A 56,975-nucleotide genomic window follows, 5' to 3' on the forward strand; every position below is an offset into this window, starting at 1 on the left:
TTAAATAGGTCAACTATTCGCACAAATCCAGTGAAAAAGCTGACTCGTTCTACTGAATTTTATGCTCGGACGCTATTCTCGGTCAGCCTCCTAGAGATTCCTCTAGATCAAAACCTGTGAATCAACGGTTTTCTGAGTGAGTAAGTCGGTTGCTTTATGTTATTCTGGCCGCTCGCCCACGTTGGCGCAGCAAACTCTAATAATAAAAAAGTGCGATTGTTGCTTGAGCATCTTTTAAAGCAGCAAATCAAAAGGTGATTCCTATGATTCGAGACGCGGTACATCTAGGTCAAGACGATCTCCCCTTTGTTGATATTGGTGATGGCAGTCTGCTCAAAGTATTACAGGTGAAAGCCGGAGAGGGCTTGTGGATTGTTGAGAATATCTTCAAGGCTGGATATGAACTGGACAAGCATCGCCATACTGGTCCTGTCTACGGCTATACCACCTCAGGTGCCTGGAAATACAAAGAATATGACTACGTGAATCGTGCAGGATCTTTTCTCTATGAGCCTGCAGGTTCTGAACACACCTTGCAATGCATTGAAGATAATACCCGGGTCTGGTTCCAAATGTATGGTTCCAATATCAACTTGGATGCAGAGGGTAATATCACTTCGGTGATGGATGGTCAGATAACTTTGGATTTCTATCTCGCAATGTGTGAAGAGCAGGGTTTACCCCGCCCCAACGTGCTGGTGGAGTGATATGGATATTGACGTATATTCCCCTGATAATTACCTTGCAGGTATCCCTCACGAACAGTTTTCCTGGTTGAGACAAAATGCTCCGGTATATTGGCATGATCATCCCGATGGCTCTGGCTACTGGGTGCTGACTAAACATGCTGATGTGATAAAAGTGTCGCGAGATTTTAAAACCTATTCAGCTCAGGAAGGTTTTGTTCTTGTTGATGACCTTCCTCCCGATCTGTTGGGAATGGCTCAAAACCAACTGTTAGGCATGGACCCTCCAAACCATGGACCTCTTCGCCGTTCTGTGATCGCCCGTGTTACTTCAAAACGGTTAATGGCTTTGGAGCCTATGATCCGGAGTGTTGCCCAGGAAGTTATGCTCAAAGCGAGTCGTGGCGGTGAAATGAATTTTGTGGAAGATCTGGCAGGAGATCTTCCAACAGCGGTTATCGGTTTGCTGCTGGATATTCCTCGAGAAATGTGGCCGCAGATTCGTAAGTGGTCCGACCTGCAAACCTCAGGTACTGATCCTGATCTTGGGGGTACTCCTGAAGAAATCGCTCAGGCTTCGGTGGAAATGGGTACCTATGGTTTCCAGTTGGCCAGTGAACGTCGTGGTCAGGGCGGGGATGATTTGATTTCCCTGTTGATCAATCAGGAGGTTGAGGGACGGCTCATTTCAGAGATGGAATTTGCTTCGCTATTTGTACAGATTACCGTTGCGGGGAATGAGACAACCCGTGGCTTGATTAGCTCAGGTATGTATGAACTGATCAAGCGTCCTGAATCTTACAGACATTTGGAAGCCAACCCTGATCAACTGCCTTTAGCCATTGAAGAAATGCTGCGTTGGACCTGCCCACTTCATTATTTTCGACGTACCGCTCTGTGCGACACAGAAATTGGCGGCCAGAAAATCAAGAAGGGCGATAAGGTGGTCATGATGTACAGTTCGGCCAATTTTGATGAGGACGTTTTTGATGATCCTATGACTTTTGATATCAGTCGTGATCCTAATCCTCATACTGCTTTTGGGCATGGCATACATCTTTGCCTGGGCGCTAATCTGGCAAGGATGGAGACTCGGATATTTTTTGAAGAGTTTTTCAAAACCTTTTCTGATATCGAGATGGCGGGAGAGCCCGCTTATATCCGTTCCAATAATATTCATGGGTTTAAACAGATGCCTGTCTGTGTTCATCCAAGAAAAAAATAATTATTGATCGTGGTGAAAAGAAAAAGCCAGCTTATAAAATCAATATAAGCCGGCTTTTTTGGTTTTTTTAAATGTTTAGGATTTGTCTTGAAATAACTTCCCGATTAAAACATGAACTCCGTTCACCCTGAGCCTGTCGAAGGGTGGTGGCTCTGGGCTTCGACAGGCTCAGCCCGAACGGGGGGGTGGTCAAAAAGGAAGTTATTTACGGACTATTCCTTAGTGTGACAAAGCTTCAAGCATGCAGTGCAGGAAGCGTGTTGCTTCACCGCCCGTGACTACTCGATGATCGAAGGTCAATGAGATAGGAAGAATACGATGATTCTCAATCTGACCGTTTTCGTTCACCACTCGGGTTCTTAATCGACCCACTCCAATGATACAGACCATTGGAGGCACTACGATCGGGGTAGCAAACTGACCTGCAAAGACACCAAAGTTGCTGAGTGTAATGGTTCCACCCTGCATTTCTGACTGAGGGAGGCTGCGCTCCTTAACCGCTTTTCGAAAATAATTGATGCTGTCTCTCAAAGAGTCAGCGTCACGCTTTTCGGCATCTTTGATGACGGGAACAAAAAGTCCGTCATCACTGTCAACAGCCAGGCCAAGGTTAACAGAAGTAAAGACTTCACGGCTCATCACTGTTTCATCAAACCAGGCATTGAGAGCGGGCTCTTCCTTGCAGGCAATCGTAATGGCCTGAATCAGTCGGACAGTAATGTCTGTTCCTTTTGGCCAGTGCTCAATATCCACATCATCAAACAGAGTGACAGGTACCACTTCTGCATGGGATTGAGCCATGGTGCGAGCCATGTGTTTTCTGACCCCTTTTAAAGGCTCAGGATTTTCCAGTGGATAACTGTGTCGAATGGAATCTCTGCCAACCCCTTTCGGATCGATGGATACACCGAGCTTGGCAGCCAGGTCGCTGATATTACCTCTGGCAGCAGCAGCGGGTGCTTTACCAGAATCGGGTGGAGTCCCGATAAAAAAATCATCGTCAGAGCTGTCGTCATGAGTGGCCGTTGCCAGCTGTCCCACTACCGTGCCGGCATCTTCCTGATCACAGACAAACTCCAGAAGAGGAGCTCCGGTCATAATGGTGTCGCCAGACTGGCCATACAGTTTTGCCACAACACCGGTTGCCGGTGAAGGCACATCGACAATGGCTTTAGCGGTTTCGACAGAGACTATGATTTGATCTTCCGTGACGGAGTCGCCTTCCTGGATATGCCATTTAACAATGTCGGCTTCCGGAATGCCTTCACCCAAGTCGGGCAGGTTGAAAAATTTCATGTTGTTGTCCATCTATTGAGCAGCCCTGCTGCTGAAATCAGTGATACGCCAGTGTTTTCAGGGATGCCTTGATTATGTCGTCAGGCTGGGGAAGATAATGATCTTCCATCCGGTAGTAAGGCATGGTGGTGTCGTAACCGGTCACCCGCTCAATGGGCGCTTTCAAATCCATGAGTGCTTCGCATGCAATTTCGGCGGCAATTTCTGCACCTACGCCAAAGCTCCGGCAGGCTTCATGAATGATCACGCAGCGGCCCGTTTTTCGAACTGAGGTCAGAATGGTTTCCATATCAAGCGGTTTGATCGTAGCGACATCGATGACTTCAACTGAAACACCGTATTGTTCCAGTGTTTTAGAAGCCTGAAGGGTTTCACTGACCGAAGCTCCCCAGCTGATCAGCGTGAGGTCATTGCCTTCTTTGAGGGTAAAACACTTGTCCAACGGTAACAGAGCCGTGTTTTCTGATACTTCCTGCTTTACCGCACGATAGATGCGTTTGGGTTCCAGAAACAGAACCGGGTCAGGCTCATTGATGGCAGAGCGGAGCAGTCCGTAAGCTCTGACAGGAGATGAGGGTATGACGACTCTAAGCCCTGGAATATGGGCAAACAGTGCTTCTGTACTTTCAGAATGATGCTCGGGAGCATGAATGCCACCACCGAAAGGCGCTCTGACAACCATCGGGCTGGTGAGGCGCCCCCGGGTTCGATTCCGCATTCTGGCGGCATGACAAATCAGCTGTTCCATGGCTGGGAAGATGAATCCCATGAATTGAATCTCGGCAACAGGCTTAAGGCCTTGGGCTGCCATGCCTACACTAATTCCTGCGATCAGGGTTTCTGCCAGTGGAGTGTCCATGACTCTTTTCAGGCCATACTTATCTCTCAGGCCTTGAGTTGCCCGAAAGACGCCACCATTAACTCCAATGTCTTCACCCAGAAGTACCACGTCAGGGTCTTTTTTCATGGCATGGTCTAAGGCCAGGTTGATGGCCTCAACCATGGTGATTTTCTTCGTCGTGTTATCCACAGCCGGTCGGACCAGATTTTCAGAGACTGAACTGTTCATCAGTGCATTCCTCCATCGACTTTAGCCATGGCTTGTTGCTTTTGCTTCTCCAGTTGGGCGGGCATGTTGGCGTAGTGGTAATCAAAGAGATCGCTGATAGGGGGAAGGGGTGTTTCCAGATAGGTTTTGACTTCTTTCTCAACCAGAGTGGCAGCTTCCTGTTTGAGCTGTTGCTCTTTTTGCTCATTCCACAGACCACGATGATAGAGAAAGTTTCTAAGTCGTTTTATCGGTTCTTTGTTCCAGGCATCCTGCAGCTCTTCACTGCTACGGTAGCGGCTGGCGTCATCGGCAGTAGTGTGATCACTCAAGCGGTAACTGATGGCTTCAATCACCGTAGCACCTTTGCCACTCCGGGCGCGTTTGATGGCTTCACTAACGACTTCATGCAGTGCGACCACATCATTGCCATCTACTTGTACGGAAGGCAAGCCGGCTGAAATACCTTTTTGAGCTAAAGTGGGGGCTCCCGACTGAATCTTGCGTGGAACGGAAATAGCCCACTGATTGTTATTGATAATAAATACCAGAGGGAGTTGCCAGGTACCGGCAAGGTTCAGGGCTTCTGTAAAGTCCCCTTTGGAAGTGGCGCCATCGCCAAGAGAGACCACCGCAACCTGGGGTTCGTGTCGGATTTTTATCGCTGTTGCCACCCCCGCAGCATGGCCTGCCTGAGTGGCAATAGGTACACAGTTGGGGAAGTCATGGCCCCAGGCTGGACTGGAACTGCCGCGTTCATCTCCACCCCAGTAAAGCATGACATCGGACAGTGGAACCCCTCGCAACATTAAGCCAGGAAGGTCACGGTAGTAAGGAATCAGCACATCTTTTTTCTCCATCAGAGAACAGGAAACAGTGCTGATAGCTTCCTGTCCGAGACAGGAAGGATACGTGCCCATCTGACCAGTTCTTTGCAAGGCAATGGCCTTGGCATCTCCCGCTCTGGCTATAACCATGGTGCGGTAATAGTGAATCAGGGTGTCCTTATCTTCAGTCCACTCAGGCAGTCTCTGAAGAACTTCTCCTTCCTCATCAAGGTATTGATAGAAGGGAATCTGACAGGAATCTTTAGCTTTCATCAGGTGCGCTCCTGCATTTTTTACCATGGGGTTCTGATCACCGGGGTGACAAAAACTTGCATGCCCATAGTTGTAATTGGGATTAGCTGTAAACAGTCAGTCAGGCGCTCAGCTGTCCGGATTGTTCTCCATACAGCAGAACTTCTGCCATATGATCGGCAATCAGGCTGCTTGGAGCCTGATGTTGCTGCTCATGGCGATACACCTGCAGCAAAGTATCTTCTATGGCATTGATACGATGATTCATTTCGTTTTGTGATTTTCCTTGATATGTCATCGCAACGAAGATTAGCCCACCTGCGTTAATCAGGTAGTCCGGCGCATAGAGAATGTTCCTGTTAAACATTAACTGGCCACACTCGGGGGTCAGTAGCTGATTGTTTGCAGAACCTGCCACAGCGGCGCATTGCAGCTGGTTGATGGTATCTTCACTTAGAATTCCTCCTAGGCCGCAAGGACAGAAAATATCGCAAGGGACTGAATAGATTTCTTCCGCGCTGACGGCTTTCGCCCCAAATTCCTGAACGCAATGCTGAACTTTTTGTTCATCAATATCGGTAACAATCAGTTTGGCGCCGTCCTGATGCAGTAACTGGCACAGGGCAAAACCCACGTTACCCAGTCCCTGAACCGCTATCGTCATACCTTTCAGTGAGAGACCCAATTCCCGATGCGTTTTTAGCGTGGCCTGAATGCCTTTGTAAACTCCAAGAGCTGTTGAGGGAGCAGGATTGCCGCTCGAAGAGGTGCAGGAAACGTGTTGAGTTTGAGTAGCGATGGTATCCATATCAGAAACTCTTGAACCGCTGTCCATTGCTGTAATGTAGCGGCCTCCCAGTTCGTCTATGAATTGGCCAAAAGCCTTGAACAACTTTTCTCGATCATAGGAGCCTTCTGGCTCCATGATGACTGATTTACCTCCACCCAGATCCAGACCGGCAAGAGCAGCTTTATAGCTCATACCCTGGGCAAGACGGACAGCATCAGTGACCGCATCTTCAGTTGATGTGTAGGGGATAATTCGACATCCGCCGAGGGCTGGCCCTCTTCGGGTGTTATGAATGGCAACGATTGCTTTGAGGCCTGAGGCTTCATCGTATTTCAGATGAATGTCATTGAGCCGGGCCTCTGTTATCTGTCTGAACATAACGGGATCCCTCCGCATGTATCAGAGCTGATAAGGCTCTGTTTTAATTATTGTTTTTATTATAGTTGCTCAGGGTCAGGGTTATGGCCCTTTGCAGCGATGATAGAAGCTTTTAGCCCCTCCAGCGATTACAAAACATCGGCAGGTGTATTGTCAACTGAAGGATTGTAAAGCAGAGAATCTCTCCAGGCATTGATGAGGGCTTGTGGAGAAAAAATCGTTTTTTGAGAAACACTTCTCACTGAAAGCGAAGCAGTAATAAAGAATTATGGTTGGGGATTTTTGTCATCGCGACGAAAAGCCGGTATCTTGGAAATTGGCTCTATGAAACAGAGGACGTGTCATGACGGATACTGTACTTGAGAAGCGGCGCTATCCACGCAAGGTTTTGGCTGAGCCCGCCCAGGTTATGGACAATGACAGTGGCCAGTTACTGGGGGTGCTGGAAGACGTCTCCAGGGGGGGATTCAGCATTCTTGCTGACCAGTCGATCAGGCTGGAAGATGTCAGAAATATAACCATGGTACTGCCCGGTCTAAACGACACGGCTCACCATGTAACGCTTGTGGCCAAATGCGTATGGTGCCAGTCTGGCAATAAACAGGGCGATCATTCCAGGGACTTTGCCGCAGGATTCCAGCTTCATGATATTGAAGAGCAGGATGCTGTCGCCCTGAATTATTTCATCAGGGATTACTGAGTCAATCAGGAATAGGGAGATTCAGTGTTTCTTTCAGTTCTTCCATGACAATGTAGCTTTTGGATTCCCTGACACCGGGAAGCTTCAGCAGTATGTCGCCCAGCAGTTCCCTGTAAGAGGCCATTTCTGAAATACGGGCTTTGATCAGATAATCAAAGTTACCGGAAACCAGATGACATTCCAGTACGTTAGGCAGGGATACAACCGCTTTTCGAAACTCGTCAAAAATGTCTGCAGACTTGGTGTATAGACTGATTTCGACATAGATCAGCAAACCAGCTTGAAGAAACTGGGGATTTAATCGGGCACAATAGCCCTGAATAATACCTTCCCGCTCTAGACGCTTGACCCTTTCCATGCAGGGTGTGGTGCTCAGACCCACCCGATCCGCCAGATCCACATAGGAAATACGACCATTTTCCTGGAGTGTGCGAAGAATGTTGCGATCAATCCTGTCCAGTTGCCGGACGACTTCTTTTCGACTTCTCATTTCAGCAATCGTCTGATTCAGGTAGTCAGGAGTCTGATGTGTAAAAGTAACCTGGCCTGTTGCTCAAGAAGAACGTTCATCTTTTGCAATGATTTGGATTAAACAGATTAACTGTTTGTACAAACTCAGTGAAAAAATATCTCGTCCCACACAACTTGATGCTCAAGCGTTACTCTCGATCAGTCTCCCAGGGAATCTAACCTGGGTATTTCATGATTACTTAACCGGAATATTCCATGAAGACACATTCAAGCATCCTTCAGGCTGTCTCAAGTTAAGAGTTCTGAGGCTTTACCGCGAAAATTATTTCATCCTTACAGGAAAGGAAATAATTTTCTTAGCTCATGGCTGTTTATTGCCATGAAAAACCGTTTTCTTCATTGACTCTCATCGTTATAGATGAAGAAGAATGTTTTTCATCTTCTTTTGGGCATGGTGGAAACTATCGGAATATTCCCGAGTGTAAATTTACACAGCGGTGCCCATTCAGCCGTGGCTGGTGGCCGTCAAAACAGAGCCTCAGTCACGGGCTCAGAAGAGTATGGCACGCGCAGAAAATATACAAGGGCTGAATCGGTTGTGCAATGTAAAGGAATGGATAGATGCTCCGGTTCCCAAGGCTTTCTGGGCAATCGGACAACTTTTTAAGATGAACTCAGGCAGTCTCTTTATGTTTAACTTGTTGAGTATATGAGACAGGAACCCGGTTCAGGTTGCAGAGCAGTTGATAAGGGATTGTGCCTGCATGCCTTGCAATCTCAGTAACAGGCAGATCTTTACCCCAAAGCAAAGCAGGGTCTCCTACGTTGACTCCTTCAACCTCTGACAGATCAATCGTCAGCATATCCATTGATACACGGCCTATCAGGGGTACTGACTGACCATTGACGACAACAGGTGTGCCATTAGGAGCCAGAGGGTAGCCATCAGCGTAACCTATGGCGATTACACCTAAGCGAGTCGTCTTTTGTGTCACCGCGGTGCCAGCATAACCTACGGGACTGCCAGCAGGTATTTCCTTGATACTGATGATGGCTGATTGGAGTTCCATCACAGGTTTGAGTGTTGACTCGATCTCATGGGAGCGATCAAAAGGAGACGCACCGTACAGCATCAGTCCGGGTCTGCTCCAGTCGGCTCTGGCGCTGGCACAATGAATCAGACCAGCAGAGTTCGCAATGCTTCTTTCACCGGGCAGGCCCAGAGTGTGTCTTTCAAAGGTTTCAAGTTGCTGAAGAGTGTAGCCATTGTCGGGTTCGTCGGCGCAGGCCAGATGAGTCATCAGCAGGATCTCATTAATCCAGGGCAGTTGCTCCAGTCTTATCCAGGCATCACGATACTGATCGGGAAGAATTCCCACCCTGTGCATACCAGAATCCATTTTCAGCCAGACTCGTACCGGTTTATCCAGAGGTGTTTGTTCAAGTATTCTTATCTGTTCTGGATTATGTACGACAATATCAAGGTTTTCTGAGGCGATCTCGGTCAGCTCGGATGGATCAAAGAAGCCTTCCAGGATCAGCATTCGGTTTCTGATACCAGCGGCTCTCAGCTCAAGCGCTTCCTCAATGCAGGCAACTGCAAAACCGTCAGCTTCATCCGACAGAGACTGAGCACAGCTAATGGCACCATGACCATAGGCATCGGCTTTCACAACGGCCAAAGCGTTGCCTTCACCTGCCAGTGATTTTGCCAGTCGATAGTTATGCTTGAGAGCGTCAAGATGAATGACGGCTCTGGCCGGACGACTCATAGCTGTCGTGTTTCCCCCGAGTCAAATCAAACAGCGATGAGTGCAAAGTGCAGCTCATGCTGAAGTCTGAAAATGGCAACAAAATCTAAACACGCTGCATTTTCATAATTATCTGAATGCTATCAGCTAATAAGTTATTGCTCTTTAAGTGTTTTTATTAATTCTATTAGCGACTAGATAATACCCTGTATAGCTATATCTCCCTACACTTTGTTTCTTAATGTTCTAAACGAATGCCCCTCATGTGTATCTAAACTGTTTCTCCAGCATGAACCGCCATAAGCGAAGAGAACTATTTTTCGTCACCCCGAAAAATGACTACTCGACGTAGCAAAATACTTCCACGGCAAGGTGAGGTTGTATGATTTTTGTTGAAGGACTGGAGCATCCCGAATCAGTTATGAGATTAAGCGACGGTGGTTGGCTTATTTCGGAGGTAGGTCAAGAATCCGGTCGTCTGATCCGGGTTTCTGCTTCAGGAAAAGAGCGTTCTGTTTTTGCGCAGATAGGCAGACCTAATGGTATTTTGCAGGATCCCCGCGATGGTTGTATCTGGGTTGCAGAAACCCTTGAACCATCACTGGTTAGAATCAGGCCGGATGGCTCAGTAGCTGAAACTATTTCAGGAAACAGTGAGTGTCCGTTTCTCTGGCCCAACGATATGGCTCTGGGGCCTGATGGCGCTATTTATCTAACGGACTCAGGTATCAGAGTATCGGATTTGATCACAAAAGATGGGCCTGATCCTGAAATCTGGGAAGGGCAAATGAAGGGAAAGCTGTTTCGAATTGATCCTGTCAGTAAACGTGTTGATTGTCTCGATCAGGGGTTTTATTTTGCCAATGGGATTGCTTTTGCTCCTGATGGAAAACTTTATATCAGTGAGTCAGTAACAGGCCATATTTATCGCTATGAGTTCACGGACAGGCTGGTGGTCTCAAGCCGGGAGCTGTTTGTATCTGTCACCGACACCTCGGGTCCATGTCGCGTTGTAGGACCGGATGGAATAACGTTTGATACGAAAGGAAATCTGTACGTGGCCATGTTTGGTCAGGGGCATGTGGCCACGGTTTATCCCAACGGGGAAATTCATCGAACAATTGTCACCAGAGGCTCATGTCCTACAGATGTCGTGTTTGGTGGAGATGGCAGTAAAAGGCTTTATATTGCTGAATATCAGCGAGGCAGGGTTGAAATAGCAGAAGTTCAGGGTGATGGTTTTACTGGATATGATCATTAATTTCCGCCAGAATTTTCTCTGAAGACTGATAGTTGAGGGCCAGCGGAATAGCTTGATCATCTTTCAACAAGACCAGTGAAGGAAAACCTCTGGCTGGTAGTTGTTGGTAGATCTGGATGTGTTCCATGAGGTGAGTGTTGATCAAGCTGGATTGTAGATGTTCTCTGAATTTCGGAATATTTAGGCCCAACGCTTCGGCAAAACGAACCAGAACCTCTTCATCAGAAGGGTTTTGGGCGTTCAGATAATAGCCTTCCTGAATCGCAAGAATCATAGCTTCTTCGGCACCCTGCTCGGCAGCAGCCAGAACCGCCCGGCAAGCAGGGTAAGTGGACCTTCGGGGTTCACACTCTTCCCAGAAGTCAAAATTGAATGGGGTGCCTAACTGCTGATGAATAGTCTGCCAGGTGGAACGGATCATCTGTCTGAGTTCATCAGGCATGGGTTCATTACTGTCGGGTGCCAATCCACCCAGAATATTGGTATAGCTGATCCCTTCTGGCAATGAGGTTTTAACCTTTTCCCAGGTGGGCTTGAACCCCCAGCACCAACTGCACATGGGGTCGTGTAAATAGATCAGTCTGGCATTCATATTGAGGCTCTGTGAAGTGATATTATTTTTCAATTTTGGTTATTTTCGAGCCTTCAAGGGTCAGGTTATACATCAGCCCTTTGTTATCGCTGATAAAACCAATGATGGGGGCTTTGGCGGTTTTAGTATCAATGGCTTCTCCGGCACCAAATTCTGCAATTGCGATACTGCCATCGACCCCGGCTTCCCAACCTTCACTGTTCACGAAGTCGTTTAATGCTTGTTGAGTCATGAACATAACGACCTGAGATCGAACCTGTGCACCCAACTGGAAGCCGATAGACGCTGAAATGATGTTGTAATAGCTCTGTATCTTACCTCCCTGTAAAAGTGCACCTTCACCGTATTCTCCACCAATCACCAGGCCTCCTTTCAGGACCTTGGGAAAGACCAGTATCCCCCTCGCTTTTCTACCCAGTGATTGTGCTGCACTGCTTTTTGAATACAAGTTCTTCAGTGCTTCATGGACCGTGGCATTGAGCTCAGTGCTGGAAGCGGCATGAGCAGAAAAAGAGAAAAAGAGAATAAACGCCGTTACGAGGAGATGTCTGAGAGGTACCATCATGAAGCCATTCCAGAAATTATTATGAGTCAAAGGGCGCGATCTGGCAGTAACAGAGCCAGCTTAATTGTCCGGGCAGATATTACCAGATAAAGCGTTTGAAGGACGTATTGGAGGCAGTATTATTGAGAAGTGTGTCAGGTCGCGGGCAAGGTAAAACGGGAGTACAACACTCTGATGCAGAGTCCCCCCCGAAAGCGTCAAAACTTAGAAGTCGTATTTCATTCTCAGATAATAGTTCTGGGCTTTGTAGTCAGACTTCTGGTTGAGTTCATAGCCCACTACGAAACTCATGTTATCGTCACGGCGGTAGGTCAGGTTGGCAGAAACCTGAAAGCTGTTCTTAACTGCGTCAGCACCCTTGGTGGTAAAATCGGTTCCACCCAGTACATAGCGAGTGGTGGTTTCTATTTCATCACCCTTGAAGTCATGCCAGGCCATCAGTCTCAGAGAAGGTTCGATTTCACCTTTTTTGAGGCTGAATTCCTGACTCAGCTCAACGCCAGCACCTAGCTCAACCTTCTGATACTTCTGGCTGTCCACTTCTAAAGCAAAACCGGTTGAATATTTATCTTCCTCTTTGAAGCTTTCGCTTTTCACCATGGCATAGTTAAAACCGACCATGGGCACTACTTTCATCCGGCCATAGCTTTGATTCAATCCGGCCATTGCCGTTAGGCCAAATTGCCTGCTCTTGTAGTCCGAAGAAATTGCGGTATCCACAAAGCCGTCGATGTAGCGGTTACGCTTGTTGTCACTTTGACCTACGTTAACCACGCCATCTACGAACCAGTTGTCCTGTTCCCAGGAGCCATACAGGCTGAGCTGATAGTTCTTGATAGTCGAGTTGTCGTTGGAGTCGTGTTTGTTTACATCAACATTCGCCATGGTAAAGGCTGCACCCAGAAGATACTGATCATTGATGGTGGTTTCGGTTCCCAGTGTCAGGCCACTTAGGTCTGCATCGAAACCAAAAACTTTGTCCCCACCGTCGTTTCTGCGATCATCCTGGCTAACGTCTGAGTCCAGGAATTGCACCCAGAAGCCCTGATTGGAGTAAGTGCCGCCGTAGGCGAGTCCATTGTTTGGCTGGTCATCTTCCTGAACGGCTCTGACATGAGACAGTACGTTGCTTTTAACCTTGGCTTCGGTAGTCACGTTAGTGATCTGGATGGCGTCAGAGTTATTGAACTTACTTTCTCTGGCAACCGAAGCCAGTTTTTTCACATCCGTGATCGTAGCGATGGTGCGGTAAAAGTTGTTAAAGCTGGTGGAGTTCGATGAATCCTGTGTCAGCGTGGCGAGAATACCGGCCAAAGCTTCTTCTGTAGTGGCACCTGCTCCTACTTCGGCAGCAAGAGCTTTAAGGAATTCAGGTGATCTGGGTGTTACGTCTGCACCTAAAACCGTGCCGCTCAGAGTTAATGTAGGCGAGTTGATTAATACGGAATGCTCAACTGTAACACCAGACAGACCACCTGCTACGTTAAGGTTGGTGGCTTCAATGATTTTTGCGTCTTCGACTTTAGTGCCTGACTCAATCACTTCCTTGGATGGTATAATTCTCAGCTTTGAACCGGTGCCAATATTGGCAGTGCCGCTCACCACAAGAGCTGCGTTGGTGGCTGAGTCTGTTTCCAATTCTGTTTTGATCAGGCCTGTTGGATCTACAGTCAGATCACCATTGATTGTTTGCGACCCCACTTTGTCAAAGCTGGCAGTGCCATAAACATAGACGTGTGCTCCACCGGAAACTTTGTTGATATCACCCCTGAAGCTGGTTACGTCAGAACCCGAGCTATGGACATTGATGGTCTCAATGTTTTCAATGTCTCCGCCAAAGGTCGAATGACCATCGGTAGTCAGAGTGTCGCCTGCTCCGGTATAACCGAGAAGCTTTCCAGCAAGATAACCTGAGTCCACAGTCATTGTGAGGGCGCCACCGGCATTACTGAAGTCAACAGAAGTGTCGCCATTGGTCAGTAGCTGACCATTCTTGACTACAATCGAGGCACCTGAGCCTAGACGGCCTCCATCCACAGCCTTTATTGCAGTTTGGCCCTGGAGAATGCCTGACACGATCAGAGTGCCGAGCATCTCTTCTTCAATTCTGAAAGCGTCACCTTGCTCTACTTTGACTTCCGCACCCAGATAAGATTGGCCAATATTGATTTGTACAACGCTGTCGGTTCCATCTCTCAACAAGATACCGTGTGTTGTTCCTTTACCATAAATACCCGCAGACACTGCTCTGAAAGGAAGGTTAATGGCGTAACCTGAATTAGCTTTCCTGTACAGAATAACCGCTATTCCGTCTTCATTGTTGTTATAAATATTGAGGGGCAGATAGGCAGAGTTCTGTACCTGGAAGGTACCGTTGTCTGCATCCAGAATAAAGGCATAGTCATCACCGTCTCCGGCATAGACATTAAAGGTAATTGCTCCGGAAAATCCGCTGGCTGCATAGGTATCACCGTTGTTAGTAACGACAGTTACAGCATCCGATGTGGCGGCAAAAAATGGAACTGTCGCAGCAATGACTGCAGCGAGAGTCTTTTTCTTGAACAGGCTCTTGTTCATCTTTTCTTCCTTGCAGTAAAGGGCTGCGACTTTTTCTAATTTGAGAACTGGTTGAATCCTCTATCGGCGGATAGCTGGGAATAGTTCAGGGTTAAAGAAAAAAAATCGGAAGAAAAAAGACGGACTTTTGTAAATGGATATATCAAGAGGTCGATATTTCCCTAATCCGGTAGCTATGAATGGAATCAGAGGCCATGAGAAAAGACAGGAAGTCAGGAAAGCGCAGCACTCTTTCGAGGTTTAATTCTTGTAAAACAGGTCTGGCGGTTGCTATCTCTGCCGTAATCGGTATGACGAGTCAGAGTGCCTATTCCAAGCGGGTAGTGACCAGCAGTGAAACCATCGAGCTGAACAATATTATCCAGGCAGAACCTGAGGATGAAACAGCGATTGAAATTCGAAACCCTTCCAGCAAAAGTGTGCTGTTGATTGAGGGGTTGGTTTTAAATCCGGATACCCAGGGCAATGCCAAGTCAGCCGTTCGATATATTGGCAAGAGCTCAGGTTTTCTTCTCTGGCTGGGAACAAAAGGCAAGATAAGGGGGGATGGGCAGGCAGATGGTATTCTGATTGATGGTGGTCAGGATCCTGATGCGGGGAATCCCCTGGCGGTCAACTTTGGCATTATGCGGCTTGAGGGAGAGGTTTACTCTGCCAATGGCGCTGCCATTCGATTACGAGAGCCTGCTACTGGCGTTATTGAAGTGGGGGTTAATGCCAGGCTGACCGGTAATATAGCGATTGTTGCTCAGGATAATGGTGGGCTAAGTGATTTTTCCTGGATCAGCAGCTCAGGGGAAATAACAGGTCAAAGCGGTACAGCCATTGATTTTAGTAATGCCAGCAACCGACTTTTGCTTCAGGTACATGATGGCCGCATTGACGGTGATATTGTGGGCACAAGCACGGCTAATATTGTCGATATTGTCGAATTGAGAGGGGGGGAAGTCGACGATATTCTGAGTGTGGAGCAGATCATTATTTATGATGAAGATAAAGAAGTGAATGATATTCCTGCTCTCAAGGGGAGTGTTTCCCAAGGCTCCAGTACGGAGCTCCCTGATTTGCATGTAAGGGGGCCATTGAAAGTGGGCAATGACTCCACCACTCAACAGACTCTGGAAGTGGATATTCAGCAATCTGGCACCGGACGTCTGGTTATTTCTTTGCCTGAAAATGCGACTACAACGGTGCCTGTTGTGGTGACCGGGCAAGCCAGCTTTGGGACTTCACCCGCTATTCAAATATTTCCAACTGGCAAAGCGTATACCGACTTATTGAATGAACAGTCTCCTGCTACTTACAAAGTCATTCAGATTGATGGAGGACTGTCTTCAGAGACAGAACAAAATATTCAGATCTATGTCAGCCCTTTGATTACCCTGGAAGAAAAAGTCAATCCGGGTGCCAATAATGTTCTGGAAGTTAAGGTGACTGCCAGACCTCCCAGTGTGATTGAAGAGACCATTGATCAGGCTGGCGGTGGTGAGGGTTCGGAAGATGCTCTCTCGAGTCTGCTTGGTCGAGTTGTTGAAATGCTGGGGTCTTCGGACCAGGCTTTAATTGACGAAGCGCAGCCGCTCTATAACCTGATTGCCAGTATTCCCAGAGAGGAGGCCGTGAGTCTGGTTAAGCTGGCCAGAGAGAGCAGAATCAATGGTGGCATGGCCCTGGAAGTAGATGATATCGCCAGAAGAAAAGTGATGCGGCAGGTTTCTCACAGACTGAGATCAATCAGCTTTGGTGACAGTGTGGAGAATCGAGGGTTCTGGTTTCAGCTATTGAAATCAGATGCTCATAAGAAAGACTCCAAAAACAGTACCGATGATCGGATTCTTGGGTATGAGCTGGATGTTAGTGGAATCACATTGGGTCTTGAAAAAGAGTGGGATGAATGGATCTATGGAGGTGCCATTACCCTGGTAACCTCAGATACCAGAAAACATCATTCAAGCGATTCTGCCCAGGCTAACAACTATCAACTCAGTCTTTATGGTTCCTGGCAGCACAAAGGCTGGTTTGTGGATGGTATTGCCAACCTTGGTTTTTCAAAGCACGATCGCACGCGATACATCGATGGTTTTTTTGATACGCCTTTAAAAGCCTCTTATGACAGCCAGATCGCTGGCTTCCAGATACTGACGGGTAAAAGTCTGCAATGGCTGGAATATACGCTGGAGCCTATGTTGGGGCTTAACTATACCTACCTCCATTCAGACAGTTATCAGGAAGAAGATGCCGGAACAACAAGTCTGGCTCAGGCCGTTGAAAGCAGCAGTATCCAGAAGATTGAGTTGGGCGCCGGTCTGCTGGTAAAAAGAAGCTGGACGTTCCGGTGTGCTGAGCTGGAACCCAGTTTACAATTGATGTTCTGGCACGATCTTAAAGGCCAGAAGCTGGAAACCACATCCAAGTATCTGATTGGTTCTCAATCTTTTACAACACAGGGTGCTGATCCTGAGCGAAACAGCCTCGAAGGTACTCTGAATCTGGATTATCGCAAGAGTGATACTTTCACTTTATCTGTCGGTTATAGCCGCGTTCAGAAATCGGATTATCGCAGTGATAATTACTATTTAAAATTCAAGTACGATTTTTAATTAGATTGCTGCTGAATCCTGAATGAATTGATGCGATTTTTTAACGGTCAGTAAAAAATTAACTAACCTTTCCAGTCTGATTAGTAAACCATGGGCAATTAAACAGACAGGCTGAAATTATGTTAGTTAGTGCCTGTCCAGCTTCGAACAATATCCTTGTCTTATTCAAAAGCTCTGGTCTGAGTATTTTCAACATCAAAAGCAGTACAGTTTGACCTTTACCGTAAACGGTATGTCTTTTGGTACCCAGGCACTGCCAACGGCCAGTTACCTGGGAAGAGAAAGGGGTCTGGTGGATCCCCGGAATTTGTCGAACATTATCTGGCCAGAGTGAAACAAAATAGAAAATATCCAGTTTATGTGGAAGAAAAATTTAATGGTTTCCAGGGCATTTGCTGACATGGGTGGGTATACCTGATGATGTTATCTCAATGTTCTTTTTTCACGCCTGGAACTGCGGGTGAAAAGTTGGATGTCAGGGAATAGAAGTACCTGCCTTGGAAAGGTAACTGATTGCGACTTTTATCGCTTCAGTCATGCTGACAGCAGACGCTATTCCTTTTCCGGCAATGTCGTAGGCTGTGCCGTGATCGACAGAAGTTCTTAAAAAGGGCAAGCCACAGGTAATGGAAATGGTTTTATGGAAGTCCACCATCTTTGTCGCGATATGCCCCTGATCGTGATAAAGCGAGAGCACTGCATCATACTGACCATTCAGTGCCTGATGGAACACTGAATCAGCCGGCAAGGGGCCAGACACGTTCAGCCCCAGTTGCTGCAGCTCATAGACAGCAGGTTCAATTTCTTTCTGTTCTTCGTATCCAAACAGTCCTTTATCACTGCAATGAGGGTTCAATCCTGCAATGGCCAGATGGGGGGCTTCAACGCCAAGGGATCTTAGGGCTTCAATAGCTCTACCGGCGCATTGAATCAGATTGTTTCGGGTAACATAGTCACAGGCTGACCTGAGTGACAGGTGTCGTGAAAGGAAAAACACTTTCAGACCAGCAACCTGAAACAGAGTCAGTGGGTTTTGGGTATCTGTCAGGTGGGCAAGAATTTCTGTATGCCCGGTCTGTTGGATACTTGCTGCGTTCAGGGACATCTTGTTAATGGGGGGAGTCACAAGTGCTTGGACGTGCTTGGCAACGGCAAGCTGTGTAGAAAGCAAAAGACAGTCGTAGGCCATCTTTCCAGCTGCCGCTGAAACAATGCCGATCTCAATAGTTTGGGGTGGGGGTTCTGGTTCAATGATATTGAGTATGCCTGGATGAGCTTCAAACTCTTCGCAAGAGCGGATGAGTTTGAGGGTAAGAGGCAAATGACAGACCGAGATGGCTTGCTGAAGAATATGCACATAGCCGACAACTAACAATCGACAGATGTTTGAGAAGTCGTTGGTTGAAACTGCCTTTGCCAGTATTTCCGGACCGATACCGGCTGGGTCACCCATTGGAATACAAATCAGAGGTTTCATTACTCACTGCAACATCTGGCTGGATTCAGTCTAATTCACAACGATGAGTTTAGAGCATGGCGTCTGAGAGATTAAACGAGAATAGACAACCCGCCCCCAAGTCCAGAAAGAACGGCTATCTTTTGCACTGAATTTGTTCAAATAGGTGAGCTAATTGCTCAAATCCAGTGAAAAGGCTAACTCGTTCTACTGGGCTTTATGCTCGGTCGCAACTCGTAATCTGGTTGCAGGGAGGAGCCTGTCATCACACCAGAAGGAAGTGCGATGACAGTTTGTCATAATCAGGAACGAATAATATTACCGCCAGCGTTTCTGATGGCTGTGAGGTTCTCATCATCAAAGCGACTGTCAGTGATAATGGTGTCCAGTTCGTCCAGCTGGCAAATGGTCTTCATACTGGATGCACCAAATTTGCTGGAATCTGCCAGCAGAACACTGCGTGTAGCGCGATCTACCATTTTGCGACGGATATAGTAATGATCAGTAGATGCTGTCGTCATGCCGTGCTCAAGGCTCCAGCTATTGGTCGCCAGAAAAGTAATATCAGCATTAATGCTGTCCATAAAAGACAGGGCTGTTGTATCACAGTGCGCTTTGGTGATCGCGCTTACCAGACCGCCGGTTGTATATACCTTGGCGGTTGAAGAGTCAGACAGTTGCAGCGCAATTTTCAAGTCTGGAGTAATGACGGTAACTTTCATACGCATCATCAACTTGGCCAGAGCCATTGTACTGGTACCAGCGTCTAAAAGAACAATCTGACCTTCTTTAACCAGCTTGAGGGCTTCGTAGGCAATAGATTTCTTTTCTTCTATGTTGACGGCATTCTTCTTTTCATAGGGAATATCTTCCATTAGGAAGCTCTTGGATACCGCACCGCCATAGGTAACGCGCAGTTTGTCTTCCTGCTCCAGGGTGCGTATATCGCGACGAATGGTCATCTGAGAAACATCGAATCTCTCCGCCATCTCTTCGATGTTGGCACAGCCTTTTTCCTCAACGTAAGCCAGAATGTGCTCTCGACGCTCAACGGGAAGCATACCTAAACCTCTTGAAACATTGCATATCTGTTAATTACGCCCCTCTGCTTTGTCACTGCAGTCATCAGACTGTCTTCGGGAGTGGGGCTGTGGGGCGTAGTACTGGTCCGTGCTGCCGATAAAGAGAGAAGGCAACCAGAACAGCCAGAGGCTGACCTAGAATAGTGCTCGATCATAAAATTCAGTAGAACGAGGCTACTTTTTCGATGAATGAGTATGAATAGTCGACCTGTTTAAACAAATTCATCGGAAAAATAGACCATTCTTTCTGAGTTTTAGGCCGAGCTGTCTATTCTAGGTCAGCCTCCTAAAATTCACTGGCAGATTATATGGCAGATTTTGTTCAGTTTCTTCCCCAGATATACCTATATGGTTAAAAAAGAAACTATTTTGTGCTCAGAAGTCAGGCTTTGCCCTGATTGTGACCTGATGTTGAAAGCTCCGGTCTTTGGCAAAGATCCGGCTTATCGACAGCAGGCTGTATGCCCCCGGTGCAGCTGTGTATTGGAGTCTCATCGGCCTGCAGGCATCCAGCGCTGCCTGGCATTGGTGGTCACAGGTTTACTCTTGTTTTTGCCGGCAAATTATTATCCTGTCCTGTCGATGGATATTTTGGGGAATGAGCAACAAAGCACTATTTTTGGTGGGGTTATTGCTCTTTATCAGGAAAGTTATGGTGCTATCTCTATGTTAGTCCTGCTGTCTGCCATTTTGATTCCACTGCTGCGCCTTTTGATTTTGCTTCAAGTTATGGTGGCCGCCATAAAAGGCTGGGGGCGAGGGCTGTCCAGAAGCTTACTCAGGCTTTATGTCCATCTTAAAGAATGGGGCATGATGGAAATTTATTTTCTGGGGGCTCTGGTGGCGGTGATTAAACTGGCCGATATGGCCAGTGTTCAGGCGGGAGTGGGCTTGTATTGCTTTGCCGGATTAATGCTCTGCGAACTGATAATCAGCTTGAACCTGAATGAGCATGAGATCTGGAAAATGTTAGGAGAGGGTGAATGACTGAGCCCGATTCGGATCAATCCAGTCTGACACCTAATGGCGTGGATCTTGGGATAAAGCTATGTCTGGACTGCCACAAGGTTTGCCAGACGGAAGACCTCCGTTGTTCTCGTTGCGGCAGTAAAGTTTGCTCAAGAAAAAAAGACAGTCTGTCACGGTGTTGGGCTCTGACTCTGGCAGCTGCACTGCTCTATATTCCCGCCAATATGCTGCCGATAATGACCGTAAGCCGGTTTGAGCAAGGCAGACCAGATACCATTATGTCTGGTGTAATGGAGTTGATGCATCAGGGTATGGTCCCCATTGCCCTGCTGGTTTTTACTGCCAGTATTCTGGTGCCTCTGTTGAAACTTCTGGGCATGGTATGGCTACTGACTTGTGTGCATTCAGGCGCAATGAAGCCAGATCGACAGACGGCACTGTATCGCTTGATTGTCTGGATTGGGCGTTGGTCCATGCTGGATATTTTTATCATTTCCATTCTGGTCGCACTGGTGCAATTTGGTCAGTTGGGCACAGTGACGGCAGGGCCCGCTGCTTATGCTTTTGCGGCAGTAGTCGTACTGACCATGTGGGCGGCAATGAGTTTTGATCCCAGATTGCTATGGGATCAGTCAAGAAAGTTCAGCCTGAAAGGAGAGCGACAGTGAATAATGAAAAGATGGCTGTGAACGCTAACTTGAAAGAGCGCCGTCGTGTTCCTGCTATCTGGCTGTTGCCCGTAATTGCCTTGATGATTGTGGTCTTTTTGATCTGGCGAACCCTTTATCAAAATGGTCTGGAAGTGCATGTGCATTTTGACAGTGCCAAAGGCATGAAGGTAGGAAAAACAGAAGTGCGCTACAACGGATTGGCTATAGGTAAAGTCGTCCGCATGACCATGGCAGAAAATCTTGAAGGTGTTGATGTAGAGCTGGAAATAGATCGGCAGATGGAAGGCTACCTGAGAGAATACAGTCAGTTCTGGCTGGTTCAGCCTCAGCTCTCTGTAGCAGGCGTATCGGGTCTGGATACTCTGGTTTCAGGTAATTATATTGCCTTCAAACCCTCTGAAAAGGGTGAAGCAAAGCTATCATTCTCGGCACTGAAATCGCCTCCCACCCCAGGCATTCAGGAAGGTGGACTCAGCCTGATCCTTCAGGCAGAAGAGCTGTCTTCCGTTCAGGAGGGAAGCCCGGTTTATTACCGTCGACTCAAGATTGGAGAGATCGCTCGTTATTCGCTTTCTCCGGATGATCAAATGGTCGACATTCATATCTACATCAAACCAGCATTCAGCCATTTGGTACGAAAGAATACTCGATTCTGGAATGCAGGCGGTGTGGATATTTCCGGTAGTCTGACCAATCTCAAGATCAGAACACAGTCTCTGGTTTCCATGATTCAGGGAGGGGTGGCGCTCTATACGCCTGAATGGGAGGAAGAAGAGCCGGTAGCATCTGATGGCACCCGCTTTCATTTGTACAGTGATTATGATGCCGCAGAAGCGGGTATCAGTATTTCTATTGAGTTTCCCATGGATGTTGCTCTTGGGCAGGAAAAGTCAAAAATACTGTTTCATGGTATGGAAGTAGGGGTTATTAAGGATACGTCGTTTAATGAAGACTACTCAGCGGTCATTGCTGAGGCTGTGATCCGTCCTGAAGCCAAACCCATTCTGGTAAAAGGTACTCGTTTCTGGGTGGTAGCACCAGAGGTTAACTTGAAAGGTATTACCGGGCTGGAGACACTTTTGGCTGGCCGATATATCGCCATGGATGTCAGTCAGGTTGATATGAAAAAAGCTGAGCCTGAAACACAGTTTACCGGTTTGGGAAGTAAGCCTCCTGCTTCTCCTTCGTCTCCAGGCTTACACCTTGAACTTAAAGCTGATTCTCTTGAAGGTCTTAATCAGGGAAGTCCTGTTCTCTATAGAAAACTGCCAGTGGGTGAAGTGGAATCATACACTTTGGGAAAAGATGGCGTAGTAATCAAAATATTGATCAAACCGAAATATCAGCACCTTGTGAATAAAAGCACGCTCTTCTGGAATATCAGTGGTGTGACGCTTGAAGGTAGCCTTCAGGGATTCAAGGTCAGAGCAGGCACTCTTAATTCTATGCTGTCTGGTGGAATTGCCTTTAAAACGCCAGATCTCGATGCCGGAAAAGTACTGAATAAGACCCGTTTTGTTTTATATGACGACGTTGCCCGGGCCAGCGAGACAGGAAAAGTGATTCACATCTTGTTTGAGTCGGCTGATGGCCTTCAGGTAGGTACACGACTGAAGTACAAAGGTTTGGAAATGGGGCGGGTAACAGAGCTGAACCTGGATGCAAATAAAAAAGCTATTGAGGCCAGAGTGCTGCTCAAGGAAGGGGCAGGATGGCTGGCACGTTCAGGTTCCAGGTTCTGGCTGGTCAAACCCAAACTTGGGCTTACGAATACTGCTCATCTCGAGACTTTGCTGACGGGCCTCTACATTGGTGTCTCTCCTTCTGCATCTGAAGTCGCAGCAGAACGTGAATCCTTTGTTGCAGATCGCAGAGCGCCTGATGATCAGCCTCGTTCAGAAGGTTTACGAATTCGGCTGGTCAGTGCTCAGTTGGGGTCGATAAAACCGGGCAACCCGGTCTATTACCGGGAAATACCTGTAGGGGTAGTGACTGGATTCAAGCTGGATAACCCCGCTGACAAGGTTATTATTTTTCTCAATATTGAAGATCGTTATGCTTCTCTGGTGACCGATAAAAGCCGATTCTGGAATGCCAGTGGTGTTGATATCAATTTTGGTTTGTTCAGTGGTGCCAAAATTCGAACAGAATCTCTTGAAGCTCTGCTGGCAGGTGGTATTGCTTTCGCAACACCCGAGCAAGCCGAGCCTGTTGCCCCGGAAACCGCTTTTGAGCTGGCAGAAAAGCCTAAGCCTGAATGGCTGAAATGGGCGCCGGGTATTGTTTACTCTGAGTAGTACCTGACTCCGAATATGCTATTTAAACGATCGTTTGCATCTTTGAGCCATGCAGGCATCATAGGAAGCTGTTTAAACATTAATGCTGACAGCCAAATATAAAGAAGAATACCGATGTTCCTGCATACCCTTTCTCCTCGTTTTTGTGAAACAGATGCCCTGGGGCATATTAATAACACGGTTCTGCCCGTATGGTTTGAGCAGGCAAGAGAGCCAATTTTTCGTCTCTTCTCACCGGAGCTGGATACTGAAACCTGGCGACTGATTATTGCCAGAATTGAAGTAGAGTTTACCGCTCAGCTGAAGTATGGATCTGATGTCGAGATCAGAACTTATCTGGAGAAGGTGGGTAATTCGTCTATGTATATTCATCACGAAGCCTGGCAGAAAGATGTGCTGGCTGCTCGAGGGAAAACGGTACTGATTCACTATGATTATGAAGCAGAGAAAGCCACTCCGATTCCCGATGATATACGACAAATATTGTTAGAGCATATTCAGTAATGAGTAATGTACTTGAGATCAGAGCCGGTTCCAGAGCACTGGCAAGAATACGTGAGGAAGGTCTACCCCAGGACAGTATTGATGTGATGCTGGGAGCCTCTGGTGGGCCTAAATGGTTCGTGCTTTCAGGCTTGGATAAATTACTGATTAGTGAGTACTTTAACGATAGAGAGCAACCACTGAACCTACTGGGTACTTCAGCCGGAGCTTGGCGCTTTAGCTGTTATGCTCAGAAAAACGCTTTAGAGGCACATCATCGATTTGAACAGGGCTACCTGCTGACAGAATACTCTGCTGAACCCGATGTTGAGGAAGTCAGCAGAAAATGTCGGATACTGGTTCAAGATATGTTGGGAGAATCCGGGGCAAACGAGATTGTTTCCAATTCTATTATGAGATTTAACCTCATCGCTGCTAAGAGTAAAGGCCTTACCAGGAGTGAGAAAAGCTGGAAGCAGATGGCCGGGTTAGGTCTGGCAGCTACTGGCAATTTAATCAGCCGAAAAACACTGGGCGCTTTTTTTACACGGATGCTGTTTCATCATCCCACAGCCAGTGCTCCGTTTTATGGAATGGATAACCTTCCTACAGAAAAGGTGCCTTTATCTGAGGCGAATATTCTGGATGCTATTATGGCTTCAGGCTCTATTCCTTTAGTGATGGAAGGGGTTCACGATATTGAAGGGGCTCCGAAAGGGGTGTACAGAGATGGTGGTGTCACTGATTACCATTTTGATATGGATTTTCCGCAAGGGGATGGGCTGACTCTTTACCCTCATTTTTATAACCGAATGGTGCCTGGCTGGTTTGATAAAAGTCTGAAGTGGCGTAAACCATCTGTTAAACACTGCGACCAACTGGTACTGCTTTCTCCTTCGGAATCATTTGTGAGTCAGCTTCCTTTTGGCAAAATTCCTGACAGAACCGATTTTAAAAGCTTTTCTTTTGATGAACGTGTGAAATACTGGAAACAGGTTATTGATGAGAGTACCCGGTTGGGAGAGGCTTTTCTGGAAGCGGTGACAACGGAAAAGATACGACAACTCGTAAAACCACTTTGAGTTATACAGGCTGTAGACTCTCAGTACTCTGAAAGTAAACTGAGAGCCTTTAAAGGAAATTAATTCAGCAAAGGTTTGAGAGTGGGCCAGACATTTTCCAGAAGTTTAGGCTGAGCCTTAGCTGCAGGGTGGATACCATCTGGCTGATTTAAATCGCTATTGCCAGCGACACCATCAAGAAAGAAGGGCACAACAGTCAGGTTGTAGGTTTTGCCCAGCTCCTGAAAAGTTTGTGTAAATTTACGAGTGTAAAGCGGCCCGTAATTGGGAGGGATTTGCATTTCAAACAGGACAGTTTTGATTTTTTTGGCTTGGGCCATTTGAATCATTTTTTCCAGATTCTGTTTCGTACTGTTTAAAGAAGTACCCCGTAGCCCGTCGTTTGCACCCAGTTCCAACAGCATGAGATCAGGCTGGTATTTATCCAGAGTGGGCTGGAGTCGACTTAAACCTCCGGCAGTCGTTTCGCCGCTGATACTGACATTGACTACTTTCCAGTCAGGGTTGGTTTGTTGCATTTTTTGCTGTAATAAATAAACCCAGCCTTGATTAATTTCAATACCATAAGCTGCACTGAGGCTGTCGCCATAAACCAGCAGAGTTTTCTCAGCAGCGGCGGATGCACTCCAGCTCGCCATGAGGCATCCGATAAAAAGCCATGAGCTCATTAATAATTTCTTTACCGCCTTTAATGATGAAAAAGGTGATAAAAAAAAGGGCTCTATAACTATTAATTTAAACATCAGCAAATGACTGCGTATGACGACTGGCACAGAATCCTCCATTGCCGTTTCGGCGAAATCCCTGAGTAAAACAGTAATAGCCCAGAGCGGTTCGCTCACCATCTTGTCCGGACTCGATCTCAAGATCAAGTCCGGGGAGTCTGTTGCCATTATTGGTACTTCAGGGTCCGGAAAGTCAACTTTGTTAGGCATTCTGGCAGGGCTTGATCAGCCCTCTGATGGTGAGGTGGCCTTGGCCGGGAATAGAATTGATCATCTGGATGAAGATGCCAGAGCCCGGGTGAGAGCTGACCATACTGGCTTTGTCTTTCAGTCTTTCCATCTGCTATCAAATCTGACAGCTCTGGAAAATGTGATGTTGCCTCTGGAACTGGCGGGAAAAAACAATGCCCAGGCACACTCCAGAACACTGCTGGAAAGGGTGGGGTTGTCCGAGAGACTGACGCATTACCCCAGACAGTTGTCTGGAGGAGAACAGCAACGGGTGGCTATCGCCAGGGCGTTTGCCGGGCAGCCAGACATTCTTTTTGCCGATGAACCGACGGGCAATCTGGATGAGAAAACCGGGGAGAGTATTATCGATTTGCTCTTTGAAGTGAACCGGGAGAACAAAACGACTCTGGTTTTGGTTACTCATGATTTGCAGTTAGCTCAGCGTTGTCAACGAATCTTGAAATTGACTCAGGGGCGATTGGAAGAAGAAAAATCGACAGAAAATAGTTCTGTGTGTCCCGGAGAAGCAAAATGAATCGAAGTCTTTTGCTCTCGTGGCGATTTTTACTCAGGGACTGGCGGTCAGGAGAGTTATGGCTGTTGATGCTATCTCTTTTGATGGCGGTCAGTGTCAGTACCTCTATCGCTATTTTTAGTGAAAGATTACAGATTTCACTCGGTAGACAGGTTGCTGAGGTCATGGGAGCTGATCTGGTGATCAGCAGTCCAAGGCGACTGTCAGAAGAGGTGAATCAGTTTATAGACAGTCAACCAGTCGAAACGGCCACGGTTCTTGAGTTTCCTTCAGTGGTTATGGCCAAGGACGAGATGCAGCTGGTGTCAGCCAAGGCAGTCACCAGTAATTATCCCTTGCGTGGTCATATGAGAACCGCTGATCAGCCTTTTGAAGCGGATGAAGTTGCTCAGGATACGCCGGGTAAAGGAGAAGTCTGGCTTGAGCCCAGACTGTTTCCGTTACTGGGGGTTGAAGTGGGAGACACTTTGATTCTCGGAGAAGCTGAGTTCAAGGTAGCACGTGCGATTACTCTGGAAACCGACCGGGGAAGCGGTTTCTACAGTCTGTCCCCTCGTTTGATGTTCAGCATGGATGATCTGGATGAAACAGGGATTATTCAGCCCGGTAGCCGAGTTTACTGGAAGACTCTGATTGCAGGTGAAGGTGATGAACTGACCGGCTTCAGAAGCCGTGTTGAACCTCTGCTGACAGACAGCGAGAAACTGAGTCTGGCCGAAGAAAATCGTGAAGATCTTCGTAGCTCTGTCGTCTTGTTAAAACAGTTTTTGGGGTTGGGAAGTATTGCAGCCATGCTTCTGGCGGGTATTGCTGTTGCTATGTCCAGTCGCCGTTTTGCTGAACGACGGTTCGATGGTATTGCGGTGATGCGGTGTATGGGTGCACAGCAAAATCAGGTCATGCAGGTATTTATCGGTGAGTTGCTTTGGATTGCTGTTCTTGTTTCAGTACCTGGCGTGATCATCGGCTGGCTGTTACAGGCAGGAGCCGTCAAGCTACTGGCCGGAGTATTGCCTGCCTGGCTTCCTGAAGCAGGTCCTATGCCTATGGTAGTGGGTGGCCTGACCGGTATTATCACATTAGTTGGCTTTGGTCTGGCTCCCCTGCTCAGGCTGCGAGAAGTGACTCCTCTGAGGGTACTGAGGCGAGAGCTGACCCCGGCGGCGGCTGGTGTATGGTCTGTTTATGGTCTGTCATTCATTTCCATGCTGGCTTTGCTTTGGTATCACACCGGTCAGTTATTGATGACGGTGGGAGTTATCCTGGGAGTGGCCGCTGTCATATTACTGATTACATTGGCTATTAAGGCGGGTCTGGCAAGGGTACAGCGACGTCTTTCTGAGCAGCCTGTACCTATGCCCTGGCGACTCGGGCTGAAACGACTGGTGCAAGAGCAGGGACAAACTTCTGCCCAGCTAATTGCTTTTACTCTGACGTTTATGGCTATGGCACTGGTGCTGTTGGTAAGAACGGACTTGCTGGATCGCTGGCAGCAGCAGTTGCCAGAGAACACCCCCAATTATTTTGCAGTGAATATTCAGCCTGCAGAAGTTAAGCCCTTTCAGAACTTTTTACAGAGCAATGGTATTGATGGAACTTCCCTCTATCCAATGGTTCGGGGGCGTCTTGTTGAAATCAATGGGCAGCCAGCCAAAGAAGCGGTTTCAGAAGAGCAGAGAAGTCATAACTCCCTGAATCGCGAGCTGAATATGACCTGGTCTGATCAGCCTGCACCCGAAAGTGAGATGGTTGAGGGTGAATGGTGGCAACCCGGAGATACAGGTGAGATTTCCATTGAGATGTCGATTGTTGAGCATCTGGGAATCAATCTGGGGGATGAGCTGACGTTTATGATTGCGGGCACGGAGGTGAATGCTGAAGTGACCAGCATCAGAGAAGTCCAGTGGGAGTCCTTCCAGCCAAACTTTTATATGATCTTGCCTGAAGCTTCTCTGAAAAACTCGCCAGCCACCTGGCTGAACAGTTTTTATCTGCCACAGCAGGATCGTTTGGTTTTGAATGAGCTGGTTAGACAGTTTCCAACCATCAGTCTGCTGGATATGGATGCCGTTATCAGCCAGGTTCAGGTGATGCTTGAGCAATCCATTCTTGCAGTGGAAGCTATGCTTCTTGCGCTGTTGCTGGCGGGTTTGCTGGTGCTGGCATCCGCCATAGAAGCCAGCCTTGATACACGACTGCGTGAAGGGGCTCTGATTCGGTCTCTGGGTGGAAGCAGAAAACAACTCATGATCATGCAGGTGGGAGAGTTTTTCATCATGGGAGCATTCTCCGGAGTGATTGCAGTATTGGGCACTGAACTCTGTAGTTGGTGGTTGAATACTCAGGTGTTTGAGTTGTCCTGGCAGCCTGCTATCTGGCTCTGGGTTACACTTCCTGTTGCCAGTGCCTTGCTTATTGGTTTATCCGGCTGGTTGGGTATTCGACGAGTGATCAGGCAATCACCGGGTGTGGTGCTCAAGCAGCAGTAAAATCTTAAGGAAGCAAACATTCGACCGAAATGATGGAAGAGAAAAGAGTTGTATCCATCATCCTTTGGGTATGGGTGACGACCGATGAGCTGGTTGTTTTTTGATCAGCTTGTCAGAAAAGCCGGTCTTAAAGGCTATTTTTGACTTATCCACAGCTCATTCAAGGGGTTGATCAGGTTTTTTGTGGAAAAGTGGATAACTTTTTTTTGAACCGGACATTTTATCCGGTTACGGTGACTTTTCTCTCCGAGCTCTCTTGCCAGAAGAAAACAGTTTTCTTTCACTATGGGCATTTGTGAAGAGCATGTTACAGTGAATTTATGGATCACTCTCTGAATGTTTATGGTTCTGAAAATACGGCTGAAAATCCTCAATAATAAGTAAAGTATGGGTAGGCTGCATTTCTATTTCATAGTTGCCAGGGGAGTCATCGTCATCCGCAGTATTGCTCAAGCCTGAAGACAGTAGTCAGTCTTCTGATGACGAGTTCTGGGTGTTCTATAAGGACTGAGGAGACACTTCATGACTGATCAGGAAGAAGCTTATCTATCCCTTTTGTGTCTACGCAACAGCACTTTTCGAATTGCTCAGTTGTACTGGACCTATATCAAGCTTCGGTCATTAACAGGGCAGGCTCCTCCCATTCTAATCATTATGTTGAGTGTGCTTTGGGAAAAACAACAGGGGCTCCATGACAAGCTGGTCGCTTCCTACCCGGATGATATGGCAGCAGAAAAGTGGCATGGGCTCGATGAAATGAATGACCGGCTGGGTGATATGAGTATTGAGACCCAGGAAGACCTCCAGAAAATCTGTCAGACAGAGATGCAGGTTCTGCAACTGGTCGGCATGATGATGAAGCAATAACGATACAACAGAAATAATCTTTTTTTGCCTGTTTGAGAAAAGATTATTTCTGTTCTGATGCTCTTTTTCTTTTCAATGCCTGTACTGGCAGGATATTCACTAATCAGTGACCCCCGCGTAAAATTCCGTTCCTTCAGAATTGTCTGTAACCTGTGGATAAGTTGTTGGATAACTGTGTCTTTGCTGTGATTTTTCAAGAAACTTGTCCCCAAATGCCTGTCATCTGATCCACGCAGGCCCCGAGACACTCCTATACTTCGTTTCCTGAAGTGATAGGGGCTTCTATGTGCAGGCTCAATTTTCCTCTTTGCGGTGTCTTTTTGATACTTCTCTTTGTTGCATCAAGGGTCAATGCTTCTTATTGGGTTGGGGTCAGTAAAGCTGATATCACGGGCTCAGCGGCAGGCAGTGGTATGATGTGTTATGCGGACAGTAGTCAGATCAGTGCTGGAATCAATGATCGTCAGTGGGCTCGAGCATTCATAGTGAGTCAGGCTGATACAGGAAATCGACTTGCCATTGTGGTCCTGGATGCCGGAGCCGTCTTTGCCAGTGTTTATCAGGCTGTCCTCAGTAGACTGAACCATCGGTTTGGTACTCTTTATAACCGCCATAACATCATCCTGTCGGCTACCCATACCCATAGTGCGGCAGCCGGTCAGTCCCATCACTTTCTATACAATATGCCTTATGGAATATTCGATGACCGGGCTTTCGAAAAGATGGTTTCGGGTATTGTTCAGGCTATCAATAGCGCCCATGAAGATCTTGCTCCTTCAAAGGTCTTAATGAAAACCGGGTTGCTGGGAAATGCCAGTCGCAATCGATCGCTGCCTGCCTATGAAAATAATGTGGATGCTGACAAACGGCATTCTATCGATCGATTTATTCAGCAGCTCCAGTTTATACGCAAGGGTAGACCTATAGGCGCAATTACCTGGTTTGCGACACATGCTGTCTCGTTTCCCAGTAGTAATCAATTGTTGAGCAGCGATAACAAAGGTTATGCCAGTTGGGCTTTTGAACGTTATGCAAAGTATAACTGGGGAGTGGATTCATTTGTTGCTGCTTTTCCACAAACCAATGCTGGGGATATGACCCCTAATCTTAATCTTGATGGAACCGGGCCAGGTAAAACAGCTGATGAAAATGCCAGAGAAATAGGTAAAAGGCAGTTTATAAAAGCTTTGAAGCTTTTTACCAGCAAGGGGAGGGATATTTTTGGAGATATTGTGTCGGTACAGAACTGGGTGGACTTTTCCAGTTATGAAGTCCTGCCAGAATACTCTGGACTAAACCAGTCAGTAAAGACCTGTCATCCAACGATGGGGTATGGTTTTGCTGCAGGTACAGAAGATGGCCGGTCGTCTTTTTTAGTAAGACTGTTGTTAGGAGCTTATGAAGGACGTCATACGGAAAGATGGTGGGTAAGACAAGTGACCAACTTTCTGACTTCTCCCTCAGAAGAAGATCGGAAATGTCAGAAGCCAAAGCCTGTTTTACTGTCTTTGGGAAGGGAGAAGAAATATCATTTTCTCAACGACTGGTTGCCATCTGGCAACATGCATCGAGAAGTCATTAATCAACCCTGGGTTCCTGAAGTAGTGCCTTTAATGCTTGCTCGACTGGGCAACTTTCAGATTGCAGCATTACCTGTTGAACCCACTGTAATGGCTGGTAGAAGACTGCGGAATCAGTTAGCAAAACTATCGGGTATTCCACCAAAATATATTGTGATTGCAGGTTACTCTAATGATTATGCGAGTTATCTGACAACATCAGAAGAATTTTCGAAGCAGCATTATGAGGGGGCATCGACATTATATGGCCCATGGGAACACAGTGCCATGATGCAGGCATTTTCCAGTCTCTCTCTGCAATTGAATGGTGAAGAGCCGTTACCCGGAAATGACGTTGCACCGTTGGACTTGAGTTATCTGTACGAAGGTGTACACGTGGAGGATTTCCTGGAAAAGGAGGACTTGCCTTACGGTATGATAGTGACAGATGCACCAGGTAATATTAGCTCAGGCGAGACAGTTCAGCTGCAGTACATTTCATCACATCCACGCTCGGGTATGGATCTAGATAGTTTCTTCTATATCCAGAGAGAAGATAGCAGATCAGGACATTGGGAAACGATAGCAACAGATGATGATTGGACGACGCTGTTTAGCTGGGAGTCGGGAGTTGCCACTGTGAAATGGACACCTGATCGATACGACAAAGAAGGGGTGTATCGAATAGTGCTACAAGGTGAATACTTTACGCTCAGCTGGGACGGAAGACGTTCTAAAAAACGTTATCAGTCTACATCAGCTGAATTCCATTATTCCCGTCATTGTCATGATCAGAATGACCACCTGCATCTTGGATATTCAGTTTATATAGATGCAGTGTCAGGGGAAAAAGAGTCTTGTACGAATGATTAGAAAAAAATAGTTATAAAGACCAGAGTTGTTTATTGATATTGACCGCTTTATCTCTTAAAAATCGAATCTCGGCATAGGCCTGTTTAATATCATTATGGGAGGCAATCGCCTGTTTTTGATCCTGATTATTAATCATGGGTACTGGCAAGCTATGGATATCTTCGGTGTGTAAAAGAGGCACTTTTCCACCGGTTTTAATACGATTAATCAAAGCTTTGCCAAGGGGGGAGTAAAGATATCTGAATAATACAACGGGATTTTGAATGTGAGTGCTGGGCTTCATGCGAACAATAATAAAAGCCTGACTGGCTATCCAGTTATGACCGCACAGAGCTGGAACAATGCCTACTTTTCCTACCTGTCCTTTTACAACAAGTAGAATATCTCCCGCTTTAAGAAGTTGCTGCTTTGCTCTTTTGAGCTGATCGGCTGTTCTGATATTTTTTTCGGGATTCTCTACTTCTCCTGCTTCATTGATATCACCGGGCAACACCTCGATGAAAGACTCTCCATGCATTGAGTCCTGATGTCGAATGGCTTGTCCCCGAATCAATTCTGCAAGATGAGTCAAAGGCGATGTTTCCAGCTTCTCTATCAGGTTATTCAGTTTGAGTTGATGATGAGGCAGAACATAACGTGAGACCTGGAGATTGTAATGGTTGGCTGCAATATCTTCGTAAGTCACCTGGCGCGCAAAGCGATCATTGGAAAAGCTCTCGCTCTGTTCAATGAGAGAAGTGATATTTCTGAGTCGGGATCCTTTGGCTGGAGGTAAGGCTCTGGATTTAAAAAAGTCGTGGTTAGCATCAATTAAGGTCACTGCATCAAACGTCTGCTGTTGATCGAAGACTAACAGTGCAGCGGAGGATTTCCCTGGTAGTGGCAGATCTGAAGGTAGAGCAATAACTGTTTTTAAGTGCTGGTTGTGTAATAGCTTTTGTTTAAAGGTCTGTTCTTTCTGAGTGCTTTTTTGCAGGAAAGTCTGGGATATCAGGACAATGGCGCGCCCTTTGGTCTGTGAGAGGGTATGAAACAGCGCCAGAATTTCCTTATTCAGACAGCTCTCAGGGTATCTTCCGTAAAGGTCTGTGACGGCATCGGCATCTAATGTTTGCTCATCGGGAAGCAAGGCAATACTGGCCCCAAAGGTTCTGAGGGTTCCGGGTTCTGTCCAATATGGTGTAAGCAGTGGATTGTTGTATTTCAGCTCTACCGGACTATTGAGCAAGACATTGCAGATAGCTGGTAATGGTGAGAGTGATTCTGTTTCAAAATAGCATTGAGCTGTGAACGTCTGGGCTTTTAATATCAAGGCCGTGGACGCTTCGAAAGGGCAGTAGATTTCATCTCCCGGATTTGCCAGCCCGGTCAAAAGCTCTACAACACTGTCTGGCAGGGAGAAAGGGTGTACTTCGTGACCCGCCAATGCTTCGACTAACGAGGGGACGACTTGCTCATGCTCAATAAGCCTTTGCTGCCAGGCCACTGTGAGGAGAGTGGTCAGTTCTTCAAAGGTGGATTCAGGAATAGAGTGAATAAATGTCTCAGAGTGTTTGAAGGCGTCCCGACTGTGTTCAGGGGCTTCCGTCTCCAGCCTGACCAGATTTTGGGTGATGTCTTCTTTAGAGGAGGAAGAGCCTTTCGAGTTGAATCGAAGTGATTCTTCCAGCCATTCTTCATCCGTCAATTTTTGCCAGGCCAGAATTTGTCCAACAGTGATCAGGCTGTTCGGAAACCAGTCTTTTCCAGCCCATTTTTTTTTGGCTAGCTGTTTGATGATGTCACGACTCATAACCCCCTCCCTGGAACTATGGCGAAGCACCCTGATATTAAAAAGGTGTAATTAGAAAGTTATCGTTTTTATCAGGGTATTACCAGATGAATCAAACCTTGAAGAAAAAGATCTTTAGTTGATTTCTATAATCAGGAGCTGATTAAGAGGATTAAGGTCTGATTATTGTCTTAAGTCCGACAGGCTCCCAGGAGGCTGACCGAGAATAGCGTCCGAGCATAAAATTCAGTAGAACGAGCCAGCTTTTTCACTGGATTTGTGCGAATAGTTGACCTATTTAAGCAAATTCAGTGGAAAAGATGGCCGTTCTTTCTGGATTTTAGGCCGGGGTGTCTATTCTCGGTCAGCCTCCTAGCCAAAACTGGAAGCCAAAGTACCCATCGTTAGTACCCAGCCATCTACCAGGACAAAGAGCATGAGTTTAAAAGGAAGAGAAATCATCTGAGGGGACAGCATAATCATACCCATAGCCATCAATACACTGGCCACTACCAGATCAATGACCAGAAAGGGAATATAGATAATAAAGCCAATCTGAAAGGCTGTTTTCAGTTCACTGGTAACAAAGGAAGGAACAAGAATCGAAAAGCTGACTTGTTCCGGTGGAACGCCTTCTTCATTTCCGATTCGCATAAACAGTGAAAGATCTGTTTCTCTGGTCTGGTTCAGCATGAAGGTACGCAGAGGTTCTGAAGCCGTCTTCAGGGTCTGCATCATAGTCATTTCTTCATTCATGTACGGGGTCACAGCCTGGTTGTAGATCTTGCCGAAAATGGGAGACATGATCAGTAATGTGAGTGCCAGAGCTATTCCAATCAGAACCTGAGTAGGAGGGGATTGCTGGAGGCCAATGGCTTGCCTGAGAATGGCCAGCACAATAATGATACGAGTGAAGCTGGTCAGCATCATCAGTGCAGCAGGAATAAACCCGATCAGGGTCATTAGCACCAGAATTTGCAGAGTAGCGCTGTATTCCTGGCCGTCACCTGTATCAGTGACTGTCAGAAGTGGAAAGCCTGAAGGCTCTGCTTGAGTCAAAGCTGGGGCTAAGAGAAGTAAAAGTAAAAGACAGCGACTCACTTTGAGTGTCCGCCTTTGAGCAGACTTTTGAACTGGTCAGCAAAGTGCTGGTGGTTTTGCCTGTTTTCTGGTGGCAGTGGAGATTCATCGAAGGTATGAATCAGGCTGACTTGCTGATTGGTCACACCCAGCAGAATATCCTTGTCACCTATTTGAATCAGACAAACTCTGGCCTGACTTGAAACAGGAATGCTGGAAACAACTTTGATGCCCTGGCCAATGGCGGGTGTTCCTATGTTCAGTTTTTTTACGATCCAGGCCAGTGCAAAAATCAGCAAAATGACGAAAAACAATGGAGCAATCACTTGGGTCAAGCTGAGATCAGCCGGCTTGTCTGCTTCAGTTTCACCAAGCGCAAAGCTGGATAAAGTCAGCAACAGAGCTGACCACAGCGTGAGGAAAAAACCTTTTAGCCTTTTGAGAGAAGGAGGCGAGATCACAATAGGAAACATGTTTTTCATAGCTTATGAGAGCTTCTTGATACGCTCAGACTCGCTGACAACATCTGTCAGGCGAATACCGTATCGGTCATTAATAACAACGACTTCCGCATAGGCAATCAGGGTTCCATTCACCTTTACATCGAGAGGTTCAGAGGCTTCCTTTTCAAGCTCAACCACGGATCCTTTATTGAGGCGCAGCAAATCTGCAATGCTGATTTGCGTACTACCGAGTTCCAGTGACAATGTCACAGGAATGTCGAGTATCAGCCCAAGGTCAGGGCTTTTCTCATTGCTTTCATCATTATCATTTTCAATAGATCCACTGACGGCCTCTTCTATAATCGTGGCACTGTCTTTCGAGATGTCTTTATTGGAACCCTGCTCTTCCGGGCTGGTACCTTCCTGAGGTTCTTGTTCGTCCTGATCACTCATTACACATCCTCTTTATTCTGGAGCGCAATTTTTGAATTCACCTTGCGGGATACTTTTAAAGCCAGCATGTCATCATCGCGACAGACACTGGCTTGTAGACAGGGAATTCCTGCTATTTTTACGGAAACCAGTTTCGGCATATCTGCCTGAATAATGTCGCCTACCTGAAGCTTCAATACCTGCTCAAGCGACAGCTGTACATTGCAGAGTGTGGCGCTCATTTCAACAGGAGCCATGAGAATGCTGTTGCGCAGATTTTGTCGCCACTCCGGATCCTGCTCAGTAAATTTGAAGGTATGCAGCTTTTCTCTTACTGGTTCCAGAGCCCGGTAAGGTAAAACGATATGGAGGTGTCCTTCCTTATTGGCGAGTTTCAGTCTGAAGCGACTGACCAGTATCAGTTCAGCATCGCTGGTGAAAATGGTGGATACCGGGTTGGAGTCGTATTCAGGCAGTCTGACTCTGAAGGGGAGAATGGTTTCCCAGGACTGCTGGAGGTTGTCAATGGCCGACTTTAGAAAGCGCCTGACCATCCTCAATTCGGTCTGGGTCATTTCCCGGTCACCATCATCGGAACTGTCTCCCGGACCACCAAAAAACAGCTCGACCATGGCACTGACCAGCTTGGTATCAAGGGCAAAGAAGCCAGAACATTTTAGTGATTGAACCCGGAACAGATGTTGGACTTCTGTTGCACGATTTTCGTTGATGTAATCGCCGTACTTCAGGGAGTCAACCCGTTCAAATTTTGATTCTATACCGGTGTGAAGAAGGTTATAGAGACTGTGTCGGAAGTTTTGAGCAAAACGCCGGTAGATCAACTCCAGCGTTGGCAGAAGGTCATGAATCTTATAGTCGGGGTTAGTCAGGTCATAAGACTGTACATTGGCATAACTATCCCCATTGGAGACTTTGTCGTTCGTCTTCCGGGAGTTGTTAACCAATAAGTTCAAAACGTCTTGCGGTACAGATTTTTTCACACAGCCTCCTGCTCGCGCGAACTCGATCCAGACTGCTTAAGAAAATACGGATTTTATCCACGCACCTTTCTGTTAACTCTTATCATATTCACGGCAATGCTTGAAGAGCAAGCTCCTTTTCCAGAGAGGTCAGCCTACTTTACCAACAATTGTAATGTCTTTGTGTTCCGGAACCTCATTGAAAGACAGAACTTTCATGCCTTCGGTGCAGAGTCTTGCGTAGCGAGCCATCATGGGTCTCAGTTGTGCTGAAACCAGCAAAATAGCGGGCTTTCCTTCCGCCATTAGTTGACGGGCGACTTCCGGTAAATGGGTCTGCAATTGTTCAGAAATGCCGGGTTCCAGAGGCAGGGAGTCAGGTGAAAACTGAGTGTTTTGCTGAGCCTGTTGCCAAGCTTGCATCATCACCTGCTCCAGCTTTTCATCGAGAGTGACTACCGGAATATTCTGCTCACTGCCTATGAGGTTATGGACAATCGTTCTTTTCAGAGCGGCCCTGACTTCACCTGCCAACATTTGCGGGTGGCTGTGTCTTTCAGTGGCTTCCAGCAAAGTACTGGCAATCGTTTTAAAGTCACTGACTGGGACATCTTCCAAAAGCAGCTCTCTTAGCACTCTCATAACCTGGCTGGTGGATAACTTTTTGGGCACCAGTTCTTCAGACAGTTTTGAAGACTGTTGAGTCAGGTTATCCAAAAGCTGCTGGACTTCATCATGACCCAGCAACTCATGAGCATTTTCCTCGACGACTTTGCTGATGTGTGTAGCAATAACCGTAGAAGGGTCGACAACGGTATAGCCCAGCGAGATGGCGTCATCCTGAAGGTCTTCAGTAATCCATATGGCTTCCAGTCCATAAGCCGGATCATGAGCTGGCATACCAGTTAATTCACCAAACACTTCTCCTGGATTGATGGCCAGTAGTTTGTCGGGTTCCAGTTCACCTTCTGCGGATTCCACTCCCATGAGAGAAATGCGATAAGCACTGGGTTTCAAGCCCAGGTCATCTCGAATATGGACACTGGGAATCAGAAAGCCCAGTTTATTGGAGAGATTTTTCCGAATCCCTTTTATCTGAGTCAGTAACTTCCCACCCTGCTTATCATCAACCAGAGTAATCAGTCGGTAGCCAAGCTCAAGGCCAAGGGGATCAACGGGTGGAACGTCATCCCAGGTGAGTTGTCCTGTTTCTGCTGTATGGGTTGTTTGTTCCTGATCTTCAGAAGCTTCCTGGTCTTGTGCCGTCTGATTTTTTTTGTAGGCCCACCATGCCATTGCTCCTACCGCTCCTCCCAGAGATAAAAAGGCAAGGTGAGGCATACCAGGAACCAGCCCCATGACAATAATAATGGTGGCAGTCACTGCCAGAGCTCTGGGGGATGAAAACATCTGTTCAGAAATTTGGTTACCGACATCAGCAGATTCTGATACCCGGGTAACGATGATGGCGGCGGCTGTGGATAACAGCAGCGAAGGTATCTGGGCGACAAGACCGTCACCGATTGTGAGCAACGCATAAATAGAAAACGCTTCACTGAAACTCAGATTATGAAGCATGATGCCAATGCAGAGTCCGCCAATGATATTGATAGCCAGTATCAGCAAACCTGCCACAGCATCACCGCGTACAAACTTTCCGGCACCGTCCATAGAGCCGTAAAAGTCAGCCTCACGTCGTACCACTTCGCGGCGATTATGAGCTTCTTTCTGATCGATCAATCCGGCATTAAGGTCTGCATCAATGGCCATCTGTTTACCGGGCAAGGCATCCAGAGTGAATCTTGCAGAGACTTCGGAAATACGTCCGGCACCTTTGGTCACCACAACAAAGTTAATGATGATCAGGATAAAGAAGACCACCAGACCGACAACATAATTGTTGCCAATTACCACTTCACCAAAAGCCTGGATTACTTTACCTGCAGCCCCACTGCCTTCATGACCCTGAAGCAGAACCACTCGTGTAGATGCAACATTCAGGGCGAGACGCAGTAACGTGGTTACTAACAGGATGGTAGGGAAAACAGCAAAATCCAGTGGTCGTAATGTGTAGATGCTGACCAGTAAAACCAGCAGGGACAAAGCAATATTGAATGTGAAGAGCATATCCAGCATGAACGCCGGAATGGGCAGAGTGACCATTCCAATCGTGATCAGTACGATCAGGGGAATGCCCAGATATCCGCTCACGATTCTCTTAAAACTGTCCTTATTTAAGGAATGACCCAGTGTGTCCAGAAATCCCCTGTCCATGGGAGTATCCGCTGCCTGAAGTAATGTCTTCAACGTTAACAGTATGAAACCGCTATGGAAAGTCAGCCTTTATCATCAAGGGGATCAGTCGATGGAATCTTCAATGGCCAACAGCCTGAATGAGAACACGGTATGTCGGAACTCTTCGAAAAAAACATCCAGATAATTGAAGAACGCTGGCCGGAGTTGGCTGAAGTCATTCGTCTTCAGGATATCGGGCAACTGGATGCTCATCTGGTGACCGGAGCTAACCAGACTATCAGTGTCAATGGCATACAGCTATCCAGTAGACACAATCGTTTGCAGGAAGCTATGTTACAGGCAGCCATGATACCTGACGAGAGTCCTGTAGCGTTTCTTTATGGTACAGGTCTTGGTGATGTTCAGGATGAACTGCTCAAGAGAAGTCAGCTGGATGAGCTTCATGTTCGTATTATGAACGAAGCCGTATTCAGTCTGGTGTTGCATTTCTCGGATCAAGCTCATTGGCTGGAAGATCCTCGGGTTGATCTTGCCAGCGCTGCGGTTTTCAGAGACATAGAAAAGCCTTACTTTTCTATGCCTGCTGATCTGGTATTGGCTTCGGAAGTGAATATTACATCCAGAAATCAGCTCTGGAATGACAGTACTGAAGAATTCATGAACCGCCCATTTGATAAAGAGAATGCTGAGTTTATCCAGCGATTCTCAGAGAATACTCCATTGATTGAGCAAGACCAGGATGTATCTGAATGGTTTGATACTGCCAAAGGGCGTAATGCCTGTGTTATTGCCAGCGGCCCCTCACTCGAGGCCAATTATGAATACCTTCTCAGGATGCAGGAATCCACTAATCCTCCTTTGATGATTGCTGTGGATACGGCTTTTATTCCTTTAGTCGAGCATGGTGTTCGTCCGGATATTGTGATCAGTATTGATTATCACATGACAGCCGAGCGTCTGGGGTCTGATCGCAGTGGTTCTATACCTCTGGTTTATTTCCCTCTGATTACCCATGAGGCACTGGAGCAATGGCAGGGGCCAAGATTCTGCGCCTATTCGCTTTCAGAAATATTTGACACTGTCAGGCATGAACATCCCAAAGGAAATTTGTTTACCCACGGCAGTGTGATACACCCTGCTATTGATCTGGCCGTTAAAATGGGTGTTAAAAGTGTTTCTCTATTTGGAGCTGACTTCTCATACCCGGGAGGACAGTCACATGCCTATTGGGAGAATGGGCTCCTTACTGCTCATTCAAATCAGGCTCAGCATTGGGTGCTAAATGGCAAAGGGGAAAAAGTTCCATCCCAGCCTAACCTGATCAGTTATCTGGTTGGCGTTGAGCGCTATATACGTTCTCAACCATCGGTCAGTTTCTTTAACTCGAGTCTGGAAGGGGCCAACATTGAAGGAGCTAATTACTACAAAGCAGGAACCTTGTCATGAAAGACTGGATGAGCCCGAAAGAAAAACTGGTCGTCGTCGCCCATATGATGAGAGTTGGGCATCTGGCCGATGCCAATGCCTGCTTACCCATTATCATGGATGAAACACTCATAGCGGCTAAGCCACTGAAGGAAGAAGATGCAATATGGCTGGAGGAGTTAATGAAAAAAGCTTTTCAGGCTCAAGAAAAGCATGACTGGCTGAGCATGGCTGATTATCTGGAGTATGAATTAACCACTCTTTATAGTTAAAAGATTGAATATAGTTAAAAGATTGCAGTTTCTGATGTATGAGGTGATTGTTATTTCGTAATAGATAGCGATCTGACAAACAGCTTTGAAAAAAACCCTCCCTCTGATTTACGTTAGAACGTATATTTTAAGAGTCATTCTTTTACTCAGGCGAACCTTTATTTATTAGCCAGAGGTTGTTCTGTGGATTCATAGACGTTAAAAAAAACAGCAGGTACAAGGCTCAGTTTAGGGTTAATGATTTTAGTTATTAACTGAAATTTTCCTGCACAATAATTAAAAAACAGTATGAAGGTGCATTATGAGCTCACTATCACCCCAATCGATTGAACTGGTGTTATTGGTATCACTTGATACTGAACAGCAAATGAAAGTGAGAGACATCAGAAATGAAGAAAAGGTGAGAAAGTGGATGTACACCGATCATCTTATCAGTGCAAATGAACATCTTGGCTGGATCAACCGCCTTAAGAACGATGACCAGCAGATCACATTTGCTGTTATGGGTGATGGCAGTGAGATTCTTGGTGTCGTTAGCCTCAATGCTATAGACTCTCTGCATAAAAAGGCTGACTGGGCTTTTTACTTAACAGAATCATCAAGAGGCGGGCTGGGGTCGGCTCTTGAATTTTCTTTTATTAACTTTGTTTTTGAACAGCTTGAAATGGAGAAGTTAAACTGTGAAGTGATTGAAGGTAATGACGCGGTAGTCAAACTCCACAAGAAATTTCTTTTTCAGGAAGAAGGGTTCAGGCGATCGAATATTATCAAGAATAGTGACCGCAAAGGTGTTCATTCGCTTGGCTTAACGAAAGACGAGTGGCAGTCAGGGAAGAAGGCTGTTCGTGAGAAATACAGCACTGTTTTCGAGAAATTTTCCATCAACATTCAGTGGCAAAATAAAGAAGAAACGCCCAGACATCCTATTGATCAAATTGAGTCAGCAAGAGCCAAAAATAACCTTAACTGGATGAGTATATTGCGACTGGCGTTGGAAAAGTCTCCGGAAACAGCTAAGCCCATTATTGATGAAATCAAGCATATTGATCGTGAAATATCGACTCTGACTGATAAGTTGACAGCGCCTGATCCATCAAGCACTGATTAATCATAGGCGTTAATGATTATGTGCTGGTATTAAAAATGGATTATTACTTTCTGAGATAATCTGGAATATCTGGCTCTTGCGGCTTTTCTGGAAAAACACTGCTTCTTCCTGCCCTGTATTCATTCAGTCGATGAACATAGGCAAGCAATTGAGCCACTGCCAGGTAAAGGTCAGTAGCGACTTCCTGATTCAGTTTGGCGGAGTGATAGATGGCCCGGGTCAGGGCTGGAGACTGGAGAACCGTTCTATTATGTGCTCGAGCAATTTCACAGATTTTTAAAGCCATGTGATCGACGCCTCTCGCAACGACAAAAGGAGCTTTTGCTTTATTTGCGTCGTATTTCAGGGCAACAGCATAATGGGTTGGGTTGGTGATAATAATGTCTGAGTCCGGAATAGCTTCCAGCATTCTGCGATTGGCGACTTCTTTCTGCAGTTCCTTGACCCGGCTTTTTAATTCCGGATTACCTTCAGTCTCCTTCATTTCATCTTTCACTTCCTGACGAGTCATCTTCAGTTGTTGTTTGTGATCCCAGATCTGAAAAGGAATGTCGATCAGAGAAATGATGACTAACGCTATGGAAAGGCTGATAATTGCCTGCCCCAAAATAAGCAGACTATGAAGGATTGCCTGTTGAACAGGCAGCAGACTGAGTGCCAGTATTTCTCGATAGAAATAATGGACAGAGATGATCATTACGCCACCGACCATTACGATTTTTAAAATTGACTTAAATAACTCGATCATGGATTTTTTCGAGAACATTCTGCCCAGACCTTTGATCAGGCTGAGTTTCTCCCATTTGGGGATTAAGGGTTCACCACTGAATAGCCATCCCCCCATGATCAGAGAAGCAAAAAGAATAGAAAGAATGGTAAAGCTGAAGAATGGAATGAGGCTGCTGAATCCGTAAACCACCTGACTTGCCATCAATCCAGGCAGGTTTTCTTTATTTTTGAGTACATCCGGATTAAAAGAGAAGCCTGAGCGGGCTACATCTCCCAGAGTCTCAGCCATGAAAGAGCCTGAAAGAATAATGCCCCCGACACCAGCCAGAAAAAGTGCGACGGTAACGAGTTCTTTAGAACGAGCAACCTGGCCTTTCTTTCGGGCATCCTGCAAGCGTTTCTGGGTAGGCTCTTCTGAGCGCTCCATTCCATTTCGATCTTCTGCCATTACTGACCCCACATAGCTCTAAGCAGAGCCATGGATTCTTCAGTGAGCTGCAGGTAAATACCGGAGATATTGGCAACACTCAGAAGTAGAGCAAGCAGCCCGCATAACATGGACATGGGAAAACCCAGAGAGAAGACATTCAGCTGGGGAGCCGCTCGATTCATGACTCCAAAAGTAAAGTTAACCACCATCATGGCTGTGATGGCAGGTAGAGAGATAAGCAGAGCACTGCTGAACATCCAGGCTCCCAGTTTAATGAGTTGGTCCAGGCTGTCAGAAAAATGGATATCAGCGCTGACCGGTAATAGATAGAAACTGTTTATCAGCAACTCTATGACTATAAGGTGTCCATTCAGGCTCAGGAACATAAGAAAAGACAGCAGTTGAAAAAACTGGGCGAGAATAGGAATGCTAACGCCGTTTACAGGGTCGACCATGACCGCCATTCCCAAGCCCATTTGCATAGACATCATTTGCCCGGCAGTGGTGAACGTTGCCATGAATATTTGTAGCAGCAGAGCTCCTGTAAGTCCTATGGCCAGTTCGTGAATCATGATACCCAGTGCTTCTATGGATAAAGGCTCCACAACAGGCACGGCAGGAATGATGTTCATGATCAGAAAGGCTATGGAGAGCCCCATGACCAGTCGGACTCTTGCCGGGACAGATGTAGCGCCAATGAGTGGCATAAACATGAACAGGGTACTGATACGAATAAACGGCCATAGAAACTGGCCTACCCATGCCGACAATTCCGCTGTTGATAGGTGGATCATCAGAACAACAGCTCGGGTATGGATGTATACAGGTTGACAAACAGGTCCATAAACTCACGTATCAACCAGTGACCGCCTAACCCCAGAGCTAATAATGTGACCAGAAGCCTTGGCAGGAAGCTAAGTGTTTGTTCATTAATCTGAGTGGCAGCCTGAAAAATGCTGACAATCAGCCCGACCAGCAGGCTCGGCAGGATAATGACTGAAACCATCAGAACTACCAGGTACAGCGCTTGCCTGAGCAGATCAACGACCACCTCAGGGGTCATAGCTTGCTCCTTAAAAAGGCTTGTTCTTCCTATTTAAAGTTAATAGGGATTATTAAATCAATTCTTTATCTCATTTTATTCTTTTTACTATTTAAGTCCTGCCCCCGTTTCTCCGAGTGAAGTGTACTGTTGAATCGAAATCAGGTGGCCACCTCCTGAACGTCGTGGTTCTTTGAAAGTCGGTCAGCAGCGAAAATTTTCGCAGTAAGCAGCCAATAGTGCTGTAAATAATGCTGTAAATAATGAATGAATCCATCGGATGGAGAAACCAACATGGTAATGTCAGTAAACTCCAACATTGCATCACTGAACGCCCAGCGTAACCTGACTACCAGTCAGAGCATGCTGCAGACAGCTATGCAACGTTTATCTTCAGGTCTTCGTATCAACAGCGCCAAGGATGATGCTGCAGGCCTGCAAATTTCTAACAAGATGACTACCCAGATCCGTGGTCTGTCAGTAGCCATCAAGAACGCTAACGATGGTATCTCTCTGGCTCAGACTGCTGAAGGTGCCATGCAGGAAATAACCAACTCATTGCAGCGTATGCGTGAGCTGGCTCTGCAGGCTGCTAACGGAACCTATGCCACCGCTGACCGTACTTCCCTGAACGCTGAATTCACCGCATTGCAGAGTGAAATCACCCGCATCAGCAGTACTACTGAGTTCAATGGTCAAACACTATTGAATGCGACTCAGAACTTCACTGCTGCGGTTAACTACACCGATGGTACTGGTGTAACGATTTCTCTGACAGCGGTGAGTATCACAGCCAGTGGTAACATCAGTACAGTGTCTGCTGCTACTACTGCACTGGGTCAAGTCGATGCTGATATTTCTTCTATTGATGGTCAGAGAGCTGGACTGGGTGCCGCCCAGAACCGTCTGACTTCGACTATCAATAACTTGTCTAATATCCGTGAAAACATGTCTGCTTCACGTAGCCGTATCCTGGATACAGACTTTGCTACTGAAACAGCCAACCTGACCAAGTACCAGATCATGCAACAGGCTGGTACAGCTGTTCTTGCTCAGGCTAATCAGGTACCTCAGAACGTTCTGTCTCTGCTCAGATAAGTTCTGGACGATTGACTTAGAATCACCCGCAGTAGGGAGGCGCCTGGCGCCTCCTTTTTTATATAAAGAGGTCGATAACGTCAGAACCAGAGTTAATTTAAAAAAGTGGGAGTGGGGCTATGTTTTCAGTCAGTGGTTTTAATTCGGGCCTGGATGTTAATGCCATGGTGACAACTCTGGTTCAGGCAGAGCGTGCACCGAAGGAATCCCAGATCACCCGTTCCCGAAATGCTTACAGCGTTGAGCTGACCGCTCTGGGATCCATCCAGAGTGCTATTGATACCTTTCAGAAAGCAGTAGCCAAGTTAAATAACGCCGATTCTTTTCAGGCCAGAACAACAACGCTCTCTGATGCGGATGCCATGTCAGTCACCGCAGGCAGCGCTTCAGTCAAAGGTACTTACAAACTCCAGGTTAACTCGCTTGCCAGTAATCACAGTCTTGCCACGGGTACTTTTCAGGATACCGATACTTTTGGAACAGGCAGCCTGACCGTTAATCTGGGAGGAGATAGTTTTAATATCACGCTGGATAACAGCAACAATACCCTTGCGGGCATCAAAGATGCTATCAACTCAGCATCTGATAACCCTGGTGTACAGGCGACCATGATCAATGATGGCAGCGGTAAAAGGCTGCTTCTGACCAGTAATAAATCTGGAGCTGCAAACAGTGTCAGTGTGGATGGCAGCGCTTTGACCGTGGGTGGCAGTGATAAAAGTCTGACTACAGGCATTTCAGAGTTAAGTCCTGCCCGAAATGCTGAAATTGTGTTGGGGGAAGGGGCTGGGCAGATCACAATCTCTTCATCAGAGAATCGCTTCGAAAACCTGATTGATGGTGTCACGATTGATGTAAAACAGGTGACGTCTGATCCAGTGACGCTTGAAATAGCTGAGAAACCTTCAGCCGCAGAGGATGCGATCAAAGAGTTTGTTGATGCCTACAATGCTCTGATCAACAAGATAAACGAGCTCAGCTTATACCAGCCTGGCCAGGACGCTGCTGCGTTGGTTGGAGACGCGACTATCCGATCCATGCAAAGTCAGGTCAGAAGAATTATCAGTGATAACCCAGGGGCGGGGAATGTAAAAATGCTGGCCGATCTGGGTATCAAAACTCAGTCGGATGGAACCCTGTCAATTGCCTCCAGCCAGCTGACAGAAGCAGTAAACAGCCACTTCGGTGAGCTTGCTGCATTCTTTACCGGGGACTCAGGCATGGCCGGAAAGCTAAATAATCTTCTGGATGCTTATGACAAGAGTGATGGTATCTTCAAGGATCGAATGGATACCCTGAACCAGAATCTGAAAAAGCTTGATGAAGACAGGCTGGCTCTGGATGTTCGAATGGAAACCTTTGAAAGCTACCTGCGCGATCGCTTTCTGGCTATGGAAACTCTGGTAGGGCAATTGAATGCTACCAGCCAGTACCTGACCAATAATCTGGCGGGCTTAAATAATGGGAGTAACTAAACGATATAGAGTGGAGTAATCATCGTCGCAGGAACTCCATATGGCAAATTCCGCTGCAGTAAATGCCTACAGCAAGGTTCAGGGAGGCATCGCTGCTGAAGTAGCAACCCCGCAGAAACTGGTTCAGTTACTTTTCAGTGCTTTGATGAAAGACCTTCATCAGGCTCGAGGCTTTATGGAGCGTAAACAGCGTCGTGAAAAAGCCCAGTGTATCGATAAAGCCCTGGATATCCTTATTACCCTGAATAGCTCTATTGACATGCAGGCTGGCGGTGAGATCTCTGCAAATCTCCGCGCGCTTTACCAATATTGTATGCAGGGGCTGATTCAATCCAATGCTCAGGACGATACGAATAAGCTGGAAGAAGTCATTGGGTTGATGGGAGAAATCAAGTCAGCCTGGGATGCGATCTCTGATGGCTCAGAGGTGACTGATGAAAAATCCTGACATCGTAAAAGAAAAACTTCAGGAAGCGATTCACAATCTGAGTACAGCTACTCGGAATAAGGACTGGACCACACTTGAAGCTCTGGATTCTGAAGCTCGTCAGGCTATAGAAGACGCTTTAGAAAATGGCTCTTCGCCTTCTGAAGAAGTCAAACGACTGCTGGGTGATCTGCAAATGCTGTATCAGGAAATGATTTCTGCCTGCCAGCTTGAACGAGATCATATACAAGAGCAGTTAATGGCCAGCAAACGCCGCCAGGCAGCCATTGATAGCTATCAGCAAAGTGACAAGAGCCGAGGCTGATGGACAGTTTACCCGCTCTGGATCTTGCCAGCATTCTGCCCATACCTGCTGGTGAAAATCAGGCTATTCATCCCAATACTCAGGTACTTGCCAGCGCTCCTTTTCAGCAGTCGAATGTTTCTGCTCATTCTTCGAAAAGTGAGAACTCGTTCGATGCTTTGCTGAATTTGTTATCAACTCAACAAGCTCATGTTATTGAAGGCTCAGCTCAGCTGAGAACATTGCCAGAGCCATTGCCATCCAGTTTGAAACCGTCTCACCACTTGCCACCAGAACTGGCAGAGTTGGCCATTTCTTCCGATCCGGTAGTGGATTATAATCAGGGGCTGCCAAATCTACAGGCTCTGGCACAGAATATTCCTGCCCAACCCGCTGATACCGCTGATTACTCGCTTCAGAAACTAATGCCTCAGTCTATGGGGACAGCTCTCCTACCGGGCTCACTATCAGATCAAACAGGCTTGAAGTCTGAGGCTGGAAAAGTATCAGAGCATCAACCTCTGATGAGACATGAAGAGGTCAGGCCATTAAAAGATGCTTTGACACTGGATGGAAAGTCGTTCCCCAAGTCTGAGCCTTATCCGGAAAATAGAGAGTTTAAACCAGAGCTATCCGTTCGAGACTTTAAAGTGTTAGAAACCACTCCCAGATTGGAAGCCAGCATCAAAGCTGAGCCCCAGTCCACGGTATCAAACACTCAGAACACTACGACTACTCCCTTGAACTTAACGGTTCAAGCGCCTGTTCAGTCAGTAGAACCAAAAATATTTAATGCGCCCGTTTCCCCACAGACAGAGGCTCAGCCCTCTATGACCATGCGCCTTAAAGAGTTTCAGGATTTCCCGAATGCCATGGGAAACCGACTGGCCTGGTTGGCAAATAATGAACAAAAAACAGCGATTATTCGGCTTGATCCACCAGAGTTAGGGAAGCTTGAGTTATTGCTCAATATTGATGGTGATAAGGTTACTGTGAACTTTCAGGCTTCAGGCAATGCTGTTCGTGAGCTGATTTTGCAACAGATTGATCGTCTTCGAATGGCTATGGCGGATCATGATCTGGATCTGGTTAATGTCGATGTTTCTGCTGAAAGGGAATCTGATAGAGAAAAGGATGAATTCCACTCTTCTCCCGCTTCTTCAGTTTCAAACCCCATGGTCGATGAGAGTACTGATGAAAGCGGCAGCTTGATATCAGGCTCCTACACGGCTGTATCCACAGGGTTTCTGGATACTTTCGCCTGATTACTGGCCTCTGCTGCTGAATATTGTTTGTACTATGAAAAACATTTTTCTGCGTCGATTTTTATGTATGAGAGTGGTGCAAAACGTTTTTCTTCGCTCATGGCTGTTTCCTTTCTCTAAGGACATTTTATTACTGTGAAAGTTACGCCGGTAAAGGCTTTGTAGATAATTTCATGGTTCGAGGGGAGCTGCATTTTGGCTCAGGGCGGTTCAAAGCTTACAGGGCAGAGTTATGGCTGATGAAGAAATAGAGGGTGGATCAGAGAACCCACAGAAAAGCTCTGGTAAATCACTGATGATTATCATTGTTTTACTATTGCTGATCATGGTGGGGGGAGGAGGCTTTGCAGGCTGGTATTTCATGAGCGCGCAATCAAAGCCCTCTGAAACTGAAGAAGCCCTCAAACCGGAGGTGCCGAAATTTGTCACATTAGAGCCCTTTGTTATCAGTTTGCAGACACAAGGGCGACCCCGTTACATGCAGATTAAATTAACTCTGATGAGCCGTGACGAAGGTGCTGTGGAAGTCCTTAAAACTTATATCCCGCTGATTCGAAATGCCATCGTCAACTACCTCAGTCAGATGACCTATAAGGAAGCAACGGCCAAGGAAGCGACGGATCAGATTCGACATAACACTATTGAACGAGTCAATGAGTTACTGACGGCAGAGCGGTCTACTGTAGTACTGGATGATTTGTTGATTACTGACCTGGTGGTTCAATAAGCGGAAAGTAATGGCCATGCCAGACTCATACCCGTCAACCGGGAATCATCAGTATCCGGGTTCTGATAAGAAACAGTCAGGCATTTCCACAGTGCATGGCAGTGGGATAATGGCTTATAGCCAGGCACAACAGTTTGATGTCAAAGAGCTGGTTCATAACCATACCAGTCTGGTGAAAAAAACAGCATTGCACTTAATGGGAATGACAGGCAGTACGGTTTCTCTGGACGATCTGATTCAATCAGGGCTGGTAGGGTTGCTGGAGGCAGCCAGAAGATACGATGGTCGAGGTTTGGCCGGGTTCAGAAAATTTGCTCAGTTGAGAATTCGTGGAGCCATGATTGATCAACTGAGAGCCATTGATGGACGACCAAGATCGTTCAGGGAAGGCAGCAGGGATATTCGCAAGGCGATCAAAACCCTGGAAGGGCGTCTTGGGCGAGCACCCAGAGAAAGGGAAATCGCTGAAGAGCTCGGTGTAGAGATTCATGAGTATCAGCAGATGCTGATTGAAGGCAATATCAGTCATATCGTCAGTCTGGAAGATTTGGTTGCAGGCAGTGACGGAGTCTCATATCAGCAGCCTTCAGAAAACCATGAAGAGAAAGGATTGCAAGGCAGTGTTCTGGCATCAGCTCTGGGTCAACTGTCAGAACGAGAGCAGTTACTGCTGAATCTTTATTATGAGTATGAGCTCAATATGAAGGAAGTAGCCCAGGTGCTTGAAGTCACGGAAGCCAGAGTGTGTCAATTGCACCGACAGGCTTTAATGCAGTTGAAAACCATTCTGCAGGCTGGAAAAGACAGGGAGGTTTGACCAGTGCTCATTCTGTTTGGATTGATAGTCCTTTTTGCCAGTATATTTGGTGGCTATGTTTTGGCCCAAGGGAAAATGCTGGCACTCTGGCAACCTTACGAAATATTGATCATCGTAGGTGGAGCGTTTGGAGCGATGGTCATTGCCAATCCTCCGCAGGTGCTTCGAGCTATTGGCAGGCATACCAAATATGTTTTTGCCGGCACTGGATTCAATAAAACCTATTACGATGAACTCATGCATTTATTGAATGCAGTTTTTGTCATCCTCCGTCGTCAGGGGGGTAGAAAGACGCTCGAAGAGCATATAGAAAACCCTGCCGACAGTGCTTTGTTTAATACATATCCCCGAATCGCCAGCACCCCCCATGTACAAAACTTTATTGTCGATAACCTCCGTCTTGTTTTGGTTGAATCTATTGAAACCCATGAACTTGAAGCGCTTATCGAAGAAGAAATGCACAACCATGAAGTAGAGATGACACGGCCTGTTCAGGCTCTGATGACCACTGCTGATGCTCTGCCGGGGTTCGGCATTATGGCTGCTGTATTGGGTATTGTAATCACCATGCAGTCTCTGGACGGTCCTGCTGGACAGATTGGTACTCATATTGCCGCGGCTCTGGTAGGCACTTTCATGGGGGTCTTTCTTGGTTACGGTGTAGTAGGACCTCTGGCAGCAGCCATTGAGCACTCAATCAAGTATGAAATGAAGGCTTATGAACTGATTAAGACGTCTATTGTCAGTCATCATGGGGGCACACCTCCGGAAATTTCCGTTGATGCGGGTCGTAAAATGCTGTTTGGGGAAAACAGGCCTTCATTCACTGAGATGGAAGGAATCATCAGTGAAAAGAAACAAAAAACCTGATTCAGGATCTTCTCGCCTCTTCAAGGTAACGTCCTGTGAGCTATGAGAAAAAAACCATTGTCATAAAACGTGTTCTGCATGGACACGGAGGTCACCATGGCGGCGGGTGGAAAGTCGCTCTGGCTGACTTTGCTCTGGCCATGATGGCGCTCTTTCTGGTGCTATGGCTGTTGAATGTCGCCGATGATGATCAAAAAGCTGCCATTGCCGCCTATTTTGCCGATCCCGGTGCTTTTCGTCATAAAAGCAGTCTGAGTCCAATAGACTTTGGTGGTAAGCAGACCATCATGAATATAGAGGGTGAAGGCCTGGCGATGAAAGGTCGGGAAGGGCCTGAAATTATTGGTGACGGAAACGCTACTACCCAAAACAAGGACCCTGATTTCAAACCTTTTATGGATGAACTCCAGAGTTTGATTATTGGTTTGAAAAAAGAGAAAGAGTTCTATGACTATATTCACCTGGAAATGTTGCCTGAAGGCTTGAGAATCGTCATTTTAGACAGTGATAAAGGAGATATGTTTCGCAGTGGTAGCTCGGCAATCACTCCTTTCTACGAAGATCTGTTAGTGGCCATTGCACCTATCATTGCCAGAGCAAAGCGACCATTGATGGTGAGTGGACACACTGACTCCGTAGCGTATGCGCGAAATGACTATTCAAACTGGGAGTTGTCGAGCAGTCGTGCTCAGGTAGCCAGAAGAGCGCTGGTTCATGGTGGCGTCCCTGATCAACAAGTACTGTTTGTCGTGGGTATGGCGGACAGGGTTCCACGCATGATTGATGATCCTGAAAGCGGAGCCAATCGTCGAATAGAAATCCTGCTGTTGAATGAGGTGACCGAACATCAGATGGTCGATATGTTTGCTCCTGTGGATGAGCGTCACGATAAAGACCACCCGGTGGGTAACAGCGCAGTGAAAGAAGCAAAGAGCAGAGCCGAAGCGAATCAGTTGCCTGAGGCGTATCAGCCAGAATAGGGTGTCAGATTTAATAATCTGCTTTAACCTTTCCTTTATCGACCACTCGAGCCACAACTACCTTACCTGACCTCAGGTTTCTTACACTGATCTGGTCGTACTTCTGACCTTTTTGCAGGGCAATACCGGGCATGGTGACCTGAAAGCCTGCGGCGCCAGCAATAATCGTTACTTTATCTCCCTTACCGACCAGATCGGCTGCTCTTAACAAACGTCGGGTGATCACTTTGTCCTGAGAGATGGATCGCCTGGTTTTCTGTCCAGCGACTGATTCTATATCGGTAAAGTAGCCTTGTTTTAACCTGGCTACATCCCAGTCTCTCAAGTGCAGTTGTTCCGAGAAGATCTGTTCATCCCTTTCCAGTGCAACACCACTGACAACAACCGGTAGATAAATGGCCACTTCTGCTTTAACCAGAGTATTCCATGATGCTCCCTTCTTACAGCTGACCCTGGTGCTAACATTACCCAGCGGTTTCTTTGATGAATTGACCAGAGACACGGAAGGTTCAGTGTCGCATAAAGGCAGTCTATTCAGTCCGGGTGGTGGTTTAAGCAGAACAGTGTATTGACTGGAATTCAGACTTTTTGAATAAGTGCTTACCTGCTGTTCAAGAAATTGATCGACAGCCTGAAGGATCTGTTCTTCCGAAACCCGATCAGAGCCTTGGGTCAAAGCAGAAAGGGTCAGCAGTGGAATCAGGGCAATTGAGTACCAGTATCTTTTCATAACTTACTGGAGGAAAATCCTTTCCAGTTACCGGTTACATCCGGAAAACACCCGGTCACAGAGGAAGGAAGTTTCCGCCTTTCTCCCTGTACTTTTTTCTTTCAGGTTAACCCTTTGGACTGACTGAAACCAGAGAGAATCTACAGAATAAGACTTTAAAGTCAGAATATAAAAAGTTGGCATGCTATTCGCTTGTAGATCTTGATGCAGATTCCTGACGCTGTTTTAGAGGTGTACAGGAAATCATTGGCTCAAGGGACTGAACCATGATCAGCTTTGAACAAGCTCTGGGGATTCATCCTCAGGCTATGGCGTTTCGCTCAGCCAGAGCCCAGATTCTGGCGGGCAACCTCGCGAACGTAGATACTCCAAAATTCCTTGCCCGGGACATCCAGTTTGATGATGTTCTGAAAGGGGAGTTAACAGGCAAGATCAATACCAATAATCTTCACATGCCGCTGGGACCGGATGGCTCCGAATCCAGTCTTCTCTATAGAGTTCCCTTTCAGAAGTCTTCTGATGGCAACACTGTTGAGCTTCATGTTGAACAGGGTGAGTTCACCCAGAACTCGATCCAGTTTCAGGCAAGCCTGACTTTTCTTAATAAAAAACTCAAAGGCCTTGAGCTGGCGATTAACGGAAGGGTTTGATTATGTCTCTTGAAAACATCTATGGAATTGTGAGCTCTTCACTGACTTCTCAAAGCATTCGGTTAAACGCTGTGGCCAGTAATATTGCTAATGCCAGTACAGCAGCGTCTTCTCCGGATGCGGTTTTCAAAGCATTAAAGCCTGTATTCAGAACCGTGTACGACGAAGTTCTTACAGAAGGGGGCGGTACTGCACCCGTTGCCAAGGTTGAAGTGGACTCAGTGATACGACAAGCCTCAGAAGCTGTAAGGCAGTATGAACCTGCACACCCGCTTGCCGACGACACCGGATATGTCTACTACCCGAGCATCAGTGTTATTGAAGAAATGGCTGACATGCTGTCGGCCTCCCGATCATTTCAAACCAGCATGGAAGTGATGACGACTGCCAAGCAGTTGCAGCAGCGCATGTTATCACTGGGAGCTTGAGATTATGTCTATAACGAATAGTGGGTCTATAACGAATAGTGGGTCTATACAGGGAATAGGTCAGTCGCAACAGACAGCCGTTAACGGAACCCAGAATACAGCAACCAACGATGCTCTGGATAAAAGTCAGTTTCTTTCGTTATTGCTGGCCCAAATAGAAAATCAGGATCCTCTCAATCCCCAGGACAGTTCCGAATTTACAACTCAGCTGGCCCAGATCACGAGTGTTGAAAACCTGGAGTCTATTAACAAACAGATTTCAGGCCTGACCAGCTCGCTGCAATTATCACAGTCGCTGAATGCCAAGGCTCTGGTCGGTGAAAATGTTCTGGTTCAAGGAAATACCATGTCGGTTCAGGACAGTGGCAAGATCACCGGAGAGGTTCAACTGCTGGCCAACAGCGAAGCTCTGACACTGAATATCTACGGAGCCGGCAATCAGCTGGTCGATCAGGTTCAACTGGGAGCTTCTGCCGCTGGCAACATTAATTTCTCAACCAATGCCCTGCAAGCCGGAACCTATTCATTGACAGCAACTGCGCTGGTCAATGGTGAGCGTTATAACGTGCCCATCAATCTGGCTGCAAAAGTAGACAGTGTGACAATACCGGGCAATGGCGAGGAATCGACCGTATCTCTGGCTGGCATTGGTGATCTGCCATTGTCGTCAATCAGGAAAATAGGCAACTGAGGGAACAGATATGTCATTTGGAATAGGATTGAGTGGACTGAACGCAGCCAGACAGGATCTGGACGTTATCAGTAACAACATCGCCAACTCTAATACTGTGGGCTTCAAAAGCTCTAGAACGGAGTTTGCTGATCTCTACGCATCTTCAGTAGGAGGAAGTGCCAGTAAGGGAACCGGGGTTCAGCTGGCAAATACTGCTCAGCAGTTTTCTCAGGGTGACCGCATTAATACTGAGAACAGTCTGGATATGATGATTACGGGCAACGGCTATTTTGTCGTTGATCAGAATGGTGAGAAATCCTTTACCCGGGCGGGCTATTTTGCACTGGATGCTGAAAAAAATGTAGTGAACAACCAGGGCCTCAATCTTCAGGGGTATGCTGCAGACGCATCAGGAAACATATTGCCAGGTACCCTGGCTGATCTGAAAATCAGTCAGAGTGAACTGCCTGCCACGGCAACGACCAATGTCACAGGCGCAGCCAATCTGGATTCAAGAAATACAGTGCCTTCCGTTGGTACTTTCAATCCCTCTGACCCAAACAGTTATAACTCCACCATGGCTTTTAATGTTTATGACAGCCAGGGTAACCCTCATACGTTGAGCATGTATTTTGTAAAAGACTCGACACCCAATCAGTGGACAGTCAATTTTCAGTTTGATAATGCGACTATCAATAATGCGGGTGGTACACCAATAGGCAGTCAGACCATTGCATTTAACTCCAGCGGACAGCTGTTGTCTGGAGGAACATTCAGTATTCCAGTGCCTGAAGCGACGAATGCTTCTTTGGTGGGTGTTGCAGATATGACCATGAACCTTGATCTAGGGTCGTTCAGTCAATTGGGTTCTGACTTTACAGTGAATAAAGCCACTCAGGATGGTTTTCCTCCCGGACAATTGACCGGTCTTGAAGTCAGTAAGGATGGCGTACTGAAAGCACTGTATTCTAATGGGCAGAATGCGGTTCAAGGGCAGATAGTACTGGCTTCGTTTCCAAACGACAATGGACTGATTCCCTCCGGTGACAGCCTCTGGTCAGCCTCATTCTCCTCAGGTAGCCCATTGTTTGGCTCTGCAGGTAAAGGCTCTATGGGGAATCTTCAGTCTGCTGCTCTGGAGCAATCGAATGTGGATCTTTCGAGAGAGCTGGTCAGACTGATTGAAGCTCAGAGAAACTATCAGGCCAATGCCAAAACTATTGAAACCTCCAGCAGTCTTACCCAAACACTGATGCAGATTATCTAATGGATAAAGTGATCTACATTGGCATGAGTGGTGCCAGACACGCCCAGACAGCTCAGCGTATCCATGCGAATAATCTGGCAAATATCAACACTGGGGGCTTTCGGTCAGACTTCAGCTATGCCGTTACCAAGCAAATGGCTGGCGAAGGGAATGACAGCCGATATATGGTGGCCACAGCCGGTGGCGGTAGTCGTTTAAATCCAGGAACTTTGTCTCATACTGGCCGTGTGCTGGATGTCGCGATTAATGGTTCAGGGTGGATTGCAGTTGAAGATGCGGCAGGAGAAGAAGCTTATACCCGGGCAGGGCACTTACGTGTGAGCGTTGATGGCAACCTGCTGACTGAACAGGGTTTGCCTGTGATGGGTGATGGTGCTCCCATCAATGTTCCTCCCTATCAGCAATTAGATATTGGTATCGATGGCAGTATTTCCATTATTCCTACGGGTGGAGCAGGTGCACAGCCGGTTGAAGTAGGAAGAATCAAACTGGTAAACCCTGAATCCCGGCTGATTGGCAAGAGTGAAGATGGTTTGTTTCGAACCCTTAATGGTGAAGAAGCTGAGGTAGATGAGGCTGTACAGATCAAGTCGGGTTATCTTGAGGCCAGTAACGTCAGTGCTGTCTCGGAACTGGTTCAGATGATGCACTTGAGCCGACAGTTTGAAGTGCAGGTAAAAGTCATGAAAACTGCCAGCGAGATGGCATCGGCAGGCGACCGGATGATGCGGGGGAAGTAGGTCTTAAACAGCCATGAGCAGTAAACAGCCATGAGCAGTAAAAATAACGACTAATTGGAAAAAGGATTTTCCATGAACCCTTCACTATGGATCAGTAAAACCGGTTTGAGTGCTCAGGACAAACAGATGTCCGTGATCTCAAACAATCTGGCTAACGTCAGTACGATTGGTTTCAAGCGCGACCGGGTGAGTTTTGAAGACCTTTTTTATCATGTCGA

54 protein-coding genes (1 of these 54 running past the window's edge) are annotated in these 56,975 nt (G+C 46.9%); 32 read left to right on the forward strand and 22 right to left on the reverse strand.

What is annotated here, in order from left to right; all coding sequences use genetic code 11:
• Nucleotides 1-263: 263 nt before the first annotated feature.
• Entirely contained in the window at nt 264-707 is a 444-nt protein-coding gene (locus GZ78_RS18930; RefSeq protein WP_034839699.1) for a 2,4'-dihydroxyacetophenone dioxygenase family protein, read from the forward strand.
• A 1-nt stretch (nt 708) separates the two neighbouring features.
• Nucleotides 709-1,911 carry a cytochrome P450 gene (locus tag GZ78_RS18935; protein WP_034839701.1) on the forward strand — a complete coding sequence of 401 codons (1,203 nt, stop codon included), beginning with the start codon at nt 709-711 and terminating at the stop codon, nt 1,909-1,911.
• 219 nt (nt 1,912-2,130) lie between these two features.
• On the opposite strand, the gene GZ78_RS18940 is transcribed toward GZ78_RS18935, so the two are convergent.
• The 4 genes from GZ78_RS18940 to GZ78_RS18955 all read right to left on the reverse strand — a co-directional run bounded on the left by GZ78_RS18940 (nt 2,131) and on the right by GZ78_RS18955 (nt 6,502).
• Nucleotides 2,131-3,207, reverse strand: coding sequence for a dihydrolipoamide acetyltransferase family protein (locus GZ78_RS18940; RefSeq protein WP_034840408.1), 1,077 nt, complete (start codon nt 3,205-3,207; stop codon nt 2,131-2,133).
• Between the two features lie 37 nt (nt 3,208-3,244).
• On the reverse strand, nt 3,245-4,276 hold the full coding sequence (locus tag GZ78_RS18945) for an alpha-ketoacid dehydrogenase subunit beta (protein ID WP_051786344.1): 1,032 nt from the start codon (nt 4,274-4,276) through the stop codon (nt 3,245-3,247).
• Complete coding sequence (gene pdhA, locus GZ78_RS18950; RefSeq protein WP_034840412.1) at nt 4,276-5,355, reverse strand: pyruvate dehydrogenase (acetyl-transferring) E1 component subunit alpha; 1,080 nt, start codon at nt 5,353-5,355, stop codon at nt 4,276-4,278. Before pdhA ends, GZ78_RS18945 begins: the two co-directional genes overlap by 1 nt.
• A 100-nt stretch (nt 5,356-5,455) precedes the next feature.
• Nucleotides 5,456-6,502, reverse strand: a complete 1,047-nt coding sequence (locus GZ78_RS18955; protein WP_034839704.1) for a Leu/Phe/Val dehydrogenase — start codon at nt 6,500-6,502, stop codon at nt 5,456-5,458.
• Nucleotides 6,503-6,845: 343 nt separating this feature from the next.
• Between GZ78_RS18955 and GZ78_RS18960 the strand changes: the two genes are divergently transcribed.
• Nucleotides 6,846-7,202 carry a PilZ domain-containing protein gene (locus tag GZ78_RS18960; protein ID WP_034839706.1) on the forward strand — a complete coding sequence of 119 codons (357 nt, stop codon included), beginning with the start codon at nt 6,846-6,848 and terminating at the stop codon, nt 7,200-7,202.
• Nucleotide 7,203: 1 nt separating this feature from the next.
• Here the strand turns inward: GZ78_RS18960 and GZ78_RS18965 are convergent, their stop codons facing one another.
• Both GZ78_RS18965 and alr read right to left on the reverse strand, forming a co-directional pair.
• On the reverse strand, nt 7,204-7,692 hold the full coding sequence (locus tag GZ78_RS18965; protein ID WP_034839709.1) for a winged helix-turn-helix transcriptional regulator: 489 nt from the start codon (nt 7,690-7,692) through the stop codon (nt 7,204-7,206).
• Nucleotides 7,693-8,347: 655 nt separating this feature from the next.
• Nucleotides 8,348-9,445, reverse strand: a complete 1,098-nt coding sequence (gene alr, locus GZ78_RS18970; RefSeq protein WP_034839712.1) for an alanine racemase — start codon at nt 9,443-9,445, stop codon at nt 8,348-8,350.
• A 361-nt stretch (nt 9,446-9,806) separates the two neighbouring features.
• Between alr and GZ78_RS27700 the strand changes: the two genes are divergently transcribed.
• A complete protein-coding gene (locus tag GZ78_RS27700; protein WP_051786345.1) occupies nt 9,807-10,685 on the forward strand; it encodes an SMP-30/gluconolactonase/LRE family protein in 879 nt (292 codons plus the stop codon).
• On the opposite strand, the gene GZ78_RS18980 is transcribed toward GZ78_RS27700, so the two are convergent.
• The 3 genes from GZ78_RS18980 to GZ78_RS27705 form a co-directional block, all read right to left on the reverse strand.
• On the reverse strand, nt 10,666-11,277 hold the full coding sequence (locus GZ78_RS18980; protein WP_034839715.1) for a DsbA family protein: 612 nt from the start codon (nt 11,275-11,277) through the stop codon (nt 10,666-10,668). The two genes, GZ78_RS27700 and GZ78_RS18980, sit on opposite strands and share 20 nt — an antisense overlap.
• Before the next feature lie 22 nt (nt 11,278-11,299).
• Nucleotides 11,300-11,842: a BPSL1445 family SYLF domain-containing lipoprotein gene (locus GZ78_RS18985; RefSeq protein WP_152558836.1), complete on the reverse strand. Its 543-nt coding sequence runs from the start codon at nt 11,840-11,842 to the stop codon at nt 11,300-11,302.
• A gap of 204 nt (nt 11,843-12,046) precedes the next feature.
• A complete protein-coding gene (locus GZ78_RS27705) occupies nt 12,047-14,419 on the reverse strand; it encodes an autotransporter family protein (protein WP_051786346.1) in 2,373 nt (790 codons plus the stop codon).
• Nucleotides 14,420-14,613: 194 nt separating this feature from the next.
• Between GZ78_RS27705 and GZ78_RS19005 the strand changes: the two genes are divergently transcribed.
• On the forward strand, nt 14,614-17,019 hold the full coding sequence (locus GZ78_RS19005) for an autotransporter family protein (protein WP_161787433.1): 2,406 nt from the start codon (nt 14,614-14,616) through the stop codon (nt 17,017-17,019).
• Between the two features lie 475 nt (nt 17,020-17,494).
• Here GZ78_RS19005 and pdxA read toward each other — a convergent pair whose 3' ends face one another.
• A complete protein-coding gene (gene pdxA / locus GZ78_RS19010; protein ID WP_034839727.1) occupies nt 17,495-18,496 on the reverse strand; it encodes a 4-hydroxythreonine-4-phosphate dehydrogenase PdxA in 1,002 nt (333 codons plus the stop codon).
• 281 nt (nt 18,497-18,777) lie between these two features.
• Entirely contained in the window at nt 18,778-19,536 is a 759-nt protein-coding gene (locus GZ78_RS19015) for a DeoR/GlpR family DNA-binding transcription regulator (RefSeq protein ID WP_051786347.1), read from the reverse strand.
• A gap of 369 nt (nt 19,537-19,905) precedes the next feature.
• Here GZ78_RS19015 and GZ78_RS19020 point away from each other — a divergent pair, with 369 nt between their 5' ends.
• From GZ78_RS19020 to GZ78_RS19040, 5 genes are all read left to right on the forward strand, one after another.
• Nucleotides 19,906-20,544 carry a paraquat-inducible protein A gene (locus GZ78_RS19020; RefSeq protein ID WP_034839729.1) on the forward strand — a complete coding sequence of 213 codons (639 nt, stop codon included), beginning with the start codon at nt 19,906-19,908 and terminating at the stop codon, nt 20,542-20,544.
• Nucleotides 20,541-21,194 carry a paraquat-inducible protein A gene (locus GZ78_RS19025; protein ID WP_051786348.1) on the forward strand — a complete coding sequence of 218 codons (654 nt, stop codon included), beginning with the start codon at nt 20,541-20,543 and terminating at the stop codon, nt 21,192-21,194. Before GZ78_RS19020 ends, GZ78_RS19025 begins: the two co-directional genes overlap by 4 nt.
• Complete coding sequence (locus tag GZ78_RS19030) at nt 21,191-23,494, forward strand: PqiB family protein (RefSeq protein ID WP_051786349.1); 2,304 nt, start codon at nt 21,191-21,193, stop codon at nt 23,492-23,494. Before GZ78_RS19025 ends, GZ78_RS19030 begins: the two co-directional genes overlap by 4 nt.
• Before the next feature lie 114 nt (nt 23,495-23,608).
• The gene (locus GZ78_RS29065) at nt 23,609-23,998 is read left to right on the forward strand and encodes an acyl-CoA thioesterase (RefSeq protein ID WP_034839732.1); all 390 of its coding nucleotides are present in this window, start codon (nt 23,609-23,611) and stop codon (nt 23,996-23,998) included.
• Nucleotides 23,998-25,059, forward strand: coding sequence for a patatin-like phospholipase domain-containing protein (locus tag GZ78_RS19040; protein ID WP_034839734.1), 1,062 nt, complete (start codon nt 23,998-24,000; stop codon nt 25,057-25,059). Before GZ78_RS29065 ends, GZ78_RS19040 begins: the two co-directional genes overlap by 1 nt.
• 59 nt (nt 25,060-25,118) lie before the next feature.
• On the opposite strand, the gene GZ78_RS19045 is transcribed toward GZ78_RS19040, so the two are convergent.
• Nucleotides 25,119-25,727: an arylesterase gene (locus tag GZ78_RS19045; protein WP_236631621.1), complete on the reverse strand. Its 609-nt coding sequence runs from the start codon at nt 25,725-25,727 to the stop codon at nt 25,119-25,121.
• A 91-nt stretch (nt 25,728-25,818) separates the two neighbouring features.
• Here GZ78_RS19045 and GZ78_RS19050 point away from each other — a divergent pair, with 91 nt between their 5' ends.
• The 4 genes from GZ78_RS19050 (at nt 25,819) to GZ78_RS19065 (ending at nt 32,338) form a co-directional block, all read left to right on the forward strand.
• Complete coding sequence (locus GZ78_RS19050) at nt 25,819-26,550, forward strand: ABC transporter ATP-binding protein (RefSeq protein ID WP_051786350.1); 732 nt, start codon at nt 25,819-25,821, stop codon at nt 26,548-26,550.
• Nucleotides 26,547-29,039 (forward strand): ABC transporter permease, encoded by a 2,493-nt coding sequence (locus GZ78_RS19055; RefSeq protein ID WP_034839737.1) that lies wholly within the window; start codon nt 26,547-26,549, stop codon nt 29,037-29,039. Before GZ78_RS19050 ends, GZ78_RS19055 begins: the two co-directional genes overlap by 4 nt.
• Before the next feature lie 522 nt (nt 29,040-29,561).
• Nucleotides 29,562-29,906 (forward strand): hypothetical protein, encoded by a 345-nt coding sequence (locus GZ78_RS19060; protein WP_034839740.1) that lies wholly within the window; start codon nt 29,562-29,564, stop codon nt 29,904-29,906.
• A 284-nt stretch (nt 29,907-30,190) separates the two neighbouring features.
• A complete protein-coding gene (locus tag GZ78_RS19065; RefSeq protein WP_034839742.1) occupies nt 30,191-32,338 on the forward strand; it encodes a neutral/alkaline non-lysosomal ceramidase N-terminal domain-containing protein in 2,148 nt (715 codons plus the stop codon).
• 10 nt (nt 32,339-32,348) lie between these two features.
• On the opposite strand, the gene GZ78_RS19070 is transcribed toward GZ78_RS19065, so the two are convergent.
• The 6 genes from GZ78_RS19070 to flhA form a co-directional block, all read right to left on the reverse strand.
• A complete protein-coding gene (locus GZ78_RS19070; protein WP_034839745.1) occupies nt 32,349-34,130 on the reverse strand; it encodes a type I restriction-modification system subunit M/S in 1,782 nt (593 codons plus the stop codon).
• Between the two features lie 351 nt (nt 34,131-34,481).
• Entirely contained in the window at nt 34,482-35,168 is a 687-nt protein-coding gene (fliP, locus tag GZ78_RS19075; protein WP_236631622.1) for a flagellar type III secretion system pore protein FliP, read from the reverse strand.
• A gap of 38 nt (nt 35,169-35,206) precedes the next feature.
• Nucleotides 35,207-35,671, reverse strand: a complete 465-nt coding sequence (fliO, locus tag GZ78_RS19080) for a flagellar biosynthetic protein FliO (protein WP_034839749.1) — start codon at nt 35,669-35,671, stop codon at nt 35,207-35,209.
• A gap of 3 nt (nt 35,672-35,674) precedes the next feature.
• Complete coding sequence (gene fliN / locus GZ78_RS19085; RefSeq protein ID WP_034839751.1) at nt 35,675-36,085, reverse strand: flagellar motor switch protein FliN; 411 nt, start codon at nt 36,083-36,085, stop codon at nt 35,675-35,677.
• Nucleotides 36,085-37,065, reverse strand: a complete 981-nt coding sequence (locus GZ78_RS19090; protein WP_034839754.1) for a flagellar motor switch protein FliM — start codon at nt 37,063-37,065, stop codon at nt 36,085-36,087. Before GZ78_RS19090 ends, fliN begins: the two co-directional genes overlap by 1 nt.
• Before the next feature lie 129 nt (nt 37,066-37,194).
• Nucleotides 37,195-39,318 carry a flagellar biosynthesis protein FlhA gene (gene flhA / locus GZ78_RS19095; protein ID WP_034839756.1) on the reverse strand — a complete coding sequence of 708 codons (2,124 nt, stop codon included), beginning with the start codon at nt 39,316-39,318 and terminating at the stop codon, nt 37,195-37,197.
• 132 nt (nt 39,319-39,450) lie between these two features.
• Here flhA and GZ78_RS19100 point away from each other — a divergent pair, with 132 nt between their 5' ends.
• The 3 genes from GZ78_RS19100 to pseH all read left to right on the forward strand — a co-directional run bounded on the left by GZ78_RS19100 (nt 39,451) and on the right by pseH (nt 42,105).
• Nucleotides 39,451-40,746, forward strand: coding sequence for a motility associated factor glycosyltransferase family protein (locus GZ78_RS19100; RefSeq protein WP_034839759.1), 1,296 nt, complete (start codon nt 39,451-39,453; stop codon nt 40,744-40,746).
• Nucleotides 40,743-40,997 (forward strand): hypothetical protein, encoded by a 255-nt coding sequence (locus GZ78_RS19105; RefSeq protein ID WP_034839761.1) that lies wholly within the window; start codon nt 40,743-40,745, stop codon nt 40,995-40,997. Before GZ78_RS19100 ends, GZ78_RS19105 begins: the two co-directional genes overlap by 4 nt.
• A gap of 301 nt (nt 40,998-41,298) precedes the next feature.
• Nucleotides 41,299-42,105, forward strand: a complete 807-nt coding sequence (pseH, locus tag GZ78_RS28465; RefSeq protein WP_081869945.1) for a UDP-4-amino-4,6-dideoxy-N-acetyl-beta-L-altrosamine N-acetyltransferase — start codon at nt 41,299-41,301, stop codon at nt 42,103-42,105.
• Nucleotides 42,106-42,148: 43 nt separating this feature from the next.
• On the opposite strand, the gene flhB is transcribed toward pseH, so the two are convergent.
• Genes flhB through fliQ form a run of 3 tightly spaced genes read right to left on the reverse strand, consistent with a single transcriptional unit; the run spans nt 42,149 to nt 44,327 of the window.
• Nucleotides 42,149-43,282, reverse strand: coding sequence for a flagellar biosynthesis protein FlhB (flhB, locus tag GZ78_RS19115; RefSeq protein ID WP_034839763.1), 1,134 nt, complete (start codon nt 43,280-43,282; stop codon nt 42,149-42,151).
• On the reverse strand, nt 43,282-44,058 hold the full coding sequence (fliR, locus tag GZ78_RS19120; RefSeq protein ID WP_034839765.1) for a flagellar biosynthetic protein FliR: 777 nt from the start codon (nt 44,056-44,058) through the stop codon (nt 43,282-43,284). Before fliR ends, flhB begins: the two co-directional genes overlap by 1 nt.
• Nucleotides 44,058-44,327, reverse strand: a complete 270-nt coding sequence (gene fliQ / locus GZ78_RS19125; protein ID WP_034839767.1) for a flagellar biosynthesis protein FliQ — start codon at nt 44,325-44,327, stop codon at nt 44,058-44,060. Before fliQ ends, fliR begins: the two co-directional genes overlap by 1 nt.
• Nucleotides 44,328-44,573: 246 nt before the next feature.
• Between fliQ and GZ78_RS19130 the strand changes: the two genes are divergently transcribed.
• From GZ78_RS19130 to GZ78_RS19170, 9 genes are all read left to right on the forward strand, one after another.
• Entirely contained in the window at nt 44,574-45,404 is an 831-nt protein-coding gene (locus GZ78_RS19130) for a flagellin N-terminal helical domain-containing protein (RefSeq protein WP_330217624.1), read from the forward strand.
• A gap of 119 nt (nt 45,405-45,523) precedes the next feature.
• Nucleotides 45,524-46,879 (forward strand): flagellar filament capping protein FliD, encoded by a 1,356-nt coding sequence (gene fliD, locus GZ78_RS19135; RefSeq protein ID WP_034839770.1) that lies wholly within the window; start codon nt 45,524-45,526, stop codon nt 46,877-46,879.
• 40 nt (nt 46,880-46,919) lie between these two features.
• Entirely contained in the window at nt 46,920-47,327 is a 408-nt protein-coding gene (gene fliS, locus GZ78_RS19140; protein ID WP_034839773.1) for a flagellar export chaperone FliS, read from the forward strand.
• Nucleotides 47,314-47,631, forward strand: coding sequence for a hypothetical protein (locus GZ78_RS19145; RefSeq protein ID WP_034839775.1), 318 nt, complete (start codon nt 47,314-47,316; stop codon nt 47,629-47,631). The genes fliS and GZ78_RS19145 overlap by 14 nt, the downstream gene beginning before the upstream one ends.
• A complete protein-coding gene (locus GZ78_RS19150; protein WP_034839777.1) occupies nt 47,631-48,875 on the forward strand; it encodes a flagellar hook-length control protein FliK in 1,245 nt (414 codons plus the stop codon). The genes GZ78_RS19145 and GZ78_RS19150 overlap by 1 nt, the downstream gene beginning before the upstream one ends.
• A 232-nt stretch (nt 48,876-49,107) precedes the next feature.
• The gene (locus GZ78_RS19155; protein ID WP_034839778.1) at nt 49,108-49,602 is read left to right on the forward strand and encodes a flagellar basal body-associated FliL family protein; all 495 of its coding nucleotides are present in this window, start codon (nt 49,108-49,110) and stop codon (nt 49,600-49,602) included.
• A 16-nt stretch (nt 49,603-49,618) separates the two neighbouring features.
• Entirely contained in the window at nt 49,619-50,419 is an 801-nt protein-coding gene (gene fliA / locus GZ78_RS19160; RefSeq protein ID WP_161787434.1) for an RNA polymerase sigma factor FliA, read from the forward strand.
• A 3-nt stretch (nt 50,420-50,422) separates the two neighbouring features.
• Complete coding sequence (motA, locus tag GZ78_RS19165) at nt 50,423-51,289, forward strand: flagellar motor stator protein MotA (RefSeq protein WP_034839780.1); 867 nt, start codon at nt 50,423-50,425, stop codon at nt 51,287-51,289.
• A gap of 35 nt (nt 51,290-51,324) precedes the next feature.
• On the forward strand, nt 51,325-52,269 hold the full coding sequence (locus GZ78_RS19170) for an OmpA family protein (protein ID WP_051786353.1): 945 nt from the start codon (nt 51,325-51,327) through the stop codon (nt 52,267-52,269).
• Nucleotides 52,270-52,279: 10 nt separating this feature from the next.
• Here GZ78_RS19170 and flgA read toward each other — a convergent pair whose 3' ends face one another.
• Nucleotides 52,280-52,999: a flagellar basal body P-ring formation chaperone FlgA gene (gene flgA / locus GZ78_RS19175; RefSeq protein ID WP_034839781.1), complete on the reverse strand. Its 720-nt coding sequence runs from the start codon at nt 52,997-52,999 to the stop codon at nt 52,280-52,282.
• Between the two features lie 266 nt (nt 53,000-53,265).
• On the opposite strand from flgA, the gene flgB reads away from it, so the two are divergent.
• The 6 genes from flgB to flgG all read left to right on the forward strand — a co-directional run.
• Nucleotides 53,266-53,649 carry a flagellar basal body rod protein FlgB gene (gene flgB, locus GZ78_RS19180; protein WP_034839783.1) on the forward strand — a complete coding sequence of 128 codons (384 nt, stop codon included), beginning with the start codon at nt 53,266-53,268 and terminating at the stop codon, nt 53,647-53,649.
• A 2-nt stretch (nt 53,650-53,651) separates the two neighbouring features.
• Nucleotides 53,652-54,077, forward strand: a complete 426-nt coding sequence (gene flgC / locus GZ78_RS19185) for a flagellar basal body rod protein FlgC (protein ID WP_034839784.1) — start codon at nt 53,652-53,654, stop codon at nt 54,075-54,077.
• 4 nt (nt 54,078-54,081) lie between these two features.
• Nucleotides 54,082-54,768 carry a flagellar hook assembly protein FlgD gene (locus tag GZ78_RS19190; RefSeq protein WP_034839787.1) on the forward strand — a complete coding sequence of 229 codons (687 nt, stop codon included), beginning with the start codon at nt 54,082-54,084 and terminating at the stop codon, nt 54,766-54,768.
• A 10-nt stretch (nt 54,769-54,778) separates the two neighbouring features.
• Nucleotides 54,779-56,017, forward strand: a complete 1,239-nt coding sequence (flgE, locus tag GZ78_RS19195; RefSeq protein ID WP_034839789.1) for a flagellar hook protein FlgE — start codon at nt 54,779-54,781, stop codon at nt 56,015-56,017.
• Nucleotides 56,017-56,757 (forward strand): flagellar basal body rod protein FlgF, encoded by a 741-nt coding sequence (locus GZ78_RS19200; protein WP_034839792.1) that lies wholly within the window; start codon nt 56,017-56,019, stop codon nt 56,755-56,757. The genes flgE and GZ78_RS19200 overlap by 1 nt, the downstream gene beginning before the upstream one ends.
• 72 nt (nt 56,758-56,829) lie before the next feature.
• Nucleotides 56,830-56,975: the start of a flagellar basal-body rod protein FlgG gene (flgG, locus tag GZ78_RS19205; RefSeq protein ID WP_034839794.1), read on the forward strand. The gene runs 640 nt beyond the window's last position; 146 of the gene's 786 nt are visible here — the first part of the coding sequence; its start codon is at nt 56,830-56,832; its stop codon lies off the right edge, out of view.

The sequence above is a fragment of the Endozoicomonas numazuensis genome, assembly GCF_000722635.1.
Lineage (GTDB): Bacteria > Pseudomonadota > Gammaproteobacteria > Pseudomonadales > Endozoicomonadaceae > Endozoicomonas_A > Endozoicomonas_A numazuensis.

What these genes read in the sequence shown, in the direction of transcription:
- GZ78_RS18930 (WP_034839699.1), top strand. Translation starts at nt 264, where the DNA reads ATGATTCGAGACGCGGTACATCTAGGTCAAGACGATCTCCCCTTTGTT.
- GZ78_RS18935 (WP_034839701.1), top strand. Translation starts at nt 709, where the DNA reads ATGGATATTGACGTATATTCCCCTGATAATTACCTTGCAGGTATCCCT.
- GZ78_RS18940 (WP_034840408.1), bottom strand. Translation starts at nt 3,207, where the DNA reads ATGAAATTTTTCAACCTGCCCGACTTGGGTGAAGGCATTCCGGAAGCC.
- GZ78_RS18945 (WP_051786344.1), bottom strand. Translation starts at nt 4,276, where the DNA reads ATGAACAGTTCAGTCTCTGAAAATCTGGTCCGACCGGCTGTGGATAAC.
- pdhA (WP_034840412.1), bottom strand. Translation starts at nt 5,355, where the DNA reads ATGAAAGCTAAAGATTCCTGTCAGATTCCCTTCTATCAATACCTTGAT.
- GZ78_RS18955 (WP_034839704.1), bottom strand. Translation starts at nt 6,502, where the DNA reads ATGTTCAGACAGATAACAGAGGCCCGGCTCAATGACATTCATCTGAAA.
- GZ78_RS18960 (WP_034839706.1), top strand. Translation starts at nt 6,846, where the DNA reads ATGACGGATACTGTACTTGAGAAGCGGCGCTATCCACGCAAGGTTTTG.
- GZ78_RS18965 (WP_034839709.1), bottom strand. Translation starts at nt 7,692, where the DNA reads ATGAGAAGTCGAAAAGAAGTCGTCCGGCAACTGGACAGGATTGATCGC.
- alr (WP_034839712.1), bottom strand. Translation starts at nt 9,445, where the DNA reads ATGAGTCGTCCGGCCAGAGCCGTCATTCATCTTGACGCTCTCAAGCAT.
- GZ78_RS27700 (WP_051786345.1), top strand. Translation starts at nt 9,807, where the DNA reads ATGATTTTTGTTGAAGGACTGGAGCATCCCGAATCAGTTATGAGATTA.
- GZ78_RS18980 (WP_034839715.1), bottom strand. Translation starts at nt 11,277, where the DNA reads ATGAATGCCAGACTGATCTATTTACACGACCCCATGTGCAGTTGGTGC.
- GZ78_RS18985 (WP_152558836.1), bottom strand. Translation starts at nt 11,842, where the DNA reads ATGATGGTACCTCTCAGACATCTCCTCGTAACGGCGTTTATTCTCTTT.
- GZ78_RS27705 (WP_051786346.1), bottom strand. Translation starts at nt 14,419, where the DNA reads ATGAACAAGAGCCTGTTCAAGAAAAAGACTCTCGCTGCAGTCATTGCT.
- GZ78_RS19005 (WP_161787433.1), top strand. Translation starts at nt 14,614, where the DNA reads ATGAGAAAAGACAGGAAGTCAGGAAAGCGCAGCACTCTTTCGAGGTTT.
- pdxA (WP_034839727.1), bottom strand. Translation starts at nt 18,496, where the DNA reads ATGAAACCTCTGATTTGTATTCCAATGGGTGACCCAGCCGGTATCGGT.
- GZ78_RS19015 (WP_051786347.1), bottom strand. Translation starts at nt 19,536, where the DNA reads ATGCTTCCCGTTGAGCGTCGAGAGCACATTCTGGCTTACGTTGAGGAA.
- GZ78_RS19020 (WP_034839729.1), top strand. Translation starts at nt 19,906, where the DNA reads ATGGTTAAAAAAGAAACTATTTTGTGCTCAGAAGTCAGGCTTTGCCCT.
- GZ78_RS19025 (WP_051786348.1), top strand. Translation starts at nt 20,541, where the DNA reads ATGACTGAGCCCGATTCGGATCAATCCAGTCTGACACCTAATGGCGTG.
- GZ78_RS29065 (WP_034839732.1), top strand. Translation starts at nt 23,609, where the DNA reads ATGTTCCTGCATACCCTTTCTCCTCGTTTTTGTGAAACAGATGCCCTG.
- GZ78_RS19040 (WP_034839734.1), top strand. Translation starts at nt 23,998, where the DNA reads ATGAGTAATGTACTTGAGATCAGAGCCGGTTCCAGAGCACTGGCAAGA.
- GZ78_RS19045 (WP_236631621.1), bottom strand. Translation starts at nt 25,727, where the DNA reads ATGAGCTCATGGCTTTTTATCGGATGCCTCATGGCGAGCTGGAGTGCA.
- GZ78_RS19050 (WP_051786350.1), top strand. Translation starts at nt 25,819, where the DNA reads ATGACGACTGGCACAGAATCCTCCATTGCCGTTTCGGCGAAATCCCTG.
- GZ78_RS19055 (WP_034839737.1), top strand. Translation starts at nt 26,547, where the DNA reads ATGAATCGAAGTCTTTTGCTCTCGTGGCGATTTTTACTCAGGGACTGG.
- GZ78_RS19060 (WP_034839740.1), top strand. Translation starts at nt 29,562, where the DNA reads ATGACTGATCAGGAAGAAGCTTATCTATCCCTTTTGTGTCTACGCAAC.
- GZ78_RS19065 (WP_034839742.1), top strand. Translation starts at nt 30,191, where the DNA reads ATGTGCAGGCTCAATTTTCCTCTTTGCGGTGTCTTTTTGATACTTCTC.
- GZ78_RS19070 (WP_034839745.1), bottom strand. Translation starts at nt 34,130, where the DNA reads ATGAGTCGTGACATCATCAAACAGCTAGCCAAAAAAAAATGGGCTGGA.
- fliO (WP_034839749.1), bottom strand. Translation starts at nt 35,671, where the DNA reads ATGAAAAACATGTTTCCTATTGTGATCTCGCCTCCTTCTCTCAAAAGG.
- fliN (WP_034839751.1), bottom strand. Translation starts at nt 36,085, where the DNA reads ATGAGTGATCAGGACGAACAAGAACCTCAGGAAGGTACCAGCCCGGAA.
- flhA (WP_034839756.1), bottom strand. Translation starts at nt 39,318, where the DNA reads ATGGACAGGGGATTTCTGGACACACTGGGTCATTCCTTAAATAAGGAC.
- GZ78_RS19100 (WP_034839759.1), top strand. Translation starts at nt 39,451, where the DNA reads ATGTCGGAACTCTTCGAAAAAAACATCCAGATAATTGAAGAACGCTGG.
- GZ78_RS19105 (WP_034839761.1), top strand. Translation starts at nt 40,743, where the DNA reads ATGAAAGACTGGATGAGCCCGAAAGAAAAACTGGTCGTCGTCGCCCAT.
- pseH (WP_081869945.1), top strand. Translation starts at nt 41,299, where the DNA reads ATGAGCTCACTATCACCCCAATCGATTGAACTGGTGTTATTGGTATCA.
- flhB (WP_034839763.1), bottom strand. Translation starts at nt 43,282, where the DNA reads ATGGCAGAAGATCGAAATGGAATGGAGCGCTCAGAAGAGCCTACCCAG.
- fliR (WP_034839765.1), bottom strand. Translation starts at nt 44,058, where the DNA reads ATGATCCACCTATCAACAGCGGAATTGTCGGCATGGGTAGGCCAGTTT.
- fliQ (WP_034839767.1), bottom strand. Translation starts at nt 44,327, where the DNA reads ATGACCCCTGAGGTGGTCGTTGATCTGCTCAGGCAAGCGCTGTACCTG.
- GZ78_RS19130 (WP_330217624.1), top strand. Translation starts at nt 44,574, where the DNA reads ATGAATCCATCGGATGGAGAAACCAACATGGTAATGTCAGTAAACTCC.
- fliD (WP_034839770.1), top strand. Translation starts at nt 45,524, where the DNA reads ATGTTTTCAGTCAGTGGTTTTAATTCGGGCCTGGATGTTAATGCCATG.
- fliS (WP_034839773.1), top strand. Translation starts at nt 46,920, where the DNA reads ATGGCAAATTCCGCTGCAGTAAATGCCTACAGCAAGGTTCAGGGAGGC.
- GZ78_RS19145 (WP_034839775.1), top strand. Translation starts at nt 47,314, where the DNA reads ATGAAAAATCCTGACATCGTAAAAGAAAAACTTCAGGAAGCGATTCAC.
- GZ78_RS19150 (WP_034839777.1), top strand. Translation starts at nt 47,631, where the DNA reads ATGGACAGTTTACCCGCTCTGGATCTTGCCAGCATTCTGCCCATACCT.
- GZ78_RS19155 (WP_034839778.1), top strand. Translation starts at nt 49,108, where the DNA reads ATGGCTGATGAAGAAATAGAGGGTGGATCAGAGAACCCACAGAAAAGC.
- fliA (WP_161787434.1), top strand. Translation starts at nt 49,619, where the DNA reads ATGCCAGACTCATACCCGTCAACCGGGAATCATCAGTATCCGGGTTCT.
- flgA (WP_034839781.1), bottom strand. Translation starts at nt 52,999, where the DNA reads ATGAAAAGATACTGGTACTCAATTGCCCTGATTCCACTGCTGACCCTT.
- flgB (WP_034839783.1), top strand. Translation starts at nt 53,266, where the DNA reads ATGATCAGCTTTGAACAAGCTCTGGGGATTCATCCTCAGGCTATGGCG.
- flgC (WP_034839784.1), top strand. Translation starts at nt 53,652, where the DNA reads ATGTCTCTTGAAAACATCTATGGAATTGTGAGCTCTTCACTGACTTCT.
- GZ78_RS19190 (WP_034839787.1), top strand. Translation starts at nt 54,082, where the DNA reads ATGTCTATAACGAATAGTGGGTCTATAACGAATAGTGGGTCTATACAG.
- flgE (WP_034839789.1), top strand. Translation starts at nt 54,779, where the DNA reads ATGTCATTTGGAATAGGATTGAGTGGACTGAACGCAGCCAGACAGGAT.
- GZ78_RS19200 (WP_034839792.1), top strand. Translation starts at nt 56,017, where the DNA reads ATGGATAAAGTGATCTACATTGGCATGAGTGGTGCCAGACACGCCCAG.